The following is a 57,671-nucleotide window of genomic DNA, read 5'->3' on the forward strand; positions in this document are numbered from 1 at the left end:
GGCCGGGTCGAACCCCGCAGCGATCGCCAGGGTGCGCAGCACGGTCGACTTGCCGGAGCCGCTGGTGCCGTAGACGAGCAGCGAGCCGTCCTTGTCGGGGTGGAAGTACGCCGGCTCCTGCAGCTGGCGCTCCGGCACGTCCATCTTGCCGAGCAGGATCTGCCCGTCGCCGAGCACGGGCAGATCGCGCATGTCGACGGCCCGCTCGAGGTCGTCCAGCCACGGGCGCCGAGGTGCGGGGATGCGGGCGGCGGTCGCCGCCTTCACGAGCGTCGCGACGATGCGCTTCTGGTCGTTCGGGCCGAGGTCCTCGTCGTGCGAGTCCGACTCGGGCGCCTGCTCAGCCTCCCAGGTCTGGATGGAGCCGAACCGCAGCTCCGCCACCTTGACCTCGGCGGCCTGCACCTCGTCGGTGCTCCAGCCACCCGCATAGGCGGACTGGAAGGGCACCAGACGCCCCGGTCCGGTCTTGGCGATGCCGCGGCCGGGGAGGGACGGAGGGAAGGATGCCGCCACCGGGTCGTCCACGACGTCCTTCGAGTCCGACTCGTCGGCCATGCGCAGTGCGACGCGCAGGTTGGTGTTGGCGCGGAGGTTGTCCTTGATGACGCCGGCCGGACGCTGGGTGGCCATGATGAGGTGGATGCCGAGGGACCGCCCGCGCTGGGCGATGTCGACGACGCCGTCGACGAACTCCGGGACCTCTCCGGCGAGCGCGGCGAACTCGTCGATCACGAGCACGAGCGCGGGCGGCGTCTCGGGGTCACGGCGCTTCTCGAGTTCGAGGAGGTCCTTCGCCTTCTTGCGGTTGAACAGATGCTCGCGGTGGTGCAGCTCGGCGCGCAGGCTGGTGAGCGCGCGCCGCACGAGGTGCGGGCTCAGGTCGGTCACGAGCCCCACGGTGTGCGGCAGATCGACGCAATCGGCGAACGCGGAGCCGCCCTTGTAGTCGACGAAGAGGAACGTCACGCGGTCGGGGCTGTGCGCGGCGGCCATGCCGAGCACCCACGCCTGCAGGAACTCGCTCTTTCCGGCTCCGGTGGTTCCGCCGACGAGGGCGTGCGGTCCCTGGGTGCGCAGGTCGAGCGTCATGGCGTCGGTCTGCGACTGACCGATGATGGCACGCAGGTTGCCGGCCTTCTTGAGACGCGACTGCGGCGCCCCCGAGCGGTCGATGATCGTGTTGTTCTGCCGCCACCGGTCGATCACCGCGTTCGGGTCTGTCGCGAGGTCGGCGCCGATCAGCGACAGGAACATGACGGAGTTGGGGATGTCGGAGGAGTCCTCGATCACCGTGCTGGAGTCGACCACCGGCGCGAGCCGCTTGGCGAACATCGTCATGTACGAGTGCGAGACGCCCTCGACCTGCACATCGGGATAGGCGACGCCGCTGCGCACGGTGCCGACGGTGGCGTGCTCGAGCCCGCGGCCCACGTCGACGAACGTGCGGCAGGCGGCGGGCAGCGCCGCCACCACGGGGGCGACGAAGAGGCCGTACACGCCGACGTCGGCGCCCCGCTCGAGGATCTGCGTGAGCCGGGCGCGGTCGACCGGCGCGTCGTTGGTGACGATGACGAGGATCGCGGTCTGGCCGGGGAACGTCGCATCCTCCGCCGCCCGCTTGACGTCGGTGCCGAAGAGCATCGGATCCCAGTCGTCGCCGTAGGGCGGCCGCTGCGACTTCGCCTCCCTGGAGCGACGCATCACGATCTCCTCCAGACCCGACAGCAGGGCGGCGCCCGTGGAGGCCGAGTCGGCGAGGGAGACGTCCTTGAACGGGTTGCGCTCGCTGGACGTGTGCGGCAGCCACTTCAGCCAGTCGAGCTCGTTGGCCCAGCCGGGTTCGGTGAGGGCCACGGTGACCAGCTCGTTCGGCGAGTGCATGCCGAACAGCTGCACCGCGATGCCGCGGAGCGCGTCGCTCGCGAGCGATGTGGGACCGGCGACGCCGATCGAGCCGACGCTCTGCAGCGATTCGAGGATCGGTACGTCGCTGATCATCCGGTAGCGCTCTTCGAGCCGGTCGACGCGCTCGACGTACTCGACCAGAGCCTCGGGCGTCTCGGTGCGCTTGATCGAGGTGCGCGACTCGTCTTCGCAGACGCCGAGCCGCACCGAGAGGAAGTTCCAGTGCTCAGGGCGACGGGTCCACAGGAGAGGGCCGAGCCGCATCGCCTCGTCGAAGACGACGGCGACGGCGGGCACCTCGTTCTGACGCACCTCCCGCTCCTTGGGGTGGGAGTGGTAGAGCTTCTCCTCCAGGCGCTCGAACTGCTCCTCGAAGGACTCCGCCTCCTTGCGCAGCCGCTGGCCGAGATTGGTCTTCTGCGAGATGAAGTTGCCGAACATCATGAGCGGCGACATGAAGATCACCAGCAGCGCGCGCGGATTGTCGAACATGAAGAACGTCACGGCGCCCAGCAGGACCGGCGCGACGAGCATCGGCCAGGGGAAGAGGCGCTGCACCTGGTCGCGGGGATAGCGGGGCTCGTCGAGGTCTTCTCCGGTGAAGCGCTCCTCGACGCGCGGGCTGCGGTTGAACAGCAGGGCGCCGCCGCGTTCGAGCACGGGGTCGCCGGACGCCGAGCCGTCGAAGTCGCCGACCAGGTGCACCACGAACTCGCAGTCTCCGAGCGTGAAGTGCTGGCCGGGGATGACGCGCAGGCGCTGCACGAGACCGCCGTCGACGAGGATGCCGTTCGCGGAGTTCAGGTCGACGAGCTCGACGAAGGTCGCGGCGACCTCGATGCGCGCGTGGCGCTTCGAGATCAGCGGATCGGCGATCGCGACGTCGTTCGCGTGATCGCGGCCGATCATGAAATGACCGATCGGCAGCGGGAACTCCTGCCCGGCCGCGGGACCTGCCACCACGGTGAGCACGGCCGCTGGGCGTGCGCTCGCCGAGCCCGTCGACGCGCGGTTCGCGCCCACGTTGACCACCTCGGCGAGGAAGCCGGAGCCGATCGGGGCGTCTCCGACGAGGAGATCGGGGCTGAGCATGGTCAGCTGATCGCTGGTGGGCGGTGCGACCGACAGCGTGAGCACGTCGGAGGGGCCGGCGGGGATGCTGCGCAGCGGGTCGGTCGAGGCGATCTGTCTCGCGACGTCGGCGACCGTCGCCGTCGAATCCGCCATCACGACGACATCCGTCAGCGGGGCCGAAGGGCGCCGCAACGTCAGCTTGACTCTCATCGTCCGTCCTCACCGCGCCGCAGGCGCGTTCTGCACTGTCGCGTCATACCCGTTCGACCTGGAGCGTGCGGTCGCCGAACCGCACCGTGTCGCCCGCCTTCAGCTCCACGGGGTGGCCGGGCGCCAACGCGGTCTCGGAGCCTCCCCGCACGATCGCGCTGCCGTTGGTCGACGCCCGATCGACGACGAAGAGACCGCGGCGAGCGGGCATCACGGCGATGTGCGTCTTCGACACCGAGCGGGTGTCGTCGAACACCGCCACGAGCTGGGTCTCGCCCTCTCCGGCGGCCGGGCTCGGCGAGCGGCCGAACAGCGTGGTGCCGCGGACCTCGATGCGCTCTCCCGTGTCGAGCACGAGCACGGCGCGCACCCCGGCCGGGGCGGCAGGCGCGGAAGCAGGGGATGCCGGCGCGGGAGCCGGGGCCGAGGCGGGAGCCGGGGCCGAGGCGGGAGCCGGTGCCGAGGCGGGGGCCGCGGATGCGGGACCCGGCGTCGAGGCGGGAGCGGGGGTATGCGGGGGCGGGGTCGGAGCCGCCACGGCTGGAGCAGACGCAGGGACCACGGCCGGGGCCGCCTGGGTCGGAGCTGGCGCCACCGGAGTCACCGGGGCCGGGGCCGGAGCGGGAACCGCAGCGGGCGCGGCGCCCGTCGGCTGCGGGGCGATCACCGGAGGCACGAACGGCGCGGGCTCCGCGGCGGGAGGCGCGAAAGAGGACGGAGCCGCAGGGGCCGGCGAGGGCGTGGCGGCCCCTGTCGCGAGAGAGGGGGGCACCGCCGACACCATGGAACCGGAGACCGGCGGCTGCGCCGCATCGGGGGCTGTCGGAGTCGAGGTGCGGTGTGCGCCGATCACACCGCCGGACAGACGCGCGCTCGGCACGTACTCCGCAGGGGCATCGCGATCGACCGGCGTCGCGAGAGACGGCAGCGGCGCCTGCTCCTCGACCTCCGGGGTCTTGACGCGCTTGCGGGCGATGCGCATGCGCTTCTGGTCGTAGGGGTTGAGGCCGCCGCGCACGTCGACGAACCAGGTCGCGGCCGCCAGGTCGAGCCAGCCGCGTCCACGGCGCTCGGTGTCGAACAGCGGCGAGAGCGCGATCACGAGCAGCGGCCCGATGAGCGGCACCAGCAGCGACGCGTACGCGACGAGGTAGCGCACCACGGCGCCGCGCCAGAATCCGGGGCGCTCGAGCGTGCGCACGTTCACCGAGCGGATGCCGCAGATCGCCTTGCCGAGCGTGACGCCCTTGCGTCCGTGCAGCACCAGCTGCACCACGACGTACGCGGTCATGAGTCCCTGTGACACGGCGACGGCCACGATCGCCCAGACCCCGTTGGCGCCGCCGAAGACGGATCCCAGGTCGAGGGTGCCCGAGAGGGCCTGCGTGAGCGGAGGTGTGAGGACGATGATCGCCGGCAGGGCGATGAGCACGGCGACGAGCCATTCGATCAGCGCCGCGAGCACGCGGGATCCTCGGCCGGCCGCACGGAGTCCGAGCGAGGCGGCATAGGCGGGGTCAGGGCGTCCGTGCGCGTCGAGGCCCTCGATCACCGGGGCGTGATCGTCGATCTCCCAGATCACTCGGACTCCCCCTCTGCCTCGTCGGCGTGCGCCGTGTCGAGCAGCGGCAGGTCGTCCTTCGTCACCAGACGCGAGGCGATCACGTGCTCGACGAGACGCGCTCGGCGGTTGGTCGCGAGCAGGCGCTGCCCTCCGCGCATGCCGGGGACGCCGACGCGGTCGAACTTGTCGCACACGTTGTCGAGCTTGCGGTTGAAGCGGGTGACCGTCCATCCCAGGCGCTCCGCGGCCTTCGCGGATGTCGGGATGTCGCTCATCCCGGTGCCGTCTCTGCGCAGCTGCGGCTCCGCGAGTGCGAGGATCAGCAGCTTCTGGCTGAGGGTGAGCGGCACGTCGCCGATGGTCGAGGCTCCGCCGTCGTCGTGCTCGCGGCGCGTGGCGCGGAAGGTCGGCTCGGCGGCGTGCACCGTCAGCTCGTAGGTCGTGGGGCCCGCGCTGAACACGATCGTCGTCATCTCGAACACGAGCGGCAGCCGGGCGCCCGGCGCGAGCCAGGCCTGCACCCCGCCGGCCGAGTCCGTCACCGTCGCCGTGAGGCGGGTGCCGACGTTCGACAGCCACCACAGGCCGTCGGCATCCGTGATCTCCAGGAAGTGGCGGTGCAGGAAGAGATTGTCGTCCAGCTCCAGGTCGCCCTCTCGACCGACCACGAACCGACCGCCGCGCTCCAGCGGGAAGAACTCCCCGGCGAACTCGACGGTCACGCCGCTCGTCCCGCTCACTCGACGCACCCCCGCACCGGCTCCGACGCGCGGCCGTCGTCACGGCGCAGCATCACGTCGACGCAGACCTTCCCCGCGCCCGCCGTGAACTGCGCGGTCGGCTCGGTCGTCTGCTGCGGGTCGATCTCGCCGGACACCTCGACGACGTTCCAGATGAACGAGTCGCCCTCCTGCGGGTCCTTGTTGGTCCAGGTGAACGCGATCTGCTCGCCCGTCCTGGTGCCGCTGAGGTCGCCCACCTTCGGCACGACGTCGGAGACGACGTCCTGCGGGTCGGGGGCCTCCGACGTCGCCTGCGGAGTCGGTTCGATACCGGAGACCAGGATGTTGAGCATCACGATCGCGCCGACGACGACGGCGACTCCCGCGACCGAGAGCAGGATCCAGAGGCCCTTGCGTCCTCGAGGCGCCTTCGACGCCGTCTGCGCTGGGGCGTCGACGACGGGAGCGACGGGCGGGGCGGCGGATGCCGCGGCATCCGGGGCGAGCACTCGAGGCGCGCGCAGCAGCGTGCGCTCGTCGGCATCCGCTCCGAGCACGGGAGCGGGCACCCGGATCTGGGTCTCCTCGATCGACGGCGCCTGCGCGGCGGGGGGCGAGTCGAAGCGCGGGACCTCGGGGAACACGACGGCCGGCGCCTTGCGCTCCGTCGTCGCCGACGGACGTGTGAAGGCGGCGACCTCGGGGTCGATGCTGACGATCTCCCTGACGCGGGTCAGCCCGTCTCCGTCGTCCTCCTGCTCCTCGGCCGGAGCGTGGTCGTCGACGATGTCGATCGGGGTGACCGAGTGCGACAGCTCGATCTGCACCTTCTGCAGGGCGCGGGCGAAGGCCACGGCGCTCGGGTAGCGGTCGTCGGGGTTCTTCGCCATCGAGCGCTCGAGCAGGCGCTGCAGGCTCTCCGGGGAGTCGGGGCGCGCGAGGGGCGGCAGGGCGGCGCGCTCGATGCGCTCGATGAGGTCGGCGCTGGAGTTGCGCTCCCCCACGCGTTCGAACGGCGAGCGACCGGCCAGCAGCGTGTACAGCGTCGCACCCAGGGCCCACACGTCCGTGCGCGGCCCGCTCTGCGGCGGCTCGGCGAACGACTCCGGCGGCGACCACGGGATGGACATGCCGGATGCTTCGCCCGTCGCGCCCGTCGTCGAGGCGATGCCGAAGTCGGTGAGAGCCGGACGGTTGTACTCGGTGACGAGGATGTTCGCCGGCTTGATGTCGCGGTGCAGGACCCCTGCCCGGTGAGCGGTCTCGACCGCACCGGCGACCTGCACGCCGACGCGCAGCGCCTCGGCGACCGAGAACGGCTCCTTGCGCGCACGCAGCTGCAGGTTCGGCCGGGGGCAGTATTCCATGACCAGATACGGGCGCCCGTCGCCCGCGACGCCGGCCTGGTAGATCGTGACGATCGCCGGATGCGTGGAGAGCATCGCCATGACGTTCGCCTCGTCGGCGAACTCCTGCGCGGCGCCGCTGGAGATCCGGTCGGCGAGCAGCACCTTGACCGCGACCCGGCGGCGCGGCATCTGCTGCTCGTACAGGAAGACGTCGGCGAACCCTCCGGTGCCGAGCGGCTCCACATAGGTGAAGCCCGGCAGCTGCGGGGGCGGTGAGGGGCGACGGGTCACGGCAGGTCCTCGAAGGCGACGGTCACTCCGTCTCCCAGGTCGACGACGTCTCCGGACAGGACGAGCGTCTGCTCACCGGGATGCAGTCGAACGGGGTCGGCGCCTGGGCGCAGCAGCGTCGAGCCGTTGGTCGTGTGCAGGTCGATCACGACGACGGTGTCGGCGTCGGGGCGCACCTCGAGGTGGCTGCGCGAGATGTCCTGCTGAGGGCTCTCCACCGCGACGAGATGCGGCAGGTTCTCACCGCTGGCGCGGGTGGATCGCGGCCGCCGGCCGATGATCACGGTGCGGTCGAGTTCGACCACCTGGCCCGTGGAGACGCGGATGCGGCCGAATCCAGCCGAGGCGACGGGGATCACCTGGGTGGGAGCGTCGTCGGCCACCGGAGGCTGCTGGCGCAGCGCCCGCAGCTCGGCGGCCGAGATGGTCGCTCCGTCGTGGTCGCCCTCGGCCACGATCGGGAAGGGCGGAGGCGGCGGAGCGTCGACGAAGCTCGGCGCGGTGTGCACGGTCTCGCCGAAGAGCTGATCGAACTCGTCGATGTCGCTCAGGGGGGACAGCGTCTCGGTGGGGATCAGCGTGACCCCCTCGACCTCGTCCTCGGCCGACGGGTCCTCGTCGGTTGCCGCGGCGGGCGCCTCATCCTCGTCGGACGGCACCGCGGCGGGATCGGACGGCGCCTCGACCGGCTCCGGGAGAACCGGGACCTCGTCGACCACCGGCTCCGCGGCCGCCGGCTCGGAGACCTCGGGCGCCGGATCGATCGGGGCCTCGACGGCTCCGTCCCCGGCAGACGGCTCGTCCGCCGCAGCGGATGCGGGAGCGCCGACCGGGGCGGCTCCGGCGATCGGCGGCACGGGAGCAACATCGACGATCGGCGGCACGGGAGCGACGAGAGGCGGGGCCGGAGCGACAGCCGCACCGAACAGCGCGAGCGCCGGAGCGGGCACGCCTCCCAGGACCGCGGCGGACACGCCGCTCTCCTCGGACTCGATCACCGGGGCCGGGCCCAGCACGGCGACGATCCGCTCGGCGTCGCTCGCCTCGAGCTCAGCGCTCACGGCCGCGGCCCGCACGACCCCGCTCTGCACCGGGAGCGCGGAGACGGCATCCGACTCCTCCACCGTGATCTCGATGCGGGTGGCGCCGCCGACGAAGCGCTCGCTCCAGGTGGTCACCTCCGCGCCGGTGAACTCCTGCGCGGACTCCGTTCCGCTGCTGATCCTGGCCACGACGCCGCCGCGCAGCGCGATGCGGACGTCGGTGCCCTCCGCGACGGCGGCCGCGAACGGCGGCAGCGCGGAGAACGATCCCCCGACGCTCGTCGTGAGCACGTCGACCACGCTGGCGAGGGTCTTCTCGGCGGGGAGCCTGTCCCACAGCCGCGCGACGAGGTCGGCGGGCGCGTCCGGCGGCAGTGCGACGAGAGCCCCCGGAATCACGATCAGGTGCCACTGTCCCGGTCGATAGATCGTCTGCATCAGCGAACCCCTCCTGCTGCCTCGCGCGGACGCGTGTCCATGTCGATGTCGGTGTCGTCGGTCTCCAGCAGCGTGCCGGGCCGCGAGGCCACCGACACGGCATCCGCGATCACGACCGTGATGTTATCGCGTCCTCCGGCCTGCAGGGCCTCGGCGACGAGAACGTCTGCGGCCTCCTGCGGGTCCGTCGTCAGCGTGAGCACTTCGCGGATCCGCCCGTCGGAGAGCTCGGAGGTGAGGCCGTCGGAGCACACCATGATCCGGTCGCCGAGCTCGGCGGGGAAGAGCCAGTAGTCGGCATCCCCCGTGCTGCTCGCTCCGATCGCCCTGGTGATGATGTTGCGCCGCCGATCGGTGGCCGCGTCCTCCGGCGTGAGCTGCCCCGCCTCGATGAGCTCCTGGACGACCGAGTGGTCGACCGTGATCTGCTCGAGCTCTCCGTCGGCGAGACGATACGTGCGGGAGTCTCCGATGTTCAGCGCGAGCCAGTAGCCCATGCCGTCGACCGAGGCGATCACGACGCCGCTGAGCGTGGTGCCGGCGCGCCCGTTGCCCGAAGTCGACAGATGCTCGACGCCCTCCCGGGCCCGCTCCAGGGCGAAGCGGACGTCGTCGAGTGCGAGGGATGCTCGGCCGATGAACAGCGCGAACTCCTCGATCACGGTGGCGCTCGCGCGCTCTCCCGCCTCGTGGCCGCCCATGCCGTCGGCGACGACGAACACGGGCGAGCTCGCCAGGTACGCGTCCTCGTTCAGGGCGCGCCGCAGCCCCGGGTGCGTCGCTGACCCGGTGGTGACGACGAGTCCGGGCCTCACGCGTAGCCGCCGACCGTGACGATGCGATCGCCGATCTCGATGGCGTCGCCGAGACGCACGGGCACGCGCTGGCCGGCGGGGCAGGCGATGCGCTGGCCGTCGCGCACGATGGTCATGCCGTTCGTGGAGTGGCGGTCGAGGACCCAGCCGCCGGAGATCTCGGATGCCGCCTCGAAGTGCGTCTTCGACAGCGACAGCGTCTCATCGCGCACGGGCACGAGCACGGCGCCGTCTTCGGGGGCGGGGTTGCGGCCGAAGATCGTGCGTCGCGACACCGGGACCCTGGTGCCGTCGTCCCACGTGAAGATCAGGCGGTGGCCGGGGATGCTGATGCGGGTCTGCTCGAGCTCCGCCTCGTCCTCCGCGCCGTCGACGGGGAAGGCATCCTGGGCGGGCGGCGCTGCAGGAGCGGGCGGCACGGCAGGGGCGGGAGGCACGGCGGGAGCGGGCGGCACGGCGAGGGTCGGCTCGGCGGCGATCGGCGCTGCGGGCGCCGGGCGCTGCACCACCGTCTCATCGAGCGACGGGTCGAGGTCCGACGCCGCCGGAGCGGCAGCGGGCTCGGGTGCAGCCGAGGCCGGGGGCCGGGGCTGGGTGACGCCGGGCACGAAGGCGATCAGCGACCCCGCGTCGGCCTGCTCGACCGGCTCCGGGTGGACGGTCGCGGGCTGAGCAGCCGGCGCCGGCTGAGCCGCGGGCACGGCCGGAGCCGGAGGAACCGCGGGTGCGGCGGGGACGATCGGCGCGGCGGGCGCCGCGGGTGCCGCGAACGCCCCGGGGTGCTGCGGCGCGGCCGGAGCGGGGATGCCGGGGACCGGCGGCGCAGCGGGGATGCCGGGGAACCCCTGGGCCGGAGCCACCACGGGGAACGCCGTCGTCGCCGGAGCGGCGGGCTGCGCCGGAACCGCCGTCGACGGTCGCCGCGCGTCGAGCACACGAGCATCCGCGACCCGGTCGTGCCAGCCCTGGAACCGGCCGGAGCCGTCGAACAGCGGGGAGAAGTACCCGACCACGACGCTCGCGGTGAGCCAGAAGACGATGTTGCGCAGCAGAGCGCGTCCGAAGCGGATCGGGGAGCCGTCGGTCGCCGAGGCGAGCCGCACGCCCTGCGCGCGCATGCCGAACGAACCCTTGCCGGTCTGCATCGCGGTGTAGGCGACGGCCCAGCCCATCATGACCAGCAGGAGCAGCCCGTAGCCGATCGGCATCACGATCATGAGATTCTCGATGGGCCTGGTGCTGAAGGCGATCACGGCGACGACGATGAAGCCGACGATCGCGATCGCCCCGGCGATCAGGGCGTCGATCAGATAGGCGATCGCGCGCCGCGGGATCGGCGCGCTGCTCTCGATCGCGGGCTGGCTCATGGGGTCTCGCTCTCGGGTGCGGGGGGCGTCTTCGCAGCGGTGCTGCTCTTGATCGTGCCAGGTTCACGGCGGACACGCGCGGCGGCGGCATCCTTCAGGTTCTGCATCCCGGTCGCCACGGCGGTACCGCCCATCAGCGAGCGCAGGCTCAGGCGCGCCTTCATCCTCTTGAAGAAGCCCGCCTCCTTGCCGAGCCCGCCGACGAGTCCGTCGACCTCCGCCCAGAACGCGTCCACGTCTTCCGGGGTCGGATCGGCGGGTCCGAACACCTCGGCGTCGGCGCGCTCGGCGAGCGTCGTGACCTGCGGGAGCGCGAGGGCCGTGGCCACGGTCGCGGCCTCCTCGACCCTGGTGCCGCCGGGCGTGACCCTGGCGCCGTAGTCGACGGCGCGATCGGTCAGCTCGTCCCACCCGCCGCTGATGCGGTCGGATGCCCTGGCCGCGTTGCGCCGCGAGCGGCGCTTGGCCGCCTTCCACGCGCCGATCACGATGAACGGCGACGCGAGCAGCGCGAGGATGCCGAGCGTGATGCCGCCGACCGCGAGGATGATGCCGATCAGCCCCGCGAGGTTGAACGTCTCGTCCTCGCCCTTGCGGTCGTCTGGCAGCGTCGGCGGGAGGTCGACCGGCTCCTGCGGCGGGGGCGGCGGCTGCAGCACCTGCGGCTTGGGGTCGACCTTCGGCTTGGTGTTCTGGTCGTTCGGGACCTTGTCCTCGGGCGGGGTCGGGTTGAAGGTGAGCCAGCCCACGCCCTCGAAGTTGACCTCGACCCACGCGTGCACGTCGTCGCCCGTTGCCGCGAACTCGGGGTCCCCCTCGCGCTCCTCGTCGGGGTAGTACCCCATCACCACGCGGGCCGGGATGCCGACCTCGCGCGCGAGCAGCGCCATCGCGACCGCGTACTGCTCGTCGTCGCCGATCATCTGATCGCCGCCGATGAGCGTCGAGATGCGCTCGGCGGTGTGGCCCGCGCGCGAGAGGACCTCGCCCTCCAGACCGTGGCTGAAGAAGCCGCCCTCGGCGAGGAACGTCTCCAGCGCGCGGACGCGCTCGATGGGCGACTCGGCGCCGGCGACGGTCTCGGACGCGAGGGAGGTGAGCTCCTCCGGAACGTTGCTCTGCTTCGGGAGGGGCACCTTGCCGAAGTCGACGTCGGCCAGCTGGGTGTCGTCGAGCGGCGCGGGCATGACCGTGTCGATCGTGTAGCTGTCGCCCTTCTTGAGCTTCGACGTGACGACCGCCGTGCCGGTCTCGGCGTTGTAGTAGCCCGTGCGGCGCAGCTCCTCTGCACGACCGCCCGTGAAATCGATCGCGGAGACGGCGCCCGCGTCGGGCACCCACACGCCGTTGTAGCGGTCGATGTCGACCTTCAGCGTGACCGGGACGCCCTCGGCCTCCGGTGACATGTTCGACCGGAGCGGCGCGAACGCGCTCGACGAGTCGGGTCCGCCGTCGGTGACGTTGTAGACCATGCCGTCGTACTGATCCATGACGGCGATCCGGATGCGCGCCCCCTTGGGCAGCCCCTTCACGGTGAACAGCGTCTCGTCTGCTTCGTCGCGCACGTTCTTGCGGAAGGACTGCAGCGGACTCGGATAGTCGCGGATGTTGAACGGAGGGATGATGACGTCGCGGAAGACGTGCCGGGGCTGCGCCGGCGCGGCGACCGCGCTCGTGGCGATGCCCGCACCACCCGCGACGACGAGCACCGCCGCACCCGCGATGAGGCGGCGCATGCGCATCTGGGTGGCGCGAGAGGAGTCGACCTCGCTCACCGACACGGCGTCGTTCTGCGGCGCCCACAGCTGGCGGAGCGCGAGCCACGCGATGGCCATGACGGCGAACACCAGCCCCTGGGCGAGCGGGAACGCCGGCTCGGGCGTTCCCAGCACGATGACGAGCATGAGCAGTGCACCGGCGGGGATCAGCGCCCAGGCGACCCGAGAGAGCCGGAGGGCGAGGGATGCCGTCAGCACCGTGCCGACGAGCGCGAGCAGGAACGGCACGATGAGGTGCCCGTCCGCCGCCGCCACGGGGGCGACGGTGGTGAGCATCTGCTTCCACGAGGTGACCGTGCCGAGCGCGAGGCGCTGGAGGGTGTCGAGCGTCGGCACGACACCGAGGAGCGTCGTGTGCGGCAGGGCGAGGGCGCCGCCGAAGACGAAGTACGCCGCGACGGTCAGTCCGGCGATGATCAGGATGCCCCAGCGGCGCCAGGCGGCGACCGCGGAGATCGCGAGACCCAGGAGGATGCCGCCGATCGCGGCCGGGAGGTACGAGCCGCCGGCGAACGTCGGCCAGAAGCCGACCATGGAGACGCCGACGAGCAGCGCGGACGCTCCGAGGTCGAGGATCCAGCGGCGCAGCGGCAGCGCCGTGGCCGTGGTGGCGGGTGCGGTCATGCGAGAACCTTCTGGAGCGCGAGGGGGATCTGCTCGAGCGAGCCGACGGTGACGACGTCGGCGTCGCCGATGCGGCGGAGCGCAGGAGAGGATGCGGAGCGGTCGGCGACGATGGCGAGAACGCGTGCGCCGAAGGGCAGGCGGGAGCATGCGAGACGGAGGTCGTCCGAGCGCACCTTGGACCCGCAGATCAGCACGACGACGCTGGCGAGGGGCATGGTCCGGGCGACGACGCCGGCGAGGTCCTCGATGCCGCCGCGGCGGGGCTTGGAATGGGTCACGGCCGACAGCGAGTCGAGCAGCTGCTTGCCGGTGCCCGCGGGGAGCTCGCGCCCCTGCACGCGGACGTCGACGCGCTGCGAGTCGCGGATGGCCCGCAGGCCGATGGAGCCGGCGACCGAGATCGCGAGCTCGAAGTCGTCTCCCGTGGCGTACTCCGCCGCGGCGCGGGAGAGGCCGATCACGAAGTGCGAGCGCCGGGTCTCCTCGTACTGCCGCACCATCATCGTCCCGGTGCGCGCGGTGGACTTCCAGTGCACGTGACGCAGGTCGTCGCCGGGCTGGTACTCGAGCAGGGCGTGGAAGGAGACGTCGTCGCGCGAGAGGTCGGCGGCGGGAAGACCCTCGAGGTCGCGCAGGTACCCGAGCGACTGGCCGTCGAAGAGGATGGTCTTCGGATGCACGAAGAGGTCGACGGGGTCGTCGCGGCGGTGGGCGCGCTCGAACAGGCCGAGCGGGTCTCCGCGCACGACGCTGACGGGGCCGACCTTCACGACCCCGCGCTTCTGCGTGGGGATGGCGAAGAGCTCCTCCGCCTCCTCACCGGGCGCGAGCCGCCGGATGCCGAACTCGCCACGGCCCGATCCGACGGGCAGCACCACACGGGAGGGCAGGATCGCCCTCGTCCCGTGGTTCGCGAGCTTCAGGCCGCCGACAGCGCGCTCCCCCACGACGACGCGCGTGCGCGCGAGGTCGAGGGACACGTCGTAGGCGGTACGCCCGATAAGGAACAGGGCGCACAGGACGACGGTGATCGCGATCACGACGGCGGCGACGGTGAACTCCGCCCATCCGGCCACCTGACCGAGGATCCAGAAGCCGATGGCGAGCGCCATCAGCACCCACGCCAGCGGCCGAATCGCCGCGGTGACCTTGCGGAGGCGCGCGAGGCCGCGCGCACCGATGACCGCCGCGACGTCGCGCCAGCCGGCGTCGCGGGCGATCGGCGCAGCCTCGAGTGCCTCCGTCGTCATCACGCGGCCGATCGCGCCTGCGGCGCCGCGATGTTCTCGAGCACGCGGGCGATCACGATGTCGCTCGTGGTGCCGGCGAACTCCGCCTCGGCATCCAGCAGCAGACGGTGCTGCCAGACCGGACGTGCGAGGGTCTTGATGTCATCCGGCAGCACGAAGTGACGGCCGTGGGCTGCCGCCCACACCTTCGCCATGCGCACCATCGCGATCGCGCCGCGGACCGAGACGCCGAGGCGGATGGCGGGGTCCTTGCGGGTGGCCTCGGAGAGCTCGGCGACGTAGCGGAGCACGGCGGGCTCGACGTGCACGGATGCACCGAGGTCGGCCATGTCGGCGACGGCGCTCGTCGTGATCACCGCGGACAGCGCGGCCGACGGGTTGCGGTCGGATGCTCCGGCCAGGATGCTCTCGGTGATGGCGAGATCGGGGTAGCCGATCGAGGTCTTGATCAGGAACCGGTCGAGCTGCGCCTCCGGCAGCTTGTACGTTCCCGCCTGCTCGATCGGGTTCTGCGTGGCGATCACGAGGAACGGCCGGCCGGTCTCGTGGGTCACGCCGTCGACGGTGACGCGCGACTCCTCCATGACCTCCAGCAGCGCCGACTGCGTCTTCGGCGACGCGCGGTTGATCTCGTCGGCGAGCACGATCGAGGCGAAGATCGGTCCCTTGTGGAACTCGAAGCGGTGCGACTGCTGGTCGTAGATCGTGACGCCGGTGACGTCGGACGGCAGCAGGTCGGGGGTGAACTGGATGCGGGCGCTGGTGCCCTGCACGGTCGCGGCGAGCGCCTTCGCGAGGCTCGTCTTGCCGGTGCCGGGGGCGTCCTCGAGCAGCACGTGGCCCTCGGCGAGCATGGAGGCGAGCACGAGCGAGACGATCTCGCGCTTGCCCTGCACGGCCTTGTCGACGTTGTCGACGAGGCGGGTGAAGGTGCCCTGGAACCAGGCGGCCTGTTCGGGGGTCATTGTCATGAGCGTGGTGCTTCCTGTTCTGTATGTGTCGTTCGAGAGAGCGTCAGTACCAGACCATCGCCGTGGCGTATCTGTCGAGCTCTTTGATGTAGACGCGGATCGTGTTGCCGGGGAACCCGTAGTAGCAGTTGAGGTCGACGCTGCCGTTCGCCGGGACGTACGACAGCGTGCCGCCACCCCACTTGTTGCCGTCGTCGCACTGCAGGTGGTAGTTGCCTGGACTGTTGAAGTTCGCCACGGTCAGCCTGACCCTGGCGCAGGAGGACGAGCCGCAGTCGGGCCAGGACCCGGAGGCGCCCTTCTCGGTCTTCAGCACCTCGGCCGGCGGGTCGTTGGTGCGCGCGGAGTCGGAGGCCTCTGGTGACCACTGGCCGGCGCTGTCCTGCGCCCTGACCTTGATGCTGTGGGTCTCCTTGTATCCGCCGCCGACGGTCCGGGAACCGCTCACGGCCACGTTCTGCCAGCCGCCGCCGTCGACGCTGATCTGCACGACGTCGATCTTGCGGCCGTTGCCCGAGCCGGAGGCATCCCAGTTCAGCTGCACCTGCGTGCCGAGGTTCTTCGCCGTCGCCTTGGGGGCGAACGGCACGCCGTACGGCACCGCCGATGCCGCGTTCGACGGAGCGCCCGAGTAGGTCGAACCGTCGACCGTCGCGACCCCCCTGACCTCGACCTTGTAGGTCGTGCCGTTGGTGAGTCCGGAGATCGTCGGACCGCTGAGGGCCTGCCAGGTGCCTCCGTTGAGCCGGTACTGATAGCTCACCTCGCCCGGGCGCGCGCCGTTGCGGGAGCCCGGGGTGTAGGCGATCGCGATCGACTTGTCGTGCGGTTCCGCCGTCAGGCCGGTCGGCGCCCCGGGGGCTGTCACTCCGCGGCGCGGGGCCGACATCGGGCTGTACTCGCCCCAGCCCGCCTTGTTGGTCGCCTTGATGCGGAACGTGTAGGCGGTCTCCGAGGTCGGGAGAGTGACCGCCTGGCTGGTGGCGCCGGCGCCCGGCGTCACCGTGCGCCTCAGCGTGGACCCCTCGTAGATCTCCAGCTGGTAGCCGTCGATCGCGTCGCCGTTGCTGTTCGGTGCGGCCCAGTTCACCTGCATCTGCGCCTGGTCGCCCACGCTCGGCAGCTCCGTCGTCGTCGGCGCCGCGGGCGCGAACGGGGGGCCTGCGGGGATCTCGGACGCCGACCAGCCGCTCCAGCTCGACGGCTCGGGCGCCTTGTTGTGCGCCTGCACGCGCACCTGGTAGTTCGAGCCGTTCTCCAGCCCCTCCCAGGTGATCGAGTTGCCCGTCACCTCTTTCTGGGCGATGCCGGACGGCGGGGCGGGCGAGATCTCGAGCGTGTACCGCTCCACGGGCGAACCCGGCGTCGACGGGGTCACCCAGTTCACCTGGAGCGACTTGTCGCCGAACTTGAGCGACGGCGGGTTGGGCGTGTCCGGACGAGCGTCGGGACGCGCCACCTCGGAGGTGCCGGACGGCTTGCCCTCGCCGACGCGGTTCGTCGCGGTGACGCGGAACGTGTACTCGACGTTGTTGGTCAGCCCGTCGAGCGTGCACGTCGTCGACTGGCACTCCTTGCGGTAGGAGGAGCCCTGCGCCGAGGTCACCGTGTACTTGGTGATCTCCGCGCCGTTGTTCGACGGCGCCGCGAAGGAGATGACGACGGTGCGGTCCTGCACGCTCGTGACCGTCGGCGCGCCCGGGGCCTCTGGTACGCCCTGCACGGTGACGACGACCTGGCCGTTGGCCTCGCGGTCGGGATCGTCGGTCGCATCCTTGATGCGGTAGCGCACCACCATCGTGCCGACGAAGTTCGCCGACGGGGTGACCACGAGCTCGTCGCCCTTCTTCGAGACGTCACCCGAGCCGGACTCGACGACGTACGACACGATCTCGAGCGGCGTCTCGGGGAAGGGGTTGAAGTCGTTGGCGAGGACCGGGACCGTCACCGACTTGCCCTGGTCGGCCTGTCCGACGGTGTCGGTGTTGGCCGCGGGCAGAGCACGGGTGGATGCCGCGACGATCACCGAGACCGTGCCCTCGACGGGCTCGGTCTCGCCGTCGCTGATGCGCACGTCGAGGGTGAGGGCGGTGCCCTTCTTCGCGCTCGACGCGGCCTCGACGAGCAGCTTGTCGCCGTCGACCTTCGCGGTCACGCCCTTGCCGTCGCCGCCCACGAACGCGAAGGTGTGCTCGTCTTCCGGGTCGGGGTCTGTGGTGAGCGCGGCGAGGTCGAGCGCCGTCGCCTTCTCGCCCGGCGCCACCTGCACCTGTCCGCTGACGAACGTCGGCTGCTGGTTCTCGGGCGGGAGCACGTCGATCGGGATCGTGAGGGTCGCCTTGCGCCCCTCGGGATCATCGGGCCCCGTGCCGTCGGTCACCTCGAAGGTGATCGCGTCCTGACCGAAGTAGCCGGCCGCGGAGGTGTAGACGAGCGTCGACTCGTCCTTCACCAGATCGGCGCCGTCGGCGTGCACAGCGGAGACCTTGGCGTGCTCGGTGATGCGGGCCGTGCCGCCTCCGGCCACGGTCACGTACTTCGACAGCGGGAGCGAGATGGTCTCGCCGCTGACCACCTGCACGGGCTTGGTCGAGTCGATGGTCGGACGCAGACCAGACACGGCCGGCACGAAGATGAACGCCGACGCCTGCAGACCGTCCTGGTCCGTGAGCGTGTACCGGATGAGCTGCTGCTCGTCCGTGACGGTGACCCTGACCTTGCCGTTCTGCAGCGCCGTCGCCCCGGCGCCGAGGTCGAGATCGAGGGAGTCGGTCGTGCCGTCGGGGTCCTCGTCGTTCGTGAGGATCTCGATGTCGGCGGTCAACCCGCCGTCCTTGAGGTCGTCTGGGCGCACCCGGTCGTCGCGCGCGACCGGCGCCTGGAGCGGCACGTCCTCGTCGACCGTGACCTGCAGGATCGCGGATGCCGTGGCTCCTCTGGCGTCGCGGATCGTGTACTGCAGTGACGTCTCGAGGGACCTGTCCGGGGCCTGCACGAGCACACGGTCTCCCGAGACCCTGGCCTCGAGCTCCTTCGGGACCTCGAGTCCGCCGTTCTTCTCGCTGACGAGCGTGATCTCGTCGCCCTCGGGGTCGGAGTCGTTGGCCAGCACGGGGACGGCGATCTCACGACCCGGACGGACGACCACGGCATCCTTCACCGCGTACGGATCCTGGTTGACCTGCTCCGGCGGGGCGATGCCGACGCGGATGGTCGCGATCCCCTCCTTGCCGAGGTGGTCGCGCACCCGGTACTTGAAGGTGTCGACGCCGCTCGAGCCCGTGAAGGCCTCGTAGGTGAAGTAGTTCGCGCCCGTCTCGTTGATGCGTCCCTTGGTGGGGCTGGAGGCGATGTCGAGGAGCTCGACCGAGTCGCCGTCGGCGTCGATGCCGTCCAGCGGCACGGCGATGCTGATCTCCGTGCCCGCGAGGGCTCGGGCGACGAGGTCGCGCGGCCGCGGCGCCGCGTTGGTGTCCTCGTCGACGGGGAGGATCTGGATCGTCACGTAGCCCGCGGCCTTCTGCTGCCGCGAGTCGACGGCCTCGTACGTGAGGTAGACGGTCTTCGCCTCCGGCCCCGCCTTGAAGCGCACGGTGTCCTGCGACACGAACGCCTCGCCGTCGTCCGGGTCGATGAACGGCTCGATGAGCTCGGGGGCGACGTGCATGACGTCGTCGTTCGGATGCGTGTCGTTGTCGAGAACGGGGATCGTGACGACGTCGCCGGCCCGCACGGTGACCGTGTCGGGGTTGGCGACCGGCTGCATGATCGTGTCGGGCGCGGGGATCGGGATGACGACGACCTCGCCCTCTGCCGACTTCGACCCGTTCGAGATCGTGTAGGTGATGCGCGCCTGCCCGGTGAGCGACCCCTGGTCGGTGATGCGCAGCGTCTCGTGGTTGATCACCGAGACGGAGACGCCGGAGCTGGGCTCCATCGACACCGACTGGACCACGAGGATGCCGCCGCCGGGGTCCTCGTCGTTGGCGAGCACCCCGATCAGCACGTCGCCTCCGGAGGGCAGCAGGGCGACGTCGCGCACGGCGACGGGAGCGAGGTCGGATGCCCCGGCCTCGAGCACGTCGACGCGGACGAGCCCCTCGCCGTTCTTGGGCCCGGCGGTCGCGAGGTACTGCACGTAGTAGGTGCCCGGTGCGTCGGCGGAGAACGTGAACGTCTTGTTCGTGAAGTCGGGGATGACGGTGGCGCCGGGCACCTCGTCGACCCGGCCGAGACGCAGCGGCTCCCTGCTGGAGCTCGTGTCGTTCGTGAGCGGCGCGACGGTGACCTGCTCGCCGACGCGGGTGACCACGTGATCGGCGTTCGTCTTGGGGTCGGTCGTGCCGGGAGGGCGGACGTCGATCGTGATCGTCGCGGTGCCGACCTCGCCGGAGCCGTCGGCCACCGCGACCTCGATGTCCTTGCGGCCCTGCAGGCTCGCCGTGGCCTTGTACGTGATCTGCCCGTCGGTGCTGAAGTCGACCTCGTCGCCGGGGGCGGCCGCCACCGCCTTCAGGTAGATGTCGTCTCCGTCGGGGTCGATCCAGTCGGGGAGGATGTTGTACGACACCGTCCCGCCGCTCTCGACGGTGAGGCTGGTCTTGCGCTTCGGCGCAGGCGCGCCGTTCACGTCCCAGTCGTGCACCGAGAGGGTGACGGCGGCGGTGTCCTTGCCCTTGCGTCCGTCATCGGCCTCGTAGGTGAAGGTCGCCGAACCCGTCGCCTTCTCGTTGACGGCGATCTGCAGGGATCCGCCGTTCTGGATCGGCTGCACGGTGCCGATCGAGGGCTGCTGCTCGGCGAGCGCCGCCACGAGGACGTCCCCGTCGGGGTCGTTGTCGTTGTCGAGCACCGGCAGGAGGATGGAGGCTCCGGGCCGCACCCCGAAGGAGTCGTCCTCCGCCACGGGCGGGGTGTTCTCCTCCTTGCGGTCGGGGAGGGTGGTCTCGACCGTCTCCTGGGTCGTGTCCTCCTCGTTCTCGGCCTCGCCCTCCGGGGGCGTCAGGTCGTTCCAGTTGTCGACGCGCTGCAGGCTCTCATCGGCCATCCAGGCCGCTCCGCCGACGGCGTCGTTGAGGATGATCACGTCGCGGTTCACGCGGAAGGTCAGCGCGGAGGCGTCTTCGGCTCCGTCGATCTTCGCCTCCACGTCGTCGGCGTCGCCAGGACAGTCGCGCACGAACCGCGCCGAGCCCGCCCAGGCGCCGTAGAAGCATCCGCGCAGCGACACGGGGACGGCCGGGTTGCCCGTGCCGTCGACCGCGGTCTCGGTCGGATCGCTCCCGTCGAGCGGCACGCTGAGCAGCGCCGACGGCGTCGCGATGGCCACGGAGTCCGCCGAGGCGGACGGCTGCTGCAGCACGGCATCCGCTGCGTCGGGGATCTCGGTGCGGAAGCCACCGGGGGTCGTGACGACACCGGCAGCGGCATCCATCACGACGGCCGTGCGTCCGACCGCGGTGATCGTGGGCGCCTCGTCGGTGTCGATGTCACCGACCGACGCCTCGGACGGATCGAGGGGCTCGCCCTCGTTGTCGACGGGGATGGTGACGACCTCGCCGCGGGCGGCGGAGAGGCCGAACACGGTGCCGTCGTCGGCGACCGCCACGTCGGCGCCGTCGCCGAGCTCGGCGGTCGGGTCGACCGCCTCGATCTTGAAGCCCGCGATGGCCCTGACCGCGATGACCCAAAGGTTTCCGGACTTCGGATCGAGGATCGCCGCCGTCTTGTTGCCGAGCACGACCTTCGCGGACGATGGGATGCCGGAGCTGTCGCCGAGTGCGACGCGGGCCGGGTCGACGGCTGTGAGGGTGGAGGAGCCGCGATCGACGACGAGGATGTTGCTCTCGTCCTGAAGGATGTCGTAGTTCTCACCGGTCGTGCGCAGGCCGCCGTCGAGGACCGTGGACTCGTGGTTGAAGTGCCCGACGAGCAGGCTCGAGGTCTTCGTGATCCAGACGCCGCCGTCGTTCAGCTCGACCTTGGTGGTGGGATTGCCGTCGTAGGCGAAGGCGAGGGTGGTGATCGCGATGGCCGCGGCGGCGACGCCGGCGGCGGAGGCCAGCGTCTTCGGACGCGCACGCATCCATGACAACGCCTTCATCCCCGGTATCCCCCTGGGTTGTGCACTCTCGGACTCGGCCGACACGCCCGAGGGCGCGCGGCATACCAGATGAGTCTAACTTGCGCGGCGGACGCTCTCGATGGGGAGGAGTCCCCACCGAGAGCGCCCGGCGGGCACGGGCCGAACGCCTGCTAGAAGTTGCCTTCCCTGGCGCTCGACGGGTTGCCGCCGATGATGTTCAGGCCCTTGCGGGTGACGAAGCCGTTCCAGCAGTCGATGATCACGGAGCCGTTCGACGGGATGTTGACCGGGAAACCCGCGTTGGTGGAGAACACGCTGCCGTCGGCGGTGCACTCGACCCGGTACGAGCCGCCGGCGAAGTTCTTCGTGTTCAGCTGCAGGTTGTAGCAGGGACCGCCTCCGACGCTGGTGCAGCCGTTGGTCTTGGCGTTGCCCCGCGTGACCCACGCCTCGGGCACGGGCTGGCTGTCGGTGACGGCGGATGCCGACACGACGTTCGACCACTGGCCGGCCTCGTCCTTGGCCTTGACCTGGATGCTGTGCGTCTCGCTGTAGCCGCCGCCGAGGCTGCGACTGCCGTTGAGTCCGAGGTCCTGCCATCCTCCGCCGTCGAGGCTGACGAGCACCTGGGTGATCGCACGGCCATTCGCAGCCGGAGGAGACCACGCGACCCTGACCGAGGTCCCCTGGTTGGTCGCTGAGGCGCCGGGGTTCTGCACGGGCCCGTACGGCCTCAGAGCCCCCGAGGCCGCCGATGGCGCACCGGGCTGCGACTCCTGACCGCCGACCACCGAGTACGCCCTGACCCGCACGGTGTAGCTGCCCCCGTTCGCGGCGTTGATGCGTGTGCCGTCCCAGTTGCGACTCCACGGGCTGCCACTGAGGGAGTACTCGTAGCGCACCTCTCCCCCGGAAGCGCCGTTGGTGTCGGAGAGCGAGTACGAGACGGTGACGTACCCGTCGTGCTCCTGAGTGCCGGTGATGGTCGGGGCCCCAGGGCTGCCGAAGGCACGCTGTGGCGCGGAGGCCGGGCTCTGCGCACCCCACCCGGCCTTGTTCCGCGCCCGCACCGAATAGGTGTAGTCGGACGTGGACGTGTCGACGTTCACGGTCTGGCTGAGCTGGGTGCCGGGGATGCCGGGGATCCGGTTCACGACCCCGCCTCCGCGCATCACGACGAGCTCGTACTCGGCGATCGCGTCGCCGTTCTGCGGCGCGGCGGCCCAGGACACCGTCATCTGCACCTGCTTGCCCACCGACGGCGCGCTCTTCGCCGTCGGTGCCGCGACCGTGCCGGGCACACCGGCCGGGATCTCGCTCGCCGACCAGCCGCTCCAGCTCGACGGCTCCGGTGCGCGGTTGTGCGCCTGGATCTGGATCTGGTAGTTCGAGCCGTTCTCCAGCCCCTCCCAGACCAGGGAGTTGCCGGTGACCCCGGACTTCTCCGAGATGCCCGAGGGCGGGGCCGGAGAGATCTGCAGCGTGTACGACTCGACAGGCGAGCCCGGCGTCGTGGGCGTCGTCCACGAGACCTTGAGGCTCTTGTCGCCGAACACGAGCTTCGGCGGCTGGGGTGTGTCCGGACGCGCGTCGGGGCGGGCCACTGCGGAGGTCGGAGACGGCTTGCCGTCGCCGACGCGGTTGGTCGCCACGACCTGGAACACGTATTCGACGTTGTTCGTCAGACCGTCGAGCGTGCAGGTCGTCGACGTGCACTTCTTCGTGTAGTTCCCGGCCACGGACTTCACGGTGTAGGAGGTGATCTCCGCGCCGTTGTTCGAGGGCGGCGACCACGACAGCACGACGGTGCGGTCCTGGACGCTCGACACGGTCGGCGTTCCCGGCGCCTCCGGCACGCCCTGCACGGTCAGCACGATGCGGCCGTCGACCTCGCGATCGGCGTCCTTCGTCGCATCCTGGATGCGGTAGCGCACCACCATCGTCCCCACGAACTCCGCAGCGGGCGTGACCTTCACCTCGCCCGCAGTGAACGAGACGGTTCCCGATCCGGTCTCCGTCGCTGCGGAGACGACCTTGAGCGGCGTCTCCGGGAAGGGGTTCACGTCGTTGTCGAGAACCGGGACCGTGACGGTCTTGCCCTGGTCGGCCTCGGGCACCGTGTCGGTGTTCGCGGTCGGGAGCGACCGGGTCGAGGCGGCGACCAGCACGGCCACCGACCCCTCGACCGGCTCGGTCGTGCCGTCGTCGATGCGCAGCCCGACGGTCGTGCTCGTGCCCTTCGGCGTACCGGAGTCCGCCTCGACGAGCAGCTTCGAGCCGTCGATGCGCGCCTTCACCCCGCCGGACGGCTGGTCCACGATGCTGAAGCGGATGCCCTTCGCGTCCTCGGGGTCGGGGTCGGTCGTGAGGGCGGCGAGATCGAGCGGCATCGCGGGCTCGCCCGGTGCGACCTCGACCTGGCCGTTCACGAACACGGGCTGCTGGTTCTCCGGCGGGAGCACGGTGATCTGGATCGTCAGCGTGGCCTTGCGACCCTCCGGGTCGTCAGGACCCGAGCCGTCGGTCACCTCGAACGTCAGGGCGTCCTTGCCGAAGTACCCCTGCTTCGACGTGTAGACGAGGGTCTTCTCATCCTTGATCAGGGACGAGCCGTCGGCGTAGACGGCGCTCACCTTCGCGGCCTCGGTGAGGAGCACGTCGCCGCCGCCGGCGACCGTGACGTACTTCGACAGCGGCAGCTCGACCGTCTCACCGCTCTTGACCTCGACCGGTTTGGTCGACGTCAGGGTCGGACGGAGCTCGCTCAGCGCGGGGACGAAGATGAAGGCGGATGCCTCCTGGTCGTCCTGATCGGTGATCGTGTAGCGGATGAGCTGGCGCTCCTGGCCGACCGTGACGCGGATCGTGCGATCCTCCCGCACGACGCCGCCCGACCCGACCGAGAGGTCGAGCGCGTCGACGGTGCCGTCGGGGTCGTCGTCGTTCACGAGCACCTCGACGTCGACCTTCAGGCTGTCCTGCACGTCGGAGGCGACGATGCGGTCGTCGCGCGCCGTCGGCACCTTCAGCGGAACGTCCTCGTCGACGGTGATCTGCAGCACCGCGGTCGCCGTCGCTCCCCTGGCGTCGCGGATCGTGTACTGGATCGACGTGTCCATCGCCTTGTCCGGAGCGGTGACCACGACGCGATCGCCGGACACCACGGCCTTGACGCCGGCATCAGGCGGGATCTCGAGCCCCTTCTTGACGAGCGAGATCGCGTCGCCCTCGGGGTCGGAGTCGTTCGAGAGCACGGGCACCGCGATCGTGCGACCCGGGCGCACCACGACGGTGTCCTTGACCGCGTACGGCGCCTGGTTCGAGGCGTCACCGGGGGCGATGCCGACCCTGATGGTCGCGACGCCCTCCTTGCCGAGGCGGTCGCGCACCCGATAGGTGAACGAGTCGACGCCGGTGGCATCGCCGAACGCCTCGTAGACGAGGTAGTTACTGCCGGTCTCGGCGACCTGTCCCTTCGACGGCGCGCTCTCCTGCCCGACGAGCTCGACCGAGTCGCCGTCGGTGTCGATGCCGTCGAGCGGGATCGCGATGCGCACGGTCGACCCGCTCAGCGCGCGCACCGTGAGGTCCTTGGGCTTGGGGGCGGAGTTCGCCTCCTCGTCGATCGGCCGCACCTGGATCGTGACGTACCCGGCGTCCTTCTGGCCGAGGGAGTCGACGGCCTGATACGTCAGGTAGACCGTCCCCGGGGTGTCGGAGGCGCGGAACCGGACCGTGTCCTGCGACACGAACGCCTCGCCGTCCTCCGGGTCGACGAGCGGCTCGACGAGGTCGGGGGCCACGTGCAGCACGTCGCCGTTGGGGTGCGTGTCGTTGTCGAGCACCGGGATCGTGACGACGTCGCCCGCACGGACGACGACCTGGTCGTCGTTCGCGACCGGCGGCATCAGCTGCTCAGGGCGCGGGATCGGGATGACGACGACCTCGCCGTCAGCGATCTGACTGCCGTTGGAGATGCGGTAGCCGATCCGCACGGTCTCGTCGAGCGCGCCCTGGTCGCCGATGCGCAGGGTCTCGTGGTTGAGCACCGACACCGAGATGCCGCTGTGCGGCGGCACGGTGACCGACTGCACGACGAGGATGCCGCCGGCCGGATCGGAGTCGTTGCCGAGCACGCCGACGAGCACCTCGCCGCCGGCGGGGAGCAGGGCGACGTCGCGCACCGCGATCGGCGGGAGCTCGGTCTCGCTCGGCTCCAGCACGTCCACGCGGACGAGACCGGGAACCGCGTTCGGGCCCGCGCTGACCAGATACTGCACGTAGTAGACGCCCGCGGCATCCGACTGGAAGGTGAACGACTTGTTCGGGAAGTCGGGGACGATGATGGCGCCCGGGGTCTCGTCGACCTTGGCCAGGCGCAGCTGCTCACGGCCGGAGCTCGTGTCGTTGACGAGGGGCGCGACGGTGACGGCCTCCCCCACGCGGGTCACGACGTGGTCGGCGTTCGTCTTCGGGAGGGTGGATCCCGCCGGCCGGACGTCGAGCCGGAGCACGCCGGTCGAGGTCTCGCCGAGCCCGTCGGCGACCCTGATCTGGATGTCCTTGCGCCCCTGCATGCTCGCGACAGCGCGGTACGTGACCTGACCGTCCGTGGTGAAGTCGACCTCGTCGCCGGGCGCCGCCACGACGTCCTGCAGGTAGATGTCGTCGCCGTCGGGGTCGAGCCAGTCCGGGAGCACGTTGTAGGAGACCGAGCCGCCCTCCTCGACCGCGATGCCGGTCGTGCGGCGCTGGACGGGCGCGCCGTTGGTGTCCCATCCGTGCACCGAGAGCTGCACGTTCGCGGTGTCCTTGCCGCCGCGGCCGTCGTCGACCTGGTACTCGAACGACCCGCCGCCGGTCGCGTCCTCGGGGACGGCGATCTGCAGGGAGCCGCCGTTGTTGACGGGCTGCACCTCGCCCAGAGCCGGCTGGCTCTGCGCGAGCGAGGCGACGAGCACGTCGCCGTCGGCGTCGGTGTCGTTGTCGAGCGCTGGCAGCATCGTGGTGCGACCCGGCCGCACGCCGAACTCGTCGTCCTCCGCGACCGGGGGCGTGTTCTGCTCGCTGCGCTCGGGGAGCGTGGTCTCCACCGTCTCCTCGGTGGTGTCCTCCTGGTTCTCCGTCTCCCCCTCCGGCGGGGTGATGTCGTTCCAGTTGTCGACGCGCTGCAGGCTCTCGTTGGTGAGCCAGGCCGCGCCGCCGACCGCGTCGTTCAGCACGATGACGTCGCGGTTCACGCGGAACACGAGGCTCGTGGAGTCCTCGGCATCCGGGATCTTCTCGTTCACGTCGCTCGCATCGCCCGCGCAGTCGCGCACGAAGCTCGCAGACCCGGCCCAGGCCCCGTAGGTGCAGCCGCGCAGCCACACCGGGGCGGCGGGCACGCCCTTGCCGCTCGCCTCGGTCTTCGTCGCCTCGCCTCCCGCGAGCGGAACGCTCAGCAGCGCAGACGCGGTCGCGACGGCCACGGCGTCGGTCGCCGCCGACGGCTGCTGCAGCACGGCATCCTCCGCGTCGGCGATCTCGGTGCGGCCGCCTCCGGGGGTGATCACGACGCCCGCGTCGCGGTCGAGCACGACCGGCTTGTCTCCGACCGCGGTGATCGAGTGATCTCCCGACGGATCGATGTCGCCGACCGACGCCGACGACGGCTTGAGCGCCTGGCCCTCGTTGTCGACGGGGATGGTGACGACCTCGCCCTTGTCGGCGGAGAGGCCGAACACGGTGCCGTCCTTCGCGACGGCGACGTCGGCGTTCTCCCCGAGCTCCGCCGTGGGGTCCGCCGCCTTGAGCTCGAAGCTCGCGATGCCCTTGACGGGGACGACCCAGAGGTCGCCCGACTTGCGGTCGAGGATCGCCGCGGTGGCGGCGCCGAGGGCCACCTTCGCCGAGCCGGGGATGGACGCGGAGTCTCCGAGCGCGACGCGCGCCGGGTCCACGGAGCTGAGCGTCGCAGCTCCCGTGTCCACGACGAGGACGTTCGCGGCATCCTGCAGGATGTCGTAGTTGTCGCCGCTGGTGCGCAGCCCGCCGTCGAGCACGGTGGACTCGTGGTTGAAGTGCCCGATCAGCAGGCTCGACGTCTTGGTGATCCAGACGCCGCCGTCGTTCAGGTCGACCTTCGTCGTGGGGTTGCCGTCATAGGCGAAGGCCATCGTCGTGATCGCCACGGCGCTCACGGTGACGGCGGCCGCGGAGGCGAGGGTCTTCGGACGTGTCCGTACCCATGACAACATCTTCATACCCGGTTTCCCCCCAGGGTCACTGCCCGACAGCTCGCCGGACCTGAACCGGCGACACTCTCTCCCACCCTAGTTCGTCCCCTCGCGCTTCGCCGATGGGGAGAACTGCCCATCAGGCGTGGGCGATGATGCCTTTCGCCGCGGCAGCGAGCTCGTCGAGGACAGCCACGCCCACCGCGCCTTCGGCAGACCAGGGCGTGTACGCCTCGGTCCAGAAGACGGGCAGGGCGAGCGACGCGACGTCGAGATCGGGCCGGAGTCGATCGAGCTCGTCCGGCGTCGGCAACACGCGTGCCCGAGCGACCGTGACGAGGAGCGCATCGTCGAGCGGGACCTGGAGCGCGGCGCCGATCCACCGCGGATTCGGCAGCGGTCTGGTCGAGACCGGTGAGCCCGGCTGCCGACAGCGCGATCCTGGGCAGCACACCGAGCAGCAGTGCGCAGAGCACCCCGACGACCGTCGCGGCCTGCACCGGAGGAACGGGTAACACCTCCGGGAGAAGGAGCAGTCCGCTCAATGCGAGACCGATGGCGTCGGAGCGCGGCGCCCGACCCGTCAATCCTGGCACGAGAGATCTCCGCACCGGATCAGGTCAAGACCGCAACCGCCAGAAGCACCAGTCCGACGACCGATACGACGCACGCGCCTCCCACGGCTGCGACCGCGATGATGCCGCCACGGCGCCCTGCCTTCGTGACGGACGGGATGCCGGAGTCGTGCACGCGGGTGGGCGCGGTCTCCTCGGTCTGGACCGGTGGGCGATGCGGAGTGCGCGGAGCCGCTCGTGGCTTGTAGATCGACGGAGTGCTCTTCTGCTCGGGTGCGGGAGGCCTCCGCACCGTGTCGTAGAGGCTCTCATCATCAGCGGTCGGCGTGTTCTCTGCGCCTTCCCGCCGTCGACGATCGATCGCGACGGTGTGCTCTTCGGCGGGCGCGTCGTCGGTCGAGGAGCGACGCCGACGCTCGATGACCACCGTGCGTTCATCGATCAGCCGTGTGCTCTCGTCAACACCGGCATCCGCATCCGCATCCGCGTCCGCATCGCCCGAGTCCGATTCGACGACATCCTTCCCACGCCGACGATCCATGACGACCGTGTGCTCCTCGACCGGGTCGGCGTCGTCATCCGACTCCCCGGTCGCATCGACGCGCCGCTGCCTGCGCACCCGCCGTGTGAGCATCACCGTCTCTTCGAAGACTTCGTCGTCTGGGTCCATCAGCCGCGTCTCCGGGCCGGCACGGTCGTTCCCTCGAGCATGGTCGTGGTGTGCACGGCCGATGCCGAATGCCTGCTGTCGGTGGATTCGTGCGAGCCGCCGGCCAGTCCACCCGAGACGACGTCGACCACGACGACGGAGATGTTGTCGCGCCCGCCCGCCTGTGTGGCGCGGCGGACCAGAGCAGCCGCGGCGGTCTCCGGCCGACCGCACATCGTCAGAGTCGCCCGGATGCTCTCGTCAGTGACCTCCCCGCTCAAGCCGTCGGAGCAGATCAGCAGGCGTTCGCCGTTGACCACCGGCACCAGCCAGCTGTCAGCCAGACTGTCGTCCGCCCCGATCGCCCGTGTGATGACATTGCGCTGCGGGAAGGTCGCGAGATCCTCGGCCCGCAGCTCACCCGCGTCGACCAGTTCCTGCCCGAGAGAATGATCGACCGTGAGCTGCTCGAGCTCGTTGCCGTGGTGGCGGTAGACGCGCGAGTCTCCGACGTTGAACACCAGCCAGTGCGGCACCTCGTCGTGCTCGAGGAGAACCACGGCGGCGACCGTGCTGCCCGCTCCTCTCGAATGCTGTGCGGCGATGACCGACACCGCGTCGTTCGCCCGCGCGAGCGCAGCGCCGATCTCGGCCGTCGACACCTGCGTGCCGCTGAGAGGGGCGAACGCAGCGACGACTGCCTGGCTGGCCTTGTCTCCGGCCTCGTGCCCGCCCATGCCGTCGGCGACCAGAAAGACGGGCGATGCGGCGAGCACCGAGTCTTCGTTGACCACACGCTTCAGGCCCACGTCGCTGAGCGACGAGACGTTGAGCACGACGGACGACAACGTCACGACACGGACTCGACGGCGACGTGCATACCGACCTCGCCCAGCACGAACCGCCCGGCGCCCGTCACGCTCTCGCCCGGGTCGAGCAGGGTCTCCGCACCATCATCCGCGACCACGACCACGCCGTTGGTCGAGTGCAGGTCGGTCAGACGCCACTCGTCGCCCTGCACGACCAGACGCGCGTGGGTCTTCGACAGGGTTCGCGTCTTATCGGGGATCGCCAGCCGCTGCTCGCCCGGCTCCCCCTCGGGATTGCGTCCGATCACGATGCTCGTCGCCGAGAGGGCGAAGGTTCGCCCGTCGTCGAGCACGAGCACCCGACGCGGGCCACGACTGCGCTTCACGACGACGGTCGCGTCGAACTCGTCGTCGCCCTCGACGGCCGGGGCCGCAGCGGGCGCGGATGCCGTGACGGCAGCCTCGGTCGCGGGAGCCGGGAGCACGACCGGCACGGGCCGGATCGACGCCGTGCGGTCGGCGCGGGTTCCCAGTCCCGAGCCGCGGAGACGCTGCGGCTCGGCGAACGGAATGGCCGCCTCGAACTGCGGCACGACGATCGGAGCCGATGCCGCCGACTCAGGGTTCGCGGATGCCGGTTCTCCCGATGGGGCGACGCCCGATACCGGCGACCCGATCGGAACCGCTGCGGACGTCAGCGACGCGCTCGGCTCCCCCGCTTGCTCCCCCGCCGGAACGGAGGGAACGGCGTGCTCGCTCTGGGCCTGATAGGCGGACACATCATGCGCCGTGGGTACAGGTGCCGCCTGTGCCGTCACCTGTGCCCACGGCTCGACCGGAGACGCGTATGGTGCTGGAGTCACAGCTGCAGTACGCGCCGCTGCAGGAGGTACCTCTGCCGGAGGCGCAGGCTGGTCGACGGGTGCGAATGCAGGAACCGCAGCCGCAGGCGGGGCGAGCGAGGCGGGCGGCGCGGCGGGCGGCGCGACCACAGGTTGCAGGGGCGAGGCCCGTGCCACGTACGGCTCGGATGCCACCGGTGCGACAGGAGGCGCAGAAGCCGGCGGAACGCCGGTGGCCGCCGGAGCTGCAGGCGGCGGCGCGGACGCAGCGTGCGGAGTTGATCCCGGCACCGAATCGATCAGCCCCTGCGAAATCGGGAGCGCGGGCGGCGCCGGGGGCGCCGGAGCGGGCGGCTGCGCAGACGGGGCCTGCTGCGGAGACCCGAACGCCGGAGCCGGAAGCCCTGTGGTCGGATCGACGTGCTGCGCGGCGAGACGATACGAAGCGGGAACGGTCTCATCCAGGGTCGGCGGTCCTGCGAGGCGTGCATCGTACCCACCCTGCTGCGGAGGAGATCCGGGGGCAGGGAAGGCGGCGCCCGGAGCCTGCGGAGCGAGTCCCTGTGCGGGATATCCGGGAGCGGCGGGCGGGAACCCCGCCGGAGCCGGAGCGAAGGGGGCTGACGGGTAGGAACCTGCGGCAGCCGGAGGCACCGGCGCTCCGTGCGGGATCGGAGGTGCGAGATAGCCCTGGGCTCCGGGGGCGCCGATGGCTCGGGCGGCATCCATTCCGATCCGACGGGGCCCGTGAAGGCCGGCCAGGCGGTCATCGTCGGGGAAGGGCGGCACGCCTGCAGCGAGAAGCGTCGCCCACACCGGCGGCAGCACCACGGCGAGGACCGTGAAGCCGGCACCCCGATCGAAGCGCTTGTTGATCGCGTGCGTCGCCACCACCTTCAGGTACAGGCCGTACAGCTGCACGATCGGGATGAAGTAGAACACGACGTTCCAGGCGGGCCGACCGCCGATCTGCAGGATCGTGGCCTCGTTGAGAACGGGAACCCAGCCCTTCCAGCTCTCCTGTTCGAGTCGGGGGAACAGCTTCGACAGCGCGATCGCGTACCAGACGTACACGCCGATGCCGATCAGAGCACCGACGCCGCCGACGGCTGCCGTCGCCGCGAGCAGATCGGGCGAGCCAATCTGTGCCAGGAATCGAGGGTCTGCGACAGCGATCATGCGTCCTCCTCCTGCCGGCGAGCGCCGGCCATTGCGAGCGTACCGAGTGCCAGGTGCCGACTTCCAACCGGCGTCCGGGATGCGGCTCGTCCCGGCGCGATCCGCGCCATGAACGACCTCAACCGCAGTCGCGCGCGAAGCCCGCCCCATCGGGTCTGCTCGCCGCGCAGCGCGACGCGCTCGGCATCCACGATGCTCCACGCCTTGTCGGCATCGGCATCCGTCGGCGGATGCGCCGCGAACACCGCGTCATCGACCGATCGTGCGAGGCGTTCAGCCGCCGGCCGGCCGACCGACCGCGCGCCCTGCACCCTGGTGCCCCGACCGGTCATCGCAATCCCGTTGTCGACGTAGAGGTCGGCGAGTTCCTCCCACGCACCGACCAGACGCACCTCGGGGTCGGCCGCCGTCCTGCGGGTCCTGCCGCGAAGCCCCTTGACCACCAGCAGGACGATCAACGGCAGCAGCAGGAGGGTGAGGGCGAGCAGACCGACGCCGACGATGCGGGCGACGAGCATCGCCACGGCCCACGCGTCGGAGGCGGCGGGCTCCGACGGCGCCTCGCCATCGCGCGAGTCGCTCTGTGCCTGCGGCGGATCGAGGGACTCGGAGTGCGGCTGCTCGGGAACGGTCGGATGCTCCGGCAGCTGCTCGCCCTCGGTGATGAGGCTCGGCAGCTGCGAGAACTGCGGCGTGACGTCGACCGCGACCCACTCGCCCTCCGACGCGCGCACCTCGACCCATGCCGTCATGTTCGCCCCCACGCACTCCGTGTCGCACGAGGGGATGCCGGGCACCTTCTCGGCTGCGGGGAGGCGGGCGCCGAGAACGACCCGCGACTCGAGACCCCAATGCTGCGCGAGCAGTGCCGCCGCGGTGGCGAACTGCTCGTCATCGCCGACCGCTGCCACGAGCATGGCAGGCGTGGCATCCGCACCCGCCCTGCGCTGCTGGTCGACCAGTGAGGTGAACAGCTCTTCGATCCTCGCCGTGGAGTGCCCTGCATAGCTGGGGGCGAAGGCGTAGCCCTCCGTCGCCTTCAGTCCGGCGATCCAGTCTGCGGCGGCCTCATCGTCGAGGATGGCGTGCGAGAGGTAGCCGCGGGCACGCAACCGCTCGATCAGCTCGAGGTAGCCCGCGCCGGTGCGCGGTACCTCCTGCATGTCGGCCCACTCGGCGAGCGCAGGGTGCGCGTCGGCATCGAGCAGCGACTCCCCGCCCTGCACCTCGGTCAGCGTCGCGCTCCTGCCCGGCGCGTCCACGAGCACGCTGTAGCGATCGCCGGGCTCGAGACCCGCCGCGCCGCCTGCGGTCTCGGCGATCGTGATCGCGGTGTCGCCGCCGGCATCCACGTGGAATCCGTCGGCCAGCGCATCGGCGCGAGCACCGGCGAAGGTCGGCGCCTGAACGAGGCCGGATGGCGCGGGAACCCAGATGCCCCGGTACGCGTCACCCACCGTGATGTCCAGCCCGATTCGCCCCGCACCCGGCGCGGCTGCTCGCGGCAAGCGCGTGAAGCGGTCGTCGGCGGCCACGTGGAAGTCCTGTCCGTCGTAGGAGTCCAGGGTCGCGATCCGGATGCGCTCCAGGTCGCCCGGGTCTCCGTCGATCCGCACGACGGTCTCGTCGGCGCGTTCCGCAGTGAACCAGGATCGGTACCCGCTGAGCGGACTCGGCTGCTGCTGCACCACGATCATCGGCTCGACCTCGTCGCGCAGCACGGAGCGGTCACTCCACCCCGCAGCGGCGGGCGCGATCGCCAGGCCGGCGACGAGCGCGACGACGACGATGGCGCCCGACAGGACATGACGGCGGATGCCGAGCCACACCGGCGTTGCACGACGGGTGATGTTGTGCGCCGCGACGATGCGGAGCGCCTGCGCGCGCCGGAGCCGTGCCGCACCCACGAGGAACACGAGCGCGACGACGAACACCGCGACCCCGATGACCCACTCGCGGGGAGCAGGCAGAGTGAAGCCGAGGAACGTGAAGGGGGAACTGGTGCCGGTGTCGCCGAACGCGATGCCGAACACGCTCATGGCCGACACCGGGATCACGGAGAGCGTGGATAGGCGGCGCCCCGCGAGCACGAGAAGAGCGGAGAGGAAGGCTCCGAACAGCACGATCACGAGGAACGGGATGAGCACGGCCTGATACTCGCCCAGCGGAGGCTTCAGCGTGAGGATCTGCTTCCAGCCCAGCACGACACCGAGCACGGCATCCCGTAGACCGCCGACGAACGCGGGCACCGACGACAGTGCCGAGGGGATCGCGAGCGGCACAGCGACGACGACGTAGGCGACGGCGGACAGCACGCCGGCGAGCAGCGCCCCCCAGCGCAGCATCCGTGCGAGCACGGCCACGCTCATGCCGACCAGTCCGCCCACGATGCCGACGACGAGCGCCCGCGGGGAGTCGTACACCGGCCAGGCGGCGAGAGTCGCGAGGACGACGCCGAGGAACACGTATCCGAGGCCCCAGAGGTCGAGAGCTCCTGAGAACCGCTGCCCGCGCGCGGCCCTGGCACTCACTTCAGCACCCCTCTGGCGAGCAGCTGCGGGAGGTCGCCCAGAGCGCCGAGAGTCATGACGGAGAGCTCACGGGCGTTGCGCAGAGTCGGCTCCTCGCCGAGCTCGGACCTCACCGCCACCGCCTCGACCTCGACCGGCAGCGCGATCGCGGCCATCCGCATGCGATCGAGGGGCATCAGCGAACCCGTCATCAGGAAGGCGATCGACAGGTCGGGGTAGGACTGCACGGTGAGCTTCGTCACGGCTTCGAGCCGCATCACGGCATCGCTCGCGTCGACTCCGCTGGTCGCATCGAGCAGCGCCTTCGGTGTCGCCGTGGGCAGCGCGCTGATCGACAGCACCTCCGCTCGCGCATGCTCGGAGATCTCGTTGCTCACCGCGAACAGGACGTCGCGACCCTCGGTGACCGCCTGCAGCGCGAGCGATGCTGCGGCGCTCACGGTCATCTCGAACTCGTCGTCACTGCCGTACGACGACGAAGCGAGGTCGAGGATGATCGCGATGCGCGCATGCCTCGACTCCTCGTACTGCCGCACCATGAGCTGCCCGGTCTTGGCCGTCGACTTCCAGTGCACGTGACGCGGGGAGTCGCCCACCACGTACTCGCGCACGGCATGGAACGACAGGTCGGCGTCGATCAGGACCGAACTCGGAGTCCCCTCGAGATCGCGGATGAGTCCGGCGCTGGTGCTGGGGATGCGGACGGTCACCGGATGGACGTGGATGCGCTGGACCTCAGGCCAGCGCAGCTCCCGCCGCAGGATGCCGAGAGGATCGCCGCGGGTGATCGTCATAGGACCGACGTCGATGATGCCTCTGCGGTGAGCCGCGATCGTGAGCTCCTCGCGGTGGTGAGCCTCGGGACGGAGCAGCGGGACGTGGGCCTCGACGAGCCCCTCGCCCACCGGCACGTCGACGACGCCGGGCAGAGCGAGCCGCGAGCCGTTGTTGCGCACGTCGAGCACGGCGCCGATGTCGGAACCGGCGACGACGCGATCACGGCCGAGCGCGAGCTCGATGCGGTAGTCGTGCTCGCCGAGGATGAACGGCACGCACAGCACGAGCAGCGCCAGGGCGATCGCCGCGACGGCCCACGCCTCCACCCACCCGAACAGCAGGCCGCAGACGAGACCGATCACCAGCGCTGCCGAGACGAGCACTCCGGCCGCGGTGACCGTCTCCCCGACCCACCGGGAGACCAGACGCAGCATCCGACCGGTGCGGCGCAGAGTCCGCCGCACACCGAACACCGCTCCGCGGACGGGGCCGCGACGCGTCGTGTCATACCGCGTCACCGTCGAGGTGCGAGTCGAGGTGCTCGTGCTCGCGGCGGTGCGCGTGATTCGGGATTCGGTGCTGAAGCTCACGCAGTCCCGTTCTCGCGCGGCGGTTCGACGTCGAGCAGGATCTGGCCGACGACCGCGACCGCGGTGACGCCGTCGAACTCCGCCTCGGGCTCGAGCACCAGACGGTGGGCGAGTGCGACGACCGCGAGATCGCGCACGTCGTCCGGGGTCACGAAGGTGCGACCCGACTTCGCAGCCCAGGTCATCACGAGGCGCGAGAGCGCCAGGGCTCCACGGACGCTGACGCCCAGGCGCACCTCGGAGGCACGACGCGTCGCGTCGACGATGCGCATGATGTAGTCGGAGATCAGCGGGTTCACGTACACCCCGCGGGCCATCTCGGCCATCGTGAGGATCGTGTCGGTGCCGGCGATGCTCTTCAGCGGAGGCTTCACGGTCGCCGCGCCCTGCAGGATGCGCATGGTCGCAGCATCGTCGGGGTAGCCGATCGACGTCTTGATCATGAAGCGGTCGAGCTGCGCTTCCGGCAGGCGGTAGGTGCCTCCTTGCTCGATCGGGTTCTGGGTCGCCATCACGAGGAACGGCGAGCCCACCTCGCGAGAGACTCCATCGACCGTGACCGTGCCCTCTTCCATGACCTCCAGCAGCGCCGACTGGGTCTTCGGGCTCGCACGGTTGATCTCGTCGGCGAGCACGATGTTGGCGAAGACCGGACCGGCGTGGAACTCGAACGTGCCCTCCTTCTGGTCGTACACCGTGATACCGGTGACATCGCCGGGAAGCAGGTCAGGGGTGAACTGGATGCGCGAGCTGGTGCCGTTGATCGTCTGCCCGATCGAACGGGCGAGCGCGGTCTTGCCTGTGCCGGGGAAGTCCTCGAGCAGCACGTGCCCACCGGTGACGGCAGAGGCGAGCACCAGCTCGACGACGTGGCGCTTTCCGAGGATGGCCTGCTCGACGTTGCCGGCGAGGATCGAGAACGTCTCGGCGAACCAGGCCGCCTGCTCTGTCGCGATGGTCATGAGATCAGGGCTTCCTTTCGGAACGGATGCCGTCCGCTCAGCACAGCGGCATCCGATGGGTGATGGTCGAGAGGGTGTTGTACGCACCGGTGAAGTCGATCTTCACGTCGTAGACGCCGAGCTGGTCGGCCACTCCGGTCGCAGAGAAGCTGTACGACCCGCTGGCCGCAGACGAGACGTTCACGGCGCCCTGCTGATTCAGGAGAGGCAGACAGGGATCGAACGTCACCTTCACAGTGGTGGGGGCCGTGGCCGCCGTGATCGGGGCGGTACCGGAGCATTTGTCGGGCTCGGCCACGTTGCACGCCTTCACGCTGACCTGCCCCGGCGCCGAGTCGGATGACAGTGTGAAGTCGGTGCGCCAGATGCCGTAGAGGTAGTACCACGGCGTGAACTCCGGCTCCACAGTCGGCGCGGGCGCCGAGGCCAGTCCGTAGGTGTAGGTGCTGCCGTTCTGCGACGGAGTCGTGGCCACGGAGTAGGTCGTGTCGCCGCCCGGTCCGCTGACCGAGACGAAGGTGAAGACCGTGGTCGTGTTCGACTCTCCGACGCCGAAGCCGTTCGAGACGCAGGCCTTGACGTTGTAGCGCTTGTACTGCTCGAGGCCGCCGATCGACGGCGAGTCGGAGGCCACTCCCCCGGAGACGACGAGGCCGCCGCTGCTGTCGACCGAGCAAGACACGGTGCCCGACCGCCACGCGACGTACTTCACGGTGAGCGGCTGCGTGCTGCCGTTGCTCTGCGCCGCGATCCCGGAGACGTTCACCGACGAGTTCGACACCGCGGTCGCAGACGGCGAGCGCGGGTCGAAGTACGGCGATCCCGTCACCTGCACCTGGACGCCGAAAGCGCCGCCCTCGTTGCCGATGTTCCCCGCAGGAGGCTGGAATTGGCTGATGGGCACGACGGTGACCGACTGCGCGCCCGGGCTCAGCACGATGTCGGCGTTCGTCGTCGGCCCCTGTCGCTGGATGACCTCGCCGGTCTCCTGCACGCGAAAAGATGCCGCATCGTTCGACGAATCGATCGACAGCGCTGCCACGCCGCGGGTGGTGTCGGTGACTCCGGGGCGATAGACCGGCGTGGCTGTCACGTTCGAGACCTCCGGCGGGGCGTACGCCCAGCTCGTGTGCGCGGATGTCGGTGCGGACGTGCCGACGGCGTTGACCGCGAGCGCGGTGAAGGAGTGCGGCGCTCCGGTCACGAGTCCCGACACCGTGCACTGGTAGACCGATCCGGAGGGCGAGCATGAGGCGTTTGCCGGCGCGCCGTCCTGCATGATCGTGACCCCGCTCACGGCCGGATGCGCGTTCGCCGCTTCCCCGAGCGGCACCTCGAGCACGACGGTGGTTCGCGTGTAGCCGACCGTCGTCACGCTGGCTGGGGCCTGCGGATAGCCCTGAAGGTCGAGCGTGAGCGAGCCGGTGCCGGTGCGGTCCTGAGCATCCGCCACCACGAACGGGACGATGCACTGCCCGCCCGCCGCCTTGCCTCCGCCGGGCCAGCTCACCGCGATGTTCCGCTCGCCCGATGCCGAGAAGGTCGCGACATCGCAGCGTGCCCCCTCGCCCAGCGACACCAGCGTGAGGCCGGCACCCTGCTTGCCCTGGAACGGGTCGTACTCTCCGGACACCCCCACTGCGTCGATGGTGCAGCCGCCGCTGGTGACCGTGCACTGCCGGGTGAACGTCGCGCCCCGAGGGGCATCCGGCGGGGCGATCCCGACCACCAGGCGGAGGGATGCTGCGGCCCCGCCGAAGGCGGACACGTTCACGTCGACGTCTTCCCTGGTTCCCGGTTTCGCATCTGCGCGCGCCTCGATCGACAGCGAGGAGCCGTTGCGCGTGACGGTGAAGGAGGCACCGGAGTACACGATCCCGAAGTCGAGCGACTTCGGGTCGCCCTCGCGCCCGCCCTCCCACGAGGTCATGGTCGAGTAGAGATCGACCGTCTCGGTCCCGCCCGGTGCGACCGTGCGGGATGCCGAACTGAGCACGACCTGAGGCGCGGCGGGGCGGATGGCGACCGGCACCTCGACGTACGACCAGCGCTGCTGGCCCTGCACGCGCACCTGCACGAGGCACGTGTCGGACCACGGAGCGTCGGCGCCTGCGGTGTAGGAGACGGAGGTCTTGCCCTTCGGCGTGCAGCTCGCGACGGCCCGCTGCACGGAGAACTCACCCGTGCCGACCTCGATGCGATCCGATGACGGGAGGTCGACATAGTCGGTCACGTCGAAGGGCTTGGACTTCTCCTCGTCGACGACGACCGGTGTGACACCCGGCTTCAGCTGCACGCGCAGATCGTCGAAGGGCGGAATGTGCAGGAACCCGTAAGCGACCACCTCGCGCCCGCCTTCGGCCTTGCCCGTGAGCTGGAACGGGACGAGCGCGCCTTCGGCGGGGGCCTCGCCCACGATGCGGTTGCCGGCGACCGTGAAGCCGGGCTGCTCGCCCCACAGGCTGAGCGTGAGCGCCCCGGTGTCGCCTGAGGCCCAGCGCACCCGATCCTTGACGACGTCGAGTCCGCCGTCGCTCAGCTCTGCGCGCGTGCGCGCGGTGAGCACGGTATCGGCGACCGTGGGCCGATCGGTCACGGCGTCGTCGGTGACCGTGACGACGATGAGTCCCTGCGAGGTGCTCTGAGTGCGGGTGGAGCGCACCGTGTAGATGTACGAGTTCGTGCCCGCCGTCTCTCCTGCGCGCAGCACGACGCGGCCGTCATCGAGCGACGTCGATTCGTCGATCAGCGCGTCGAGGCGTTCGAAGTACGGGTTGCCCTTCACCTGCGGAGCGTTCGGAACGAGCTCGATGAGCTCCAGGTCGCCCTGGGCGGGGTCGAGGTCGTTCGCCCGCGGGTCGAGGATCACTGGAGAGGCGGACCCGGCCTGGACCCGCACGTAATCGCTGTACGTCACCGGAGCGGCGTCGTCGACCCTGCCGTCGAGCACGCCGATGCGCACCTGCCCGGTGCCTTCCTCACCGCCGGGGTCGCGGACCGTGTAGCTGAAACCCACCTGGCCGCCTGCGCCCGCGGCAGCAGGGGCGCGGTACACGATCGCATCGCCCGAGGCGGTGACGGTGACGGTGCCCTGTCCCTTCCCGGGTTGGGTCACGTCGGCGAGCACGACGCGATCTCCGTCGGCATCCACGCCCGTCGTCGGCACCTTCAGCGTGACGGTCTGCCCGGTGAGCACCCGGCCGGTGAGCGCGGTCGGGGTGGGCGCCCGGTTGGTCCCCGGCGGGACGACGGTGACGGTGACGGTGCCGGTGTCGGACAGCGAGGGGTTGCGCTCGAGGGACACCGCGTAGGTCAGGCGGTAGGTGCCAGGATTCTGGGGCGCGAGATAGCGCAAGCTGTTGCCGTCGGCGAAGACCAGCTCATCGGGCTGGCCGGAGCCGATCACCTCCGGTTGCACGATCAGCGCCTCACCGCGCGGCGCGACGTCGTTCGCGGCGACCTCGATGCGTGCGAGCGCCCCCGCCCGCACGGTGATCGCGTCGGGGAAGACGATCGGGCGGGTCACGGTCGACGGCGGAGCGAGGAAGACCGTCACCGTGCCCTTGACCGCGGCACCGGCTCCGTCGGCGACGGTGACTGCAGCGGAGCCGATCACCCCCGACTCCCCGGTCTCCGTCGTACCACTGACACGGATGCTCTCGTTGCCGACGATCCCGACGTCGAGCCGAGGCGTCGAGCTCGACGCCTCGGAGACGATCAGGACGCGTCCGCTGGTGTTCTGCACGGCGCGCAGCACGTCGACCGTGGTGTCCTCGCCCTCGCGCACGAACGCGGTGAGCGGCGCCATGGCCAGCGCCGATGATCCGTCGACCGCGGTGAGGCGGATGACGGCCGACTTCTCGGCCTGGGTCACCACATCCTGCGCCGTGTAGGTCACGAGGTACTGCCCCGGCACGGCGACCGTGAAGTCCACGGTGCCCGACGCGGCGTTCGGCGAGACCTCGAGCCCCTCGTCCGCCGCCGCGGTCTGCACGGCATCGAGCAGTCGATACGTGCCCGACCCGCCGGAGATATGATCGGCGACCCTGATGGACTGCGGCTCTTCGACCCGCACGGTCAGCGCGATCGGGGCCGCGGTCAGCGTGGGACTGCCGGTGACGTGCACCTCGAGGATCTTCTCCGCCGTGGCGCCGTACGAGTCCTGGATGACCACCGTGACGGAGACCACGGCATCTGAGGCGTTAGGGTCGGTGTGACGGATCGCCACCCGGCCGTCGGCCATCGGCACGACCATGACGGGTGCTGCAGAATCGGTCTCATACGCGTCGCTGAGCACGAAGGGATCGCCCTCAGGGTCGACCCACCCCGCGAGCGCATCGACGATCGTGCTGCCGCCAGGCAGCAGCTGAGGCGCCGGCCACTCCTGCTGGCAGGCCTCGACGCCGCACCATACGGGTGCGGAGTTGACGTCAGCGGCCACGACGGTGAGCGTGACGGTCGTGGGCTCGGAGACCGCAGCGCCGTCGGTCACGGTGTACGTGAACGTGGTCTGCCCCGAAGTGGCGCGCACATCCACGACGAGCGACTGTCCTCCGCCGACGAGAGAAAGATCACCGAACCCGGCATCCGCCAGCGCGCCGACCGATGCCGGATCGATCGTGAGCACGTCTTTCTTGTTGGGGTCGTGGTCGTTGAACAGCACCGGCAGGATCACCTGCTGGCCGCTGCGCACTCCGAACGAGTCGGCGACAGCCACCGGCGGAAGCTCCTCCGCGACGTCCTCGACGACGACCGTGCCCTCCTGCTGCTCGGTCTCATCGTCGACGGCCCACTGCTCGAGCGGGATCAGCCGGCCCTCCGGCGCCGTCCAGATGAGGCCGGTGCCTGCTTCGACGAGTACCGCTCTATCGCCGTTGGTCTGCAGCACCGGACGGATCGACGCGGATTCGAGCGCGGCATCCGGCACCGCCAGCGGCACCGTCTCGCCGTCGGTCCACAGGGTTCCGGAGTCCGTGTCGATCCACGCTGCAAGGGTCTTTCCGCCCACCACGAGCGGAGCCGCCGGCGCGCCCTTGGCCTCGGCGACGCGCGTCGATTCGCCGCTGGGCAGGGAGACGGACACGAGACCCTCGCCGTCGGCGATGAAGAGCCTGTCGCCGGACGAGGCGCCGCTCTGCAGCAGCGCGTCGTCGCCGACGTCGACGCTGACCGGCTCACCGCGACCGGACAGCCAGAGCCGCCCCTTGTCGGGCTGCAGCAGAGCCCAGGTGTCGCCGACGACCGTCATCGCGAGACCCGCCGAGCCCGATGGCTTGGATGCGACCCTGTCGCCCTCGCCGAGGAAACGGTGCTCCGAGACGTCGAAGCGGCGCACGACCGACTCCTCAGACGAATACATCACCAGGATGCCGTCAGGAGACAGCCCGATCGCGTCGGCCGTATAGGTGGGGCGCTCCTCGCCTTTCTCGACCTCGACATCGGAGAAGGGGTCTACGAGTGCGGTCGCCGCCTTCGGACCGAGCGTCGACACCGACACCTGACCGGTGTCGGTGAGATAGGCCACGTAGGAACCGGCCGAGACGATCTCACGGGTTCCGGTCGGCGTGGGCTGTGAGGCGAGAGGCGCCCCCTCCTCACCGGAGTCGGAGAGGAGGTCCTTGGGGTCTGCCGGATCGAGATCCCAGCGCTGCCGCGAGCCCTGGCTGAAGAGCACCGCCTCGGCACCGCTCTGCCAGACATGCTCGGGCGAATCGACATCGCGCACGGTGTCGATCTCGGCGAGGTCGGTGTTCACGCGGGCGTACTGGCCGGAATCGCGCACCACCCACACCGAGGACTCCAGCCGCGGGACCTCCTGCGCCTGGTAGCCCTGCGCGGTGACCGCGAAGGCGACGACGGCTGCGAGGGTTGCGACACCGGCGACGGCGGCGATGATCCGCCCACGCGAACGGGGGCGGACTGCAGTGTCGCCTCGGTCGCCGAGCGGCATCAGATCACTCCGGTCAGCATGAGCACGACGACGCCGGCGACGGCCAGCACCGCCATGCCTATCCCGGCGCCGATGAGACCGGCGACGAGAGGAGAGCGCTGCCTGGACGGCGCGGGGAGCTCGTCACGCTCCCGGGGCCTGCGATCCTGATTCGCCGCACGCACCGCCCGCCGCCCGCCCGTATCGACCGTGGTCACGACCGGGCCCCGGGGCGCGGCATCCGAGAAGTTGACCGGCGCAGCCGCCGCCCATTCTGCCGAAGCCGCCTCGAAGGCCGTCGGAGCGATGCCCAGGTCGTACTGCGCGCGACGCAGCCGCTCGGCGAACTCGGCCATCGACGAGAACCGGCGCGACGGATCGCGCTGCATGGCTGTCGCCAGGACCTCGTCGATCGCACGGGGGAATCCGATGACGGGAACCGGCGTGTAGTTCGCCTTGCCGATGCGGCGGGTCAGCTGCGCCCGCGAATTCGCGGCGCGATCGTCGCTCTCGAACGGCGTGCGACCGGCGAACAGCGTGTACAGGGTGGCTGCGAGACTCCACACCTCGCTGGCGACCGATCCCGAGACCCGTTCCTGCAGCACCTCGGGCGCACTCCACGGCACCGACATGGCGATGGTGTCGGAGTCGCTCTCGTCGATGACCGCGGCGGCGATGCCGAAATCGGCGAGCACAGGAGAGCCCAGCGAGTTCATCAGCACGTTCGAGGGCTTGATGTCGCGGTGCAGGAGCCCCGCACGGTGCACCGTCTCGAGCGCTCCGGCGATGCGCACGCCGGCATCGAGCACCTCTGCCACCGGCAGCGGGCCCTTCTTGTACCGGGTGCCCATGTTGTCGGGGCAGTACTCCATGGCGATGTAAGGACGACCGTCTGAGGAGATCGAGGCCTGATAGACCGTCACGATCGCCGGATGCGCGCTGAGGCGGGCGGATATGTCGGCCTCGACGTTGAAGTCGCGCAGGATCTCGGGGTTCACGGCATCCGCCAGGAGCACCTTCACCGCGGCGACCCGGCGCGGCATATCCTGCTCATACAGGAAGACATCGGCGAAGCCGCCGGAACCGAGCGGACGCACGTAGGAGTAGCCGGCGAGCACCGGCGGTGCCGACATGATGCGCTTTGCCACACGCGCTCCCCTCGATGTCGAAAACCGGCGAGAGAACACATCGCCGTGCACATCGAGCACGCCGTTCCCCCACGGGGATTATATCCAGTGCCTGTGCCATCGCCCGGCGGACGCCTCGCGGGGGTCGAGGCGTCCGCCGGAGCGATTCAGCGGCGGACTGCTCTGCGTCGCAACGCGACAGCGGCACCGGCGGCCACGAGGGCGAGGGCCAGCGCCAGCAGTCCCAGCGGGGTCTCGCCTCCCGTGGCGGCGAGGTCGCCTCCGGATGCCGGCGGCTTCGAACCGCCCGCGCCCCCGGTCGACCCCGCGCCTCCGCTGCCCGCTGCAGCGCCAGGATCCGCCGCGGTGACCGTGACCGCCGCCGTCGCCTCCGTGCCGTCGGGCAGGATGACGGCGAGCGTGTGCGCCCCGGCCGGCGTGCTCTTCGGGATCGTCACCGTGGTGCGGAAGGCGCCGTCGGCATCCGTCGTGACCTGACCGACCCGCACCGGGGTGGAGCGCAGCTCGATCGCCAGCTCGGCCAACGCCGGGAAGCCCGTGCCGGAGACCGCGAGCTCGCCGCCGGCGACGACGGTGTCGGCGCCGAGGTCGATCAGCGGCTGCGCGGGCTCCACCGGAGCATCCGTCGGCAGCGGGACGTCGACGTGCTTGATCTCGGAGGCGCCGGTCGTGGAGAACGAGTACACCGTCACCCGCACGCGGTCGTCGTAGAGGGCTGCGCGGAGGCCCACGGGGTCGGCGCCGCCGACGGCCTTCTCCTCCCAGTCGCCGCTCGGACCGTACATCGTCGTCACCGCGCCGGTGTTCACGACGGTCGGCGCGTGCGCCTGCGCCGGGTCCGTGCGCAGTTCGGAGCTCCAGTCGTTCAGAGTGGGCGACCAGTGCGTGTGGCTGTTGAACATGATCACGTTCGGGTTCTGCGCGAGCAGCGCCGCGAAGCGCGCCTCCTCCTGGCCGTAGTCGTTCTTGTAGAAGCGCGCGTAGGAGCCAGAGACCGAGTACGGAAGCAGGTGGTGCGAGAAGAGCAGCACCGGCTTGTTCTCGGCCCGCCAGTGGTCGAGGCGCTCGCGCAGCCACGTGTACTGCGCCGAGCTGAACTCGACGAACGGTCCGGAGCCCGTCTTCGCGGAGTAGTCGTACGACTCGCTGCCGATCCAGATCAGGGGCAGCTCGCCGTCGACGAGCACCTCGCCCCACAGTCCGCCCTGACCGCCGACGTCGCGCATGCCGGTCGTGTCGAGGAACCGCTTCTGGTACGTCGCCGACCCGTCGTTCCCGTAGTACTCGTGGTTGCCGATGGTCGAGACGACCGTGCCGTACTGGCCTCCGCCGCCCGCGGCGAGCGCCGCGAGGTACGCGGAGTAGTTCGACGTCGAGCCGTTGCTGACGAGGTCGCCGTTCGAGACGAGCACATCGGCCTTCTGCGTCATGCCGCGGAATCCGGGAATCACGTTCTGGCTCAGGCGGGCGGTGGCGCCCTGCACATCGCTGAAGATGTCGACGACGGCCTGCGCCGTCGTGCCGTCGGCGAGGGCGGAGAGCGGACGCACGACCTGGACGTCATCCAGCATCCAGGAGCCGGATGCCGCGGCCGCCGCGAAGGCGACGCGCACGGTCATCGCCTTCGCCCCCGCTGGTACGGAGAACGGCAGCCGCAGCTGGGCGGATTCCTCATCCGCATCGGCGAGCGCACGGAGCACGGTCTGCGTGCCGTCGTCGAACGACACCGTGACGGTGCCCTGCTGGGCGCCGCCGCGCTTGCGGTAGTGGCTGTCGAGACGCAGCTCGAGCGCATCACCGGGCGTCACCGCGATCGGAGCGGAGGTCAGCGCGCCGTCGAAAGCGGCCTTCGCCGATTCGGCCACGGCGATCCGCCCGGAGGCGCGGGTGAACGCGTGCCTCCGATCGGTGCCGTACTCGGCGATGACGTCGGCGATGGTCGAGGTCTTCCACGACCCGCTGGCCGTCCAGGTGTCGGCCTCGAAGCCGTCGAACCAGATCTGCTGCTCGGTCGTGTGGGTCTCGGCGTCGCCCGCACCCAGCACGGTGATCTCGAGGGATGCCGGCGCGATGCCCGCCCCTCCGAGCGACAGGGTCGCCGACCCGGCGGGGGTCCCTGCCGGGAGGGTCACCGAGAAGGAGGTCTCGCCCGCGGCATCCGCCACCGGGATCCCCGAGACGGCGTCGGCGCCGAGCAGCGCCTCCAGCTGCTGCCCCTGACGGAGCCCGCCGATCTTCACGGGCACGGTCGCGCCCGCCGCCGCGACGGGCTTGGTCGCGGAGAGGATGCGCGGGGTGGAGTCGACCGGAGCCGTCTCGCCGATCTGCACGTCGTCTATCATCCAGAACCAGTTGTTGCTGCTCTCGGCGTAGGACCAGCCGATCTGCACACTGCCCGCACCCGACGGCACCGGGACCGCGACGGAGACCTGCTCGTCGAGCCGGTTGCGCGAGAACGACTCCACGGTGACGGGTGCACCGTCATCGAAGCGCGCGACGAGCTGCGCCGTCTGCGGGGCCTGCCCCTGCTTGTAGTGGCTGTCGAACGTCACCTGCACGGCGCCGGCGCCGGACTGCAGGTCGAACTCGGGCGCCCAGAGCACCGAGCTGAAGCGCCCTGTGGTGGGGCGGTTGGAGTCGGAGTGCACCACGGCGGTCATGCCGTCGGCGCGGGAGAACGATCCGCGATCGCCGCTGTTGCCCCAGGTCGACACGACCTCGGGCACGGTGTGGAACGTCCACCCCTGCCATCCGGTGCGCATGCCGGCGACGTTGGTGCTCTCGACGCTCCAGCCCGCGGGCGCCTGGGCGGCGGACCCGGTCGTGAAGCCCTCGGCGAGAGGTGTGGGCGCGGCGGCGACCGCGGGGCTCGCCGCTGCTCCGGCGATCAGGGCGAGAGCGGCGGAGGCCGCGAGGGCTCCGATTCCGCGTGTGAATCTCATGTGCTTCTTCCTCGGGAGTGGGGGACCGTGGGGTCGGACGATGCGGGGTGAGGGCGCGGGTACCGCCCGATACGAGCCTGCTGATTGCAAGTAGTCATGACAACTTCTGACAGCGAAGTTCCCCGAATGTTCACCGACAGGCATCAGACTGGTCAGAGAGCGGGATCCTGTCCCGAAGAAGTAGCGACAAGGAGGGCCGACACGTGAGCGCACCGCTGCACGAACAGCTCTACGAGCGGATGCTGTCGCGCATCCGCTCCGGCGAATGGCCCGAGGGAGAGCGCGTCCCCAGCGAGCAGTCGCTCATCGCCGAGTTCGGCACGTCGAGGGGGCCGATCAGACAGGCGCTCGCGACCCTGCGCGCGCAGGGAGCGGTCGACGGCGGCCGCGGCGCTCCCCCGCGGGTCAAGAGGATGGTCCCGACGCAGCCCTTCCAGACGTTCATCTCGTTCACCGAATGGGCGCTGAGCATCGGCAGCGTTCCGGGTCAGCGCGTGATCGAAGCCGCCCGCCGGCCGGCGTCGGACGACATCGCCGCCGGGCTCGGCATCGGACAGGGGGATCCGGTCGTCGAGATCGTGCGCCTCCGTCTGCTCGACGACGCCCCCGCCATGCTCGAGCGCTCCGCCTTCCCCCTCGACGTGGGCCGGGTGCTGCTCGCTGCGGATCTCGACACCGGGAGCATCTACCAGACCATGACGGCGCACGGCCTCGCGCCCACGCGCGCCCGCCATCTCTTCGACGCGGTCGCCGCCGATCCGCTCGACGCCGAGGTGCTCGCCGTCCCGCTCGGCAGCCCGCTCCTGCGCGTGCGCCGCCTGGCCTGGGCCGAGGACGGAGCGCTCGTCGAGACCGCCGACGACCGCTACCTGCCGACGATGGCGACCTTCGCCGTCGAGAACACGTCGGACTCGCGCTCCGCTCTCACGAGGGAGACCGGTCGGCGCTGAGCGTCACCCCTGTGGGGGCGGTGCCGGCGTCGTGCGGGCGCAGCGAGACGAGACGTCCGCACGCCCTACGGCATCAGGCGCGCCAGCATCCCTCCATGTGGTCGTCGACCATGCCCGCGGACTGCATCAGCGCGTACATCGTCGTCGGACCCACGAAGCGGAATCCTCGTCGCCGCAGCTCCTTGCTCATCGCGGTCGACTCGGCGGTCACGGCGGCGACGTCGGCCATGCTGCGCGGACGGATGCCGGAGGGCGGAGGCGCGAACGACCACATCAGGGCGTCGAGCTCGCCATCGGCCATGTCCCGCACGAGCCGCGCGTTGCCGATCGTGGCCTCGATCTTCGCCCGGTTGCGGACGATGCCGGCATCCGCCATCAGCCGCTCGACGTCTCCCTCATCGAACTCGGCGACGACCTCGGGCTCGAAGCCGGCGAACACCTCGCGGAACCTCGGACGCTTGCGCAGGATCGTGATCCACGACAGACCAGCCTGGAAGCCCTCCAGCGCCATCTTCTCGAAGAGCGCCCTGTCGCCGCGGAGCGGGGTGCCCCACTCCTCGTCGTGATACCGGCGGTATTCGGCGTCGTCACCGACCCAGGCGCAGCGGTCGAGTGCGTCGGGTCCTGCGATGAGGGAGGTCATGCTCCCAGGCTATCCGCGGCGACGGACACCGCCGCCTCTCAGCGCGCGAGGTAGGCGTCGTAGGGGTCGAGGAGGGGCTGCGACCGCGGATCGGCCACCGCGGCGGCTCCGACGGCGCACGCCACGGAGAGCGCTTCGGCAGCGGATGCCCCGGAGGCGAGGCCGATCGTCAGCGCGGCGCAGAACGCATCACCCGCGCCGACCGTGTTCTCCACCGTCGTCTTCACGGCAGGGGCCGCGGCGACTTCGACACCGCCCTCGAACAGCTTCGCCCCGTCGCCGCCGTAGGTGACGGCGACCCGAGCGGCCGTGCGGAGGGCGGGGATGAGGGCGTACTCCGTCTCGTTGACGATGATGAGGTCCGCACGCCGCAGCACCGCATCCGGCAGCTCGCGGGCCGGCGCCGCGTTCACCGCGAGGTATCCGCGCGCCCGCGCGGCCAGCTCGACGATGAGGTCCATGGAGATCTCCAGCTGCGCGAGCACCGCCTCACCCTCGGCGAACTCGACGCCGTCCAGGGAGACCTCCCCGTTGGCACCTTCGCACACGGCGATCTGGTTCTCCCCCTCGCGGTCGACGACGATGAGGGCGACGCCGGTCGGCTCCGTGCCCGCCTGCAGACCGGAGGTGTCGACGCCCGCGGCATCGAGCTCGGCGCGCATCCACGCTCCGTCGGCGTCGGGGCCGACGGCGCCGATCATGCGCACCGCGGCGCCCAGCCGCGCGGCTGCGGCGGCCTGGTTGGCGCCCTTGCCTCCGGCTTCGCGGACCAGGCGGCCTCCGCCCACGGTCTCACCCGCCTGCGGAAGACGCTCTGCGCGTGCGGTGAGGTCGACGTTGATGCTTCCGACGACGGTGAGGGGAAGGGGACTCTGCACGGGGACTCGCAATCAGGACGTGGTCTGGACGACGGAGAGATGACCGACTCGGGAGGAGACGATGCACTTGGCGAGGTACACGGGGGCTCCACCCGTGGTGACAGTCTGGGTGAGGATGAGCACCGGCTCGGCGGCGCCGAGGCCGAGCAGCGACCCGCGCGATGCGCCGACCACGTTGACGGTGATCTCGCAGACCGCGGAGTCGAAGACGACGTCGGTCCGCTCGCGCAGCGCTGCCAGGATGCTCGACGGAGAGGTCGCCGCCTCCTCCAGCGCGTCGGCGATCGGCCGACTGATGTCACTGAGGTAGCGGCCGGCGGGCAGGTGCTCCTGCAGGATCGCGACCGGCTCGCCGCGCCGCTCGACGACGGCCTCGCGGAACCACGTGTTCGCGGCGGGGTCGAGCGCGAGCTTGCTGGAGGTGAAGTCGGTGGTGGACTGCAGGTCGAAGCTGAGCATGCGCACGACCACGTCGTCGTCGCCGTCGGAGAGCGCCTGCTCCAGCGGCCGCAGCTCCTCGAGCCCCACGCGCGGCAGGTCGTCGGCGACGAATCGGCCGATGCCCCGGCGCGTGATGATGAGCCCGTCCTCTTCGAGGAGCATCAGCGCCTCGCGGACCACGGTGCGGCTGACGCCCAGCGCGACGCCCAGCTCGGTCTCCCGCGGCAGGGCGGAGCCGAGCTCGAAGATGCCGGAGCGGATGCCGTCGGCGATGCGCGAGTAGACGGCGACGCGCAGCGGCTGCCCGACGGTGCTCGTCAGACTCCGTCCGAGGAACTGCTCGATCCCGTTCGTCATCCTGTCGTTCCTTCCGTCGCCGCTCCGGCGCGAGCGTCCTCCGTATTCAAGCACGGGACACCTCGTGTTGACCATGTTAGACCGGAGAGGTATAACATCATACAAGCCGCACCCGACGGCACCCATGACGAAGGAGTCTCCGTGCACACCCACGCCCCCACCGCCTCCCCCGGCGCACCCGTCCGCGAGCCCGTCCGCGGTGCGCGCGCCGTCGGGCTGGTCGCCACCCTGATCCTCGGCGTGCTCTCGTATCAGCTGAACGCGAGCATGATCACGCCCGCCCTGCCCGACATCGCCGCACAGCTGGGCGAGGACATCGGACGCGTGTCGCAGGTGTCCTCCCTGTTCTTCGTCGCCGGCGCCGTCGGCGGCGTCGTCCTCGGGCGCTGGAGCGACTTCATCGGGCGCAAGCGCGCCCTGTTCATCGTGCTCGGCATCCTGTCCCTCGGCACGCTCCTGTGCATCTTCGCGCCGAACCTCACCGTGCTGCTCATCGGACGTGTCCTCCAAGGCGCATCGAGTGCCGCGTTCCAGCTCGCCTACGTGATCCTCAGCGAATCGCTGAGCGCCAAGGTCTTCGGCACGACCCTCGGCATCATCACCGCCGTCAACGGCGGGGTCGGCGGCGTCGACGGCTACATCGGCGGCCTGCTGAGCGAGGCCTTCGGCTTCCGCTCGATCTTCGTCGTCATCTTCATCGTCGGCCTCATCGCGATCGTCTGCGTGGCCAGGGTGATCCCGGCCACGCAGGTCAGCGCCTCGACCGGGAAGATGGACTGGTGGGGAGCTGCCGTACTGTCGATCGCGCTGATCTGCGTGACGTACTTCGTGTCCTCCGGACCGAGCGCGGGGTGGCTGGCCCCGGTCACCCTCCTGTTCCTGGCGGGCGCCGTCGCCTCCCTCGTGGCGTTCTGGGTGGTCGAGAAGAGGCGCGCGACCCCGCTGATCGCCGTCGAGCACCTGCGCTCCCGCCAGGTGTGGCCGGTGCTCGCGACGACCGTGCTGACCCTGTCGAGCGTCTTCGCCGTCATCAACTTCACCGTGGTGCTGCTCAGCCAGGACGGCACCCATGGATTCGGCCTCGATGCCGCCACCGCGGCTCTGCTCTTCCTCGCCCCGCCCGCGCTGATCGGCGTCTTCGCCGCGCCGATGTCGGGCTGGCTCGCCGGGCGCCGCGGATGGATCCCCGTCCTGCGCGTGGGCATGATCGCCTGTCTCGTCCTGCTGGTCGTCATCGCCCTGCTCCCCCAGAGCTTCTGGGTGGTGTTCGCCATGATCGCGCTCCTCGGCATCACGTACAACGGCATCGTGCTGACCACGATCAACGGCCTGGGCGTCGTGCAGTCGCCCGCGGAGGCGCCGGCGGCGCTCCCCGGCCTGAACGGCAGCGCCTTCGGCATCGGCGCCGGTCTCGGCATCGGCATCGTCGCCCCCTTCGCCGCGCAGGGCACCCCCGGGGGCTACGTCACGGCGCTGTGGATCTCCGTCGGCATCACCGCCCTGGCCCTCATCACCAGCTTCCTCATCCGCCCGCGCGTCCCCGTCGACGCCTCCTGACCCCTCGGGCGGCCGCGGCCGCGGCCGCCCTCCCGACCACCGGAGCACTCCATGACACACGCCACCGCCCGTCCCGTCTACTTCGACTGCGACACCGGCATCGACGACTCCCTCGCCCTCGCCTACCTGCTCTCCTCACCGGAGATCGCGCTCGTCGGCGTCGGCACCGTCAGCGGCAACACCAGCTCGGCGCAGGCCGCGGTGAACACCCTCGGCCTGCTCGCCGTCGCCGGTCGCACCGACGTGCCCGTGGCCGTCGGCGCGCATGACTTCCTCACCCACCCGTACGACGGCGGCGCTCCGCACGTCCACGGCGACAACGGCATCGGCGAGGTCGTCCTCCCGCCCGCCGCACGGACGCCCGAGGACGAGGATGCCGCGCGCATGCTGATCCGGCTCTCCCACGAGCACGCCGGAGACCTCGAGGTGATCGCGGTCGGACCGCTCACCAACCTCGCCACCGCGCTCGCTCTCGACCCGACCCTGCCCTCTCGCGTGACGGGCGTCACGGTCATGGGCGGCGCAGCCCTCGTGCCGGGCAACATCACCCCGGTGGCGGAGGCCAACATCGGCAACGACCCGGAGGCCGCCTCTGCGACCCTCTCCGCGGGCTGGCCGGTGACCCTCGTGCCCCTGGACGTGACGATGGAGAACGTCTTCGACGAGGACGACCGCGCCGCGCTGCTCGCCTCGGACGTGCCCCTCGCCCGCACGGTCGGCGAGATGCTCGACTTCTACTTCGATTTCTACGTCGAGACCTACGGCGAGCGCAGCAGCGCACTGCACGATCCCCTCGCCGCGGCGATCGCGGTCGGCGGGATCGCCGCGACCGTCGCCCCGGCGGTGAGCGTCGTGGTCGACACCACGGCGGGTCCGGCGCGCGGGCAGACCATCTGCGACCTGCGCGGGCAGCGACGAGGATCGGTGGATCAGCCGGGGGCGACGGTTCGCGTGGTGCTCGGAACCGATGCCCCGCTCGCTCCGCACCTGATCGCGCGGATGACCGGAGCCGGCATCCTGGTCGGCTGACCCTCGACGGAGGGGAGAGGCGTCGTCCGCTGCTCCCCTCCGTCGATCAGGCGAAGGTGGAGGCGTCGATGACGAACCGGTACCGCACGTCGGAGGCGAGCACGCGCTCGTAGGCGGTGTTGATCTCGGATGCCGGGATCACCTCGATCTCGGCGGCGATGCCGTGCTCAGCGCAGAAGTCGAGCATCTCCTGCGTCTGGGCGATGCCGCCGATGTTCGACCCGGCGAGGGTCTTGTTGCCGCCGATGAGCGAGCCGATCGGCAGCCCGAGCGGTTCGCCCGGCGCCCCGACGCACACCATCGCGCCGCCGACAGCGAGCAGCCCGAGGTACGCGCGCAGGTCGATCACCGCGCTGACGGTGTTGAGGATGACGTCGAACGACCCGCGCAGCTCCTTGAAGGTCGCGGGGTCGGCGGTCGCGTAGTAGTGGTCTGCTCCGAGCCGGATGCCGTCGTCCTTCTTGCTCAGGGTCTGCGACAGCACCGTCACCTCCGCGCCGAGCGCATGCGCGAGCTGCACGCCCATGTGGCCGAGCCCGCCCATGCCGACGACGGCGACGCGGGTGCCTGGCCCCACACCCCAGCGCCGCAGCGGGGAGTACGTGGTGATGCCGGCGCAGAGCAGCGGGGCGGCCCTGTCGAGCGGGATCGCGTCGGGAATGCGCACGGCGAAGCCCTCGGTCACGACGACCTGCTGCGAGTACCCGCCCTGGGTGATGGTGCCGTCGCGGTCGGTGCTGCCGTAGGTGAAGACGGCGCCCTCTCGGCAGAACTGCTCCTCGCCGCGGCGGCAGGCGGGGCACTCTCCGCACGAGTCGACGAGGCATCCGACGCCGACGCGATCGCCGATCGCGTGCGTCGTGACGCTCTCCCCGACCGCGGCGACGGTGCCGGCGATCTCGTGACCAGGAGCGAGCGGGTAGTGCTGCGGACCCCAGTCGCCGCGCACGGTGTGGATGTCGGAGTGGCAGATGCCCGCGAAGGCGATGTCGATCAGGATGTCGCGCGGGCCGAGATCCCGCCGTTCGATCGTGGTCCTCTCGAGCGGGGCTGCTTCGCTGGGGGCGGCGTAGGCGGTGACGCGGGTCATAGGCGCTCCTCTGTATGGCGTACCCCGCCATTCTCCCGCGTTCCGCGCCCTGCCGGACGATCGCCGTGCAGGGCGCCCGTCGGACCGGTACCGTGGCCGGTACGACTCTGGAGGGACGTCTCATGCGCAGATCATCCATGCCTGCCCGGATCATCACCGCACTGTTCGCGGTCGTCGTCGCCCCGATCGGCGCCGGGCTCCTCAGCGCCGGAGGGCGTGCGTGGTACTACACCTTCACCGAGTTCGGGGGCTTCGATACGAGCCGACTCCTCGGCCCCGTGCTGCTGCAGGTCGTCGGCATCCTCCTGCTGCTGGCGGTCGTGGCGACAGGGTTCTGGAGCTCGGCGGGGCTGCTCACCGTCGGCATCCTGGCGCTCGCGAGTCTCGTCTTCGCGATCTTCCCCTCTCTGCTGCTCTCGATGTATCAGGCACCGCTGCCGCAGGAGTGGGTCGACGGCATCGTCTACGGAATCCCGCTCGCCCTGTTCCTCGCGTTCGGCGCGATGGGTCTCGTGCTGCTCCTCGCGCGGCGCTCGCCCGCCCGACCCCGGATGGCGATGAACATCGTCGGACTCGTCGCGGCACCCGTGCTGCTCACCGTCGGGATCGGACTGCTCGCGTTCGGCATCAGCAGGGGGATGCTCGTCGCGCTCCAGCAGTACCGCTTCGACGTGTCGTTCGATGCGATCGCGGCGGTCCTCAGCGGCGCCGTGCTGGTCGTCGCGGGGGTGATGACGACCCGGTGGTCGCCGTTCGCCCTGCTGCTCCCCGCCGTGGTGCTGCTCGTGCTCACGCCGCTCTCGCTCTCACCGGGGAGCGGATTCCAGGACGTGCTCTTCACCCTCTCGAGGGAGATGAGCCGCTCCGTCCCGCCGCTGCTGGTGATGGGCGCCGGGGTCGCGGCAGCGCTGGCCTATGCGCTGTTCACGGCCGTGCTGCTGAGGGCACGCGCGCAGAACCGCATCCTGCCGGGGACCTACGTCGCCCCGCTCGGTGCGGACGGCTATCCCCTGAACTATCCGGCACCCGGACCCGCGGCCGCCCCTCAGCCCTACGCTCCGGGGCAGCCCTACCCGCCCGCGCCGCCTTACCAGCAGGGGCAGCCTCACGATCCAGGACATCCGTACCAGCCGTACCAGCAGGGACAGTCCCACCAGCCTGGACAGCCCTACCCTCCGGCTCAGGGACACCCGCCGACTCAGGTGTGAGGCTCACCTCTCCGGCCAGCACCGAAATCGGCGCCTCCCGCCGGAACCCACACAGGATTCCGACGCGAGGCGCCGACTAACGCGTTTCGACCGAGGCGACGCAGCTCAGCGCTGCTTCTTCAGCGCCTTCTCCTGGATCGGGGCGTTGCCGGATGCCGCGAGGTCGGCGTAGTACGCACGGGCCTCGTCCTGGCGGGCCTTCTCGGCCCCGCTCGCGATGGGGGCGCGCAGGTGCTCCTGCTCGTAGCCGAACGCGTCGACGAGGTCGAGCGCATACGGACGCAGGCGCGCGCACAGGCGGTCGATGTAGCTCGACACCGCGGCGGCGCGCTGCGTCGAGAGGCGGCCGTTGATGAGGTACCAGGCGAGGTGCTTCTCGATGAGCTGCAGGCCGAAGAGGTCACGCAGCCAGGTGAGGACCTTCTTGGTGCCGGCATCCGTCGCGCGGTTCACCCCGTCGGTGAACGCCTCCCACTGCAGCAGCTCGCCGTGCGCACGAGCGGCTTCGATGAGCTCGGCCTGGTTCTCGTTGAAGAGCCGTGCTCCGAGCTCCTTGTCCTTGCCCGCCGCGCGCAGGCGCCCGGCGATGTCGGCGACCATCTGCTGCACGCGGTCGGCGAGCAGCTCGTGCTGCTGCTCCTCCCGCAGGCCCTTCTCCACCGAGCGGGCCGTCGAGCCCAGGTCAGCGACGGCCTGACCGAGCTGACGGAGACCCGCACCGTGGAACACCTTGCCCGCGGTCTGGCCGACGGCGAACTTCGCGAGGGCCGCGGCGTCCTTGCCCTTGAACTGCTTCGCGTAGTCGGTGAGCAGACGCTTGCCGACCAGCTGCAGGAGGACGTTGTTGTCACCCTCGAAGGTGACGTAGATGTCGAGGTCGGCACGGAGCCCGACGAGGCGGTTCTCGAACATGAATCCCGCTCCGCCGCACGCCTCACGAGCCTCCTGCAGAGTGTCGAGCGCGTGCCACGTCGACAGCGGCTTGAGGGCCGCCGCCAGCGTCTCGAGGTCTTCGCGGTCGTCGGGGGTGTCGGTGCGTCCGGAGAAGACGCCGTCGAACTTCTGCAGGAACTCGTCGTGCGCGAAGATCTGGGCGTAGGTCGTCGCGAGGCGCGGCAGCAGACGGCGCTGGTGCTTGCCGTAGTCGAGCAGCACGACCTCCTGCCCGTCGGCCCCGCCGAACTGGCGGCGCTCGGTGGCGTAGGTGATCGCGATCTTGAGCCCGAGAGCGGATGCCCAGGATGCGGCGCCGTCGAGGGAGACGCGCCCCTGCACCAGCGTGCCGAGCATCGTGAAGAAGCGGCGGCCGGGGCTGTCGATCGCGCTGGAGTAGGTGCCGTCGGCCGCGACGTCGCCGTAGCGGTTCAGCAGGTTCGTGCGGGGGACGCGCACGTGGTCGAAGCTGAGGCGGCCGTTGTCGATGCCGTTGAGCCCGCCCTTGAGTCCGTCGTCCTCGCGGCCGATGCCCGGCAGGTCGACGCCGTCCTCCCCGCGCAGCGGCACGTAGAAGCAGTGGACGCCGTGGTTGACGCCGTTCGTGATGAGCTGCGCGAAGACCGTGGCCGCGACGCCGTGCAGGGCGGCGTTGCCCAGGTACTCCTTGGTCGCCGCACGGAACGGCGTGTGGATGACGAACTCCTCCGTCTCCGGGTCGTAGGTCGCGGTGGTGCCGACCGAGGCGACGTCGGACCCGTGGCCGATCTCCGTCATCGCGAATGCGCCGGGGATCTCGAGGCTCATGATGCCGGGCAGCCACTTGTCGTGGTGCTCGGCGGTGCCGAGCTGCAGCACGGCCGAACCGAACAGGCCCCACTGCACGCCCGACTTGATCTGGAGGCTGGGGTCGGCGACGACGAGCTCCTCGAAGCCGGCGATGTTGGCGCCGTTGTTCTCCTCGCCGCCGAGGCGCTTCGGGAACGCGCGGTGCACGGCCTTGTTCTCGACGAGAAGGTGCAGCTGGCTGAGCACGCGCTCGCGGTGCTCGTCCTTGCCGAGGTCGTCCTTGCGCCAGAAGGCGGGGTCCTTGATCATCTCGCGGGCCTGGCGACGGATGTCGGCCCAGGTGCCCATCAGGAGCTCGGTGATCTGCTCCACATCGGGCTGCGGGTTCTTCACTTCGGGCACGGTGGCGACGTCGACCATGGCGTTCCTCTCAAGACGTGGGGTACGTCAATGGTAGGTCTGCCACAACATCGAGAGAACTCACGTGTGACATTCACACAATCGGATGCCGCGGCATCCCCCGGTCGCGTTGTGCCCTCGGCACAGTCCGGGTCAGGCCAGAGAGGATGCGGTAGGCGGAGGCGCCGTCTTGGCCGCGTTCCAGCGTCGGCGCACGCCCGTGCTCAGACGCTCCCAGGTGCGGTCGCGGATGAAGATCGAGTCGATCGCGATCATCGTCAGCGAGAACCACGGCAGCCCCATCAGCACGGCGATGCCGATGTGGAAGGACAGGATGCCGACCAGCGCGATGAGCCGCGTCGGACGCGTGAGCAGCGCGAGTGGGAACGCCACCTGCAGCAGGATGGATCCCCAGCTGAACGCCACGACCATGGGACCCCAGGTCGTGACGAGTTCGCTGAGCACCGGCCAGGTGCCGAAGCGCATGGTGTGCAGCGGGTTGTAGACCGCGTACCCCTGCTCCCACGGCGCACCCCCGGCCTTGAACAGCGCGCCGGATGCATAGACGAAGCAGACCTGAGCGGTGAGCGCCACCAGCGCGAGGTTGTGGAAGACCGTGCCGAGCAGCGCAGGCTGGCTTCCGGCGGCGAACCAGTCGCCGCTCTTCGCACGGCGGCGGGCGTCGAGCGACCAGCGGGCGGCGGGGTCGGCGAAGAACAGCAGCAGCAGCGCGATGCGGAACATGTTGTCGCCC

32 protein-coding genes (2 of these 32 running past the window's edge) are annotated in these 57,671 nt (G+C 70.6%); 4 read left to right on the forward strand and 28 right to left on the reverse strand.

The window, feature by feature from the left end:
- The 22 genes from MRBLWH10_RS14450 to MRBLWH10_RS14555 all read right to left on the reverse strand — a co-directional run.
- Nucleotides 1-3,192: the 5' portion of an FtsK/SpoIIIE domain-containing protein gene (locus MRBLWH10_RS14450; protein ID WP_341940432.1), read on the reverse strand. 1,308 nt of this gene lie to the left of the window's left edge; the window shows 3,192 of its 4,500 coding nt (coding positions 1-3,192); the start codon lies at nucleotides 3,190-3,192; the stop codon falls past the left edge of the window.
- Between the two features lie 43 nt (nucleotides 3,193-3,235).
- Nucleotides 3,236-4,774 carry an RDD family protein gene (locus MRBLWH10_RS14455; protein ID WP_341940433.1) on the reverse strand — a complete coding sequence of 513 codons (1,539 nt, stop codon included), beginning with the start codon at nucleotides 4,772-4,774 and terminating at the stop codon, nucleotides 3,236-3,238.
- Nucleotides 4,771-5,478 carry a hypothetical protein gene (locus tag MRBLWH10_RS14460; RefSeq protein ID WP_223587192.1) on the reverse strand — a complete coding sequence of 236 codons (708 nt, stop codon included), beginning with the start codon at nucleotides 5,476-5,478 and terminating at the stop codon, nucleotides 4,771-4,773. The genes MRBLWH10_RS14455 and MRBLWH10_RS14460 overlap by 4 nt, the downstream gene beginning before the upstream one ends.
- Before the next feature lie 14 nt (nucleotides 5,479-5,492).
- Nucleotides 5,493-7,118 carry a serine/threonine-protein kinase gene (locus MRBLWH10_RS14465; protein ID WP_341940434.1) on the reverse strand — a complete coding sequence of 542 codons (1,626 nt, stop codon included), beginning with the start codon at nucleotides 7,116-7,118 and terminating at the stop codon, nucleotides 5,493-5,495.
- The gene (locus MRBLWH10_RS14470; RefSeq protein WP_341940435.1) at nucleotides 7,115-8,599 is read right to left on the reverse strand and encodes an FHA domain-containing protein; all 1,485 of its coding nucleotides are present in this window, start codon (nucleotides 8,597-8,599) and stop codon (nucleotides 7,115-7,117) included. The genes MRBLWH10_RS14465 and MRBLWH10_RS14470 overlap by 4 nt, the downstream gene beginning before the upstream one ends.
- A complete protein-coding gene (locus MRBLWH10_RS14475; protein WP_105673869.1) occupies nucleotides 8,599-9,414 on the reverse strand; it encodes a protein phosphatase 2C domain-containing protein in 816 nt (271 codons plus the stop codon). The genes MRBLWH10_RS14470 and MRBLWH10_RS14475 overlap by 1 nt, the downstream gene beginning before the upstream one ends.
- Nucleotides 9,411-10,781: an RDD family protein gene (locus tag MRBLWH10_RS14480; protein ID WP_341940436.1), complete on the reverse strand. Its 1,371-nt coding sequence runs from the start codon at nucleotides 10,779-10,781 to the stop codon at nucleotides 9,411-9,413. Before MRBLWH10_RS14480 ends, MRBLWH10_RS14475 begins: the two co-directional genes overlap by 4 nt.
- Nucleotides 10,778-13,183, reverse strand: coding sequence for a transglutaminaseTgpA domain-containing protein (locus tag MRBLWH10_RS14485; RefSeq protein WP_341940437.1), 2,406 nt, complete (start codon nucleotides 13,181-13,183; stop codon nucleotides 10,778-10,780). Before MRBLWH10_RS14485 ends, MRBLWH10_RS14480 begins: the two co-directional genes overlap by 4 nt.
- Nucleotides 13,180-14,436, reverse strand: coding sequence for a DUF58 domain-containing protein (locus tag MRBLWH10_RS14490; RefSeq protein ID WP_341940438.1), 1,257 nt, complete (start codon nucleotides 14,434-14,436; stop codon nucleotides 13,180-13,182). The genes MRBLWH10_RS14485 and MRBLWH10_RS14490 overlap by 4 nt, the downstream gene beginning before the upstream one ends.
- Nucleotides 14,436-15,407: a MoxR family ATPase gene (locus MRBLWH10_RS14495; protein ID WP_341940439.1), complete on the reverse strand. Its 972-nt coding sequence runs from the start codon at nucleotides 15,405-15,407 to the stop codon at nucleotides 14,436-14,438. Before MRBLWH10_RS14495 ends, MRBLWH10_RS14490 begins: the two co-directional genes overlap by 1 nt.
- Nucleotides 15,408-15,450: 43 nt before the next feature.
- Nucleotides 15,451-21,492 carry an Ig-like domain-containing protein gene (locus MRBLWH10_RS14500; protein ID WP_341940440.1) on the reverse strand — a complete coding sequence of 2,014 codons (6,042 nt, stop codon included), beginning with the start codon at nucleotides 21,490-21,492 and terminating at the stop codon, nucleotides 15,451-15,453.
- A gap of 170 nt (nucleotides 21,493-21,662) precedes the next feature.
- Nucleotides 21,663-27,737 (reverse strand): Ig-like domain-containing protein, encoded by a 6,075-nt coding sequence (locus tag MRBLWH10_RS14505; RefSeq protein ID WP_341940441.1) that lies wholly within the window; start codon nucleotides 27,735-27,737, stop codon nucleotides 21,663-21,665.
- A gap of 112 nt (nucleotides 27,738-27,849) precedes the next feature.
- Nucleotides 27,850-28,023: a hypothetical protein gene (locus MRBLWH10_RS14510; protein WP_341940442.1), complete on the reverse strand. Its 174-nt coding sequence runs from the start codon at nucleotides 28,021-28,023 to the stop codon at nucleotides 27,850-27,852.
- 302 nt (nucleotides 28,024-28,325) lie between these two features.
- Entirely contained in the window at nucleotides 28,326-28,955 is a 630-nt protein-coding gene (locus MRBLWH10_RS14515) for a hypothetical protein (RefSeq protein WP_341940443.1), read from the reverse strand.
- Nucleotides 28,955-29,788, reverse strand: coding sequence for a protein phosphatase 2C domain-containing protein (locus MRBLWH10_RS14520; RefSeq protein WP_341940444.1), 834 nt, complete (start codon nucleotides 29,786-29,788; stop codon nucleotides 28,955-28,957). Before MRBLWH10_RS14520 ends, MRBLWH10_RS14515 begins: the two co-directional genes overlap by 1 nt.
- Nucleotides 29,785-31,764 (reverse strand): DUF5684 domain-containing protein, encoded by a 1,980-nt coding sequence (locus MRBLWH10_RS14525; RefSeq protein ID WP_341940445.1) that lies wholly within the window; start codon nucleotides 31,762-31,764, stop codon nucleotides 29,785-29,787. The genes MRBLWH10_RS14520 and MRBLWH10_RS14525 overlap by 4 nt, the downstream gene beginning before the upstream one ends.
- Complete coding sequence (locus tag MRBLWH10_RS14530) at nucleotides 31,761-34,295, reverse strand: transglutaminase domain-containing protein (RefSeq protein ID WP_341940446.1); 2,535 nt, start codon at nucleotides 34,293-34,295, stop codon at nucleotides 31,761-31,763. The genes MRBLWH10_RS14525 and MRBLWH10_RS14530 overlap by 4 nt, the downstream gene beginning before the upstream one ends.
- A complete protein-coding gene (locus MRBLWH10_RS14535) occupies nucleotides 34,292-35,662 on the reverse strand; it encodes a DUF58 domain-containing protein (RefSeq protein ID WP_341940447.1) in 1,371 nt (456 codons plus the stop codon). The genes MRBLWH10_RS14530 and MRBLWH10_RS14535 overlap by 4 nt, the downstream gene beginning before the upstream one ends.
- On the reverse strand, nucleotides 35,659-36,624 hold the full coding sequence (locus MRBLWH10_RS14540; RefSeq protein ID WP_341940448.1) for a MoxR family ATPase: 966 nt from the start codon (nucleotides 36,622-36,624) through the stop codon (nucleotides 35,659-35,661). The genes MRBLWH10_RS14535 and MRBLWH10_RS14540 overlap by 4 nt, the downstream gene beginning before the upstream one ends.
- Nucleotides 36,625-36,661: 37 nt before the next feature.
- Nucleotides 36,662-42,574 (reverse strand): Ig-like domain-containing protein, encoded by a 5,913-nt coding sequence (locus tag MRBLWH10_RS14545; protein WP_341940449.1) that lies wholly within the window; start codon nucleotides 42,572-42,574, stop codon nucleotides 36,662-36,664.
- Entirely contained in the window at nucleotides 42,574-43,701 is a 1,128-nt protein-coding gene (locus MRBLWH10_RS14550; protein WP_341940450.1) for a serine/threonine-protein kinase, read from the reverse strand. Before MRBLWH10_RS14550 ends, MRBLWH10_RS14545 begins: the two co-directional genes overlap by 1 nt.
- A gap of 146 nt (nucleotides 43,702-43,847) precedes the next feature.
- Entirely contained in the window at nucleotides 43,848-46,643 is a 2,796-nt protein-coding gene (locus MRBLWH10_RS14555; RefSeq protein ID WP_341940451.1) for a metallophosphoesterase, read from the reverse strand.
- 203 nt (nucleotides 46,644-46,846) lie between these two features.
- Between MRBLWH10_RS14555 and MRBLWH10_RS14560 the strand changes: the two genes are divergently transcribed.
- Nucleotides 46,847-47,593 carry a GntR family transcriptional regulator gene (locus tag MRBLWH10_RS14560; protein ID WP_341940452.1) on the forward strand — a complete coding sequence of 249 codons (747 nt, stop codon included), beginning with the start codon at nucleotides 46,847-46,849 and terminating at the stop codon, nucleotides 47,591-47,593.
- Between the two features lie 73 nt (nucleotides 47,594-47,666).
- Here the strand turns inward: MRBLWH10_RS14560 and MRBLWH10_RS14565 are convergent, their stop codons facing one another.
- The 3 genes from MRBLWH10_RS14565 to MRBLWH10_RS14575 are packed head-to-tail and all read right to left on the reverse strand — an operon-like array spanning nucleotide 47,667 to nucleotide 49,912.
- Nucleotides 47,667-48,236 carry a DNA-3-methyladenine glycosylase I gene (locus MRBLWH10_RS14565; RefSeq protein WP_341940453.1) on the reverse strand — a complete coding sequence of 190 codons (570 nt, stop codon included), beginning with the start codon at nucleotides 48,234-48,236 and terminating at the stop codon, nucleotides 47,667-47,669.
- 38 nt (nucleotides 48,237-48,274) lie between these two features.
- Entirely contained in the window at nucleotides 48,275-49,114 is an 840-nt protein-coding gene (locus MRBLWH10_RS14570) for a PfkB family carbohydrate kinase (protein ID WP_341940454.1), read from the reverse strand.
- Between the two features lie 12 nt (nucleotides 49,115-49,126).
- Entirely contained in the window at nucleotides 49,127-49,912 is a 786-nt protein-coding gene (locus MRBLWH10_RS14575; protein ID WP_105673847.1) for a GntR family transcriptional regulator, read from the reverse strand.
- Nucleotides 49,913-50,053: 141 nt separating this feature from the next.
- On the opposite strand from MRBLWH10_RS14575, the gene MRBLWH10_RS14580 reads away from it, so the two are divergent.
- Both MRBLWH10_RS14580 and MRBLWH10_RS14585 read left to right on the forward strand, forming a co-directional pair.
- On the forward strand, nucleotides 50,054-51,469 hold the full coding sequence (locus MRBLWH10_RS14580; protein ID WP_341940455.1) for an MFS transporter: 1,416 nt from the start codon (nucleotides 50,054-50,056) through the stop codon (nucleotides 51,467-51,469).
- Nucleotides 51,470-51,520: 51 nt separating this feature from the next.
- Nucleotides 51,521-52,498 carry a nucleoside hydrolase gene (locus MRBLWH10_RS14585; RefSeq protein WP_341940456.1) on the forward strand — a complete coding sequence of 326 codons (978 nt, stop codon included), beginning with the start codon at nucleotides 51,521-51,523 and terminating at the stop codon, nucleotides 52,496-52,498.
- A 46-nt stretch (nucleotides 52,499-52,544) separates the two neighbouring features.
- Here MRBLWH10_RS14585 and MRBLWH10_RS14590 read toward each other — a convergent pair whose 3' ends face one another.
- On the reverse strand, nucleotides 52,545-53,588 hold the full coding sequence (locus tag MRBLWH10_RS14590; RefSeq protein WP_341940457.1) for an NAD(P)-dependent alcohol dehydrogenase: 1,044 nt from the start codon (nucleotides 53,586-53,588) through the stop codon (nucleotides 52,545-52,547).
- Nucleotides 53,589-53,710: 122 nt separating this feature from the next.
- Between MRBLWH10_RS14590 and MRBLWH10_RS14595 the strand changes: the two genes are divergently transcribed.
- Nucleotides 53,711-54,796, forward strand: coding sequence for a hypothetical protein (locus tag MRBLWH10_RS14595; RefSeq protein WP_341940459.1), 1,086 nt, complete (start codon nucleotides 53,711-53,713; stop codon nucleotides 54,794-54,796).
- A 105-nt stretch (nucleotides 54,797-54,901) separates the two neighbouring features.
- Here the strand turns inward: MRBLWH10_RS14595 and MRBLWH10_RS14600 are convergent, their stop codons facing one another.
- Together MRBLWH10_RS14600 and MRBLWH10_RS14605 are read right to left on the reverse strand one after the other, a co-directional pair.
- On the reverse strand, nucleotides 54,902-56,938 hold the full coding sequence (locus MRBLWH10_RS14600) for an acyl-CoA dehydrogenase (protein WP_341940460.1): 2,037 nt from the start codon (nucleotides 56,936-56,938) through the stop codon (nucleotides 54,902-54,904).
- A gap of 132 nt (nucleotides 56,939-57,070) precedes the next feature.
- Nucleotides 57,071-57,671: the 3' portion of an HTTM domain-containing protein gene (locus MRBLWH10_RS14605; RefSeq protein WP_341940461.1), read on the reverse strand. 542 nt of this gene lie beyond the right edge of the window; the window shows 601 of its 1,143 coding nt (coding positions 543-1,143); its start codon lies beyond the right edge, outside the window; the stop codon is at nucleotides 57,071-57,073.

Source organism: Microbacterium sp. LWH10-1.2 (genome assembly GCF_038397765.1).
Classification (GTDB): Bacteria; Actinomycetota; Actinomycetes; order Actinomycetales; family Microbacteriaceae; genus Microbacterium; species Microbacterium natoriense.

What these genes read in the sequence shown, in the direction of transcription:
- MRBLWH10_RS14590 (WP_341940457.1), bottom strand. Translation starts at nt 53,588, where the DNA reads ATGACCCGCGTCACCGCCTACGCCGCCCCCAGCGAAGCAGCCCCGCTC.
- MRBLWH10_RS14500 (WP_341940440.1), bottom strand. Translation starts at nt 21,492, where the DNA reads ATGCGTGCGCGTCCGAAGACGCTGGCCTCCGCCGCCGGCGTCGCCGCC.
- MRBLWH10_RS14585 (WP_341940456.1), top strand. Translation starts at nt 51,521, where the DNA reads ATGACACACGCCACCGCCCGTCCCGTCTACTTCGACTGCGACACCGGC.
- MRBLWH10_RS14470 (WP_341940435.1), bottom strand. Translation starts at nt 8,599, where the DNA reads ATGCAGACGATCTATCGACCGGGACAGTGGCACCTGATCGTGATTCCG.
- MRBLWH10_RS14480 (WP_341940436.1), bottom strand. Translation starts at nt 10,781, where the DNA reads ATGAGCCAGCCCGCGATCGAGAGCAGCGCGCCGATCCCGCGGCGCGCG.
- MRBLWH10_RS14575 (WP_105673847.1), bottom strand. Translation starts at nt 49,912, where the DNA reads ATGACGAACGGGATCGAGCAGTTCCTCGGACGGAGTCTGACGAGCACC.
- MRBLWH10_RS14540 (WP_341940448.1), bottom strand. Translation starts at nt 36,624, where the DNA reads ATGACCATCGCGACAGAGCAGGCGGCCTGGTTCGCCGAGACGTTCTCG.
- MRBLWH10_RS14490 (WP_341940438.1), bottom strand. Translation starts at nt 14,436, where the DNA reads ATGACGACGGAGGCACTCGAGGCTGCGCCGATCGCCCGCGACGCCGGC.
- MRBLWH10_RS14565 (WP_341940453.1), bottom strand. Translation starts at nt 48,236, where the DNA reads ATGACCTCCCTCATCGCAGGACCCGACGCACTCGACCGCTGCGCCTGG.
- MRBLWH10_RS14600 (WP_341940460.1), bottom strand. Translation starts at nt 56,938, where the DNA reads ATGGTCGACGTCGCCACCGTGCCCGAAGTGAAGAACCCGCAGCCCGAT.
- MRBLWH10_RS14595 (WP_341940459.1), top strand. Translation starts at nt 53,711, where the DNA reads ATGCGCAGATCATCCATGCCTGCCCGGATCATCACCGCACTGTTCGCG.
- MRBLWH10_RS14505 (WP_341940441.1), bottom strand. Translation starts at nt 27,737, where the DNA reads ATGAAGATGTTGTCATGGGTACGGACACGTCCGAAGACCCTCGCCTCC.
- MRBLWH10_RS14555 (WP_341940451.1), bottom strand. Translation starts at nt 46,643, where the DNA reads ATGAGATTCACACGCGGAATCGGAGCCCTCGCGGCCTCCGCCGCTCTC.
- MRBLWH10_RS14545 (WP_341940449.1), bottom strand. Translation starts at nt 42,574, where the DNA reads ATGCCGCTCGGCGACCGAGGCGACACTGCAGTCCGCCCCCGTTCGCGT.
- MRBLWH10_RS14495 (WP_341940439.1), bottom strand. Translation starts at nt 15,407, where the DNA reads ATGACAATGACCCCCGAACAGGCCGCCTGGTTCCAGGGCACCTTCACC.
- MRBLWH10_RS14485 (WP_341940437.1), bottom strand. Translation starts at nt 13,183, where the DNA reads ATGACCGCACCCGCCACCACGGCCACGGCGCTGCCGCTGCGCCGCTGG.
- MRBLWH10_RS14515 (WP_341940443.1), bottom strand. Translation starts at nt 28,955, where the DNA reads ATGGACCCAGACGACGAAGTCTTCGAAGAGACGGTGATGCTCACACGG.
- MRBLWH10_RS14525 (WP_341940445.1), bottom strand. Translation starts at nt 31,764, where the DNA reads ATGATCGCTGTCGCAGACCCTCGATTCCTGGCACAGATTGGCTCGCCC.